The 48,493-nt window shown below is 71.6% G+C and carries 25 protein-coding genes; 13 read left to right on the forward strand and 12 right to left on the reverse strand.

Going from position 1 to position 48,493, the window contains the following annotated elements:
* The first annotated feature begins 171 nt into the window (after positions 1-171).
* Together BGP73_RS21255 and BGP73_RS21260 are read left to right on the forward strand one after the other, a co-directional pair.
* Positions 172-1,377 (forward strand): FAD-dependent monooxygenase, encoded by a 1,206-nt coding sequence (locus BGP73_RS21255; protein ID WP_069817387.1) that lies wholly within the window; start codon positions 172-174, stop codon positions 1,375-1,377.
* A gap of 145 nt (positions 1,378-1,522) precedes the next feature.
* A complete protein-coding gene (locus BGP73_RS21260; protein WP_069817389.1) occupies positions 1,523-2,464 on the forward strand; it encodes a 1-phosphofructokinase family hexose kinase in 942 nt (313 codons plus the stop codon).
* Positions 2,465-2,517: 53 nt separating this feature from the next.
* Here the strand turns inward: BGP73_RS21260 and BGP73_RS21265 are convergent, their stop codons facing one another.
* Together BGP73_RS21265 and cdgB are read right to left on the reverse strand one after the other, a co-directional pair.
* Positions 2,518-3,435 carry a carbohydrate-binding protein gene (locus BGP73_RS21265; protein WP_069817391.1) on the reverse strand — a complete coding sequence of 306 codons (918 nt, stop codon included), beginning with the start codon at positions 3,433-3,435 and terminating at the stop codon, positions 2,518-2,520.
* A gap of 214 nt (positions 3,436-3,649) precedes the next feature.
* Complete coding sequence (gene cdgB, locus BGP73_RS21270; protein WP_069817393.1) at positions 3,650-5,290, reverse strand: diguanylate cyclase CdgB; 1,641 nt, start codon at positions 5,288-5,290, stop codon at positions 3,650-3,652.
* Positions 5,291-5,667: 377 nt separating this feature from the next.
* Here cdgB and BGP73_RS21275 point away from each other — a divergent pair, with 377 nt between their 5' ends.
* Positions 5,668-6,159, forward strand: a complete 492-nt coding sequence (locus BGP73_RS21275; protein ID WP_069817395.1) for a flavin reductase family protein — start codon at positions 5,668-5,670, stop codon at positions 6,157-6,159.
* A gap of 12 nt (positions 6,160-6,171) precedes the next feature.
* Here the strand turns inward: BGP73_RS21275 and arfB are convergent, their stop codons facing one another.
* Entirely contained in the window at positions 6,172-6,597 is a 426-nt protein-coding gene (arfB, locus tag BGP73_RS21280; RefSeq protein ID WP_069817397.1) for an alternative ribosome rescue aminoacyl-tRNA hydrolase ArfB, read from the reverse strand.
* 258 nt (positions 6,598-6,855) lie between these two features.
* Here arfB and BGP73_RS21285 point away from each other — a divergent pair, with 258 nt between their 5' ends.
* The 8 genes from BGP73_RS21285 to BGP73_RS21320 all read left to right on the forward strand — a co-directional run bounded on the left by BGP73_RS21285 (position 6,856) and on the right by BGP73_RS21320 (position 17,097).
* Complete coding sequence (locus BGP73_RS21285) at positions 6,856-7,431, forward strand: TerD family protein (protein ID WP_069817399.1); 576 nt, start codon at positions 6,856-6,858, stop codon at positions 7,429-7,431.
* Between the two features lie 324 nt (positions 7,432-7,755).
* Complete coding sequence (locus BGP73_RS21290; RefSeq protein ID WP_069817401.1) at positions 7,756-8,841, forward strand: S-(hydroxymethyl)mycothiol dehydrogenase; 1,086 nt, start codon at positions 7,756-7,758, stop codon at positions 8,839-8,841.
* Positions 8,841-9,473, forward strand: coding sequence for an MBL fold metallo-hydrolase (locus tag BGP73_RS21295; RefSeq protein ID WP_069817403.1), 633 nt, complete (start codon positions 8,841-8,843; stop codon positions 9,471-9,473). The genes BGP73_RS21290 and BGP73_RS21295 overlap by 1 nt, the downstream gene beginning before the upstream one ends.
* A gap of 252 nt (positions 9,474-9,725) precedes the next feature.
* The gene (locus tag BGP73_RS21300) at positions 9,726-10,223 is read left to right on the forward strand and encodes a hypothetical protein (RefSeq protein ID WP_069817405.1); all 498 of its coding nucleotides are present in this window, start codon (positions 9,726-9,728) and stop codon (positions 10,221-10,223) included.
* A gap of 649 nt (positions 10,224-10,872) precedes the next feature.
* On the forward strand, positions 10,873-12,282 hold the full coding sequence (locus BGP73_RS21305; RefSeq protein WP_069817407.1) for a cytochrome P450: 1,410 nt from the start codon (positions 10,873-10,875) through the stop codon (positions 12,280-12,282).
* A gap of 415 nt (positions 12,283-12,697) precedes the next feature.
* Positions 12,698-13,744 (forward strand): selina-4(15),7(11)-diene synthase, encoded by a 1,047-nt coding sequence (locus tag BGP73_RS21310; protein WP_244501308.1) that lies wholly within the window; start codon positions 12,698-12,700, stop codon positions 13,742-13,744.
* Entirely contained in the window at positions 13,738-15,135 is a 1,398-nt protein-coding gene (locus BGP73_RS21315; protein ID WP_244501306.1) for a cytochrome P450, read from the forward strand. Before BGP73_RS21310 ends, BGP73_RS21315 begins: the two co-directional genes overlap by 7 nt.
* Positions 15,136-15,609: 474 nt before the next feature.
* Complete coding sequence (locus BGP73_RS21320; RefSeq protein ID WP_069817451.1) at positions 15,610-17,097, forward strand: MFS transporter; 1,488 nt, start codon at positions 15,610-15,612, stop codon at positions 17,095-17,097.
* 56 nt (positions 17,098-17,153) lie between these two features.
* Here BGP73_RS21320 and BGP73_RS21325 read toward each other — a convergent pair whose 3' ends face one another.
* From BGP73_RS21325 to BGP73_RS21340, 5 genes are all read right to left on the reverse strand, one after another.
* Complete coding sequence (locus tag BGP73_RS21325) at positions 17,154-18,107, reverse strand: helix-turn-helix transcriptional regulator (protein WP_139134590.1); 954 nt, start codon at positions 18,105-18,107, stop codon at positions 17,154-17,156.
* A gap of 242 nt (positions 18,108-18,349) precedes the next feature.
* A complete protein-coding gene (locus BGP73_RS21330) occupies positions 18,350-25,636 on the reverse strand; it encodes a non-ribosomal peptide synthetase (protein WP_069817412.1) in 7,287 nt (2,428 codons plus the stop codon).
* A 117-nt stretch (positions 25,637-25,753) separates the two neighbouring features.
* Positions 25,754-25,924, reverse strand: a complete 171-nt coding sequence (locus tag BGP73_RS23240; protein WP_170837908.1) for a hypothetical protein — start codon at positions 25,922-25,924, stop codon at positions 25,754-25,756.
* Positions 25,925-26,020: 96 nt separating this feature from the next.
* Positions 26,021-27,046 carry a polyprenyl synthetase family protein gene (locus tag BGP73_RS21335; protein WP_069817414.1) on the reverse strand — a complete coding sequence of 342 codons (1,026 nt, stop codon included), beginning with the start codon at positions 27,044-27,046 and terminating at the stop codon, positions 26,021-26,023.
* A 101-nt stretch (positions 27,047-27,147) separates the two neighbouring features.
* The gene (locus BGP73_RS21340) at positions 27,148-27,405 is read right to left on the reverse strand and encodes a PqqD family peptide modification chaperone (protein ID WP_069817416.1); all 258 of its coding nucleotides are present in this window, start codon (positions 27,403-27,405) and stop codon (positions 27,148-27,150) included.
* A gap of 431 nt (positions 27,406-27,836) precedes the next feature.
* On the opposite strand from BGP73_RS21340, the gene BGP73_RS21345 reads away from it, so the two are divergent.
* Positions 27,837-30,014: an MMPL family transporter gene (locus BGP73_RS21345; RefSeq protein WP_069817418.1), complete on the forward strand. Its 2,178-nt coding sequence runs from the start codon at positions 27,837-27,839 to the stop codon at positions 30,012-30,014.
* A 121-nt stretch (positions 30,015-30,135) separates the two neighbouring features.
* Complete coding sequence (locus BGP73_RS21350; RefSeq protein WP_069817420.1) at positions 30,136-30,684, forward strand: hypothetical protein; 549 nt, start codon at positions 30,136-30,138, stop codon at positions 30,682-30,684.
* Between the two features lie 122 nt (positions 30,685-30,806).
* On the opposite strand, the gene BGP73_RS21355 is transcribed toward BGP73_RS21350, so the two are convergent.
* From BGP73_RS21355 to BGP73_RS21370, 4 genes are all read right to left on the reverse strand, one after another.
* A complete protein-coding gene (locus BGP73_RS21355; RefSeq protein WP_069817422.1) occupies positions 30,807-31,601 on the reverse strand; it encodes an ABC transporter permease in 795 nt (264 codons plus the stop codon).
* Entirely contained in the window at positions 31,598-32,620 is a 1,023-nt protein-coding gene (locus BGP73_RS21360) for an ATP-binding cassette domain-containing protein (RefSeq protein WP_069817424.1), read from the reverse strand. Before BGP73_RS21360 ends, BGP73_RS21355 begins: the two co-directional genes overlap by 4 nt.
* Positions 32,621-32,683: 63 nt before the next feature.
* Positions 32,684-43,006, reverse strand: coding sequence for a non-ribosomal peptide synthetase (locus tag BGP73_RS21365; RefSeq protein ID WP_069817426.1), 10,323 nt, complete (start codon positions 43,004-43,006; stop codon positions 32,684-32,686).
* Positions 43,003-48,486 carry a non-ribosomal peptide synthetase gene (locus BGP73_RS21370; protein ID WP_280138221.1) on the reverse strand — a complete coding sequence of 1,828 codons (5,484 nt, stop codon included), beginning with the start codon at positions 48,484-48,486 and terminating at the stop codon, positions 43,003-43,005. Before BGP73_RS21370 ends, BGP73_RS21365 begins: the two co-directional genes overlap by 4 nt.
* Positions 48,487-48,493: the final 7 nt, after the last annotated feature.

The raw sequence follows: 48,493 nt of genomic DNA on the forward strand, positions 1-48,493 counted from the left end.
GCGCGACGGCAGCCCACGGTCGCCTGCTGCGCCAAGCCCCGACCCCGCCAGGGCGGCCCGGACGAACACCCGACAGGGGAACCACCCCACACCCTTCGCGCACTAGTGCAGTGCGCTGAATATCCCTGACTGAGTTGCCTCACTCTCTGCGTACGCCGTACATTCAGCCATATGGAGAGCAACGACATACTCATCTCCGGCGCCGGCATCGCCGGGCCGGCCCTCGCCTACTGGCTGCGCGAAGCCGGTTTCCACGTCACCGTCGTCGAACGCGCGCCCGCGCCGCGCCCCGGCGGGCAGACCGTCGACCTGCGCGGCGCCGGCCGCGAGGTGATCAGCCGGATGGGCCTGATGGAACGGGCTCGGGCGGTCAGCGTGGAGCAGCGCGGTATGGCCATGGTCAACGCCTCCGGCCGGTTCACGGCGCGGATGCCGGCGGACGGCTTCGACGGCGAGGGGATGGTCTCCGAGATCGAGATCCTCCGCGGCGACCTCGGCCAACTCCTGTACGAGGCCACCCTCCCGGACGTCGAGTACCTCTTCGACGACACCGTGACGGGGCTCAGCGAGGACGACGAGGGAGTCACCGTCACCTTCGAGAAGGCCGCCGACCGCCGCTTCACCCTCGTCGTCGGCGCGGACGGGCTGCACTCCCGGGTGCGCTCCCTCGCCTTCGGTCCCGAGTCGGAGTTCGTACGCCCGCTGGACCTCTACACGGCATGGTTCACCACCACCGAGGAGCTGGAACTCGACGGCTGGTTCCAGATGTACAGCGCGCCCGGCGGGCTGGTGGCCTCAGCGCGCCCCGGGCGGCTCCCCGGCGAGACCAAGGCCGGTCTCAGCTTCCGGTCGGCGCCGCTGAGCTACGACCGCCGCGACACCGCCGCCCAGCAGGGGCTGCTGGAGCGCCGCTTCGCTGGCCTCGGCTGGCACGTCCCCCGGCTGCTGCGCGCCATGCGGACGGCGCCGGACTTCTTCTTCGACTCCATGGGCCAGGTGCGGCTCGACCGGTGGTTCCGCGGCCGGGTGGCCCTGGTCGGCGACGCCGGCTACTGCCCGACGCCGCTGACCGGACTGGGCACCAGCCTGGGCCTGGTCGGCGCGTACGTCCTGGCTGGCGAGCTCGCCACCGCCGGCGACCACCGGGTGGCCTTCGAGAACCACGACCGGATCATGCGCCCCTACGTCCAGCAGGCGCAGCAGCTGCCGCCGGGCGGCGCGAGGAGCTACGCACCGGGCAACGCGCTCGCCATCCGGCTGCGGGACCTGTCGATGCGCTCGATGACGAGTTGGCCGCTGCGGAGCTTGTTCGGCGCGCAGTTCGCCAAGGCGGGGAACATCGAACTGCCCGACTACGACCACACCGCCGCCCGGTAGCGCGCTGGCCGCCTCCCCGGTCGTCCTCCGGTAGCCGAGCACAGGCCGCCCACTGGGCCTACCGCCGCCGGTTTGGCATGATCGTCCGGTCAGACGTCCGCACCGGACTCGGCCGGGCCACCGCGCACGGGAGGGAAGGCACCCGGTGATTCTCACCGTCACGCTCAACGCAGCACTGGATGTCACCTACCGCGTCCCGCACCTCCGGCCCGCCGCCTCCCACCGGGTGGCCGAGGTGGTGCAGCGGCCGGGCGGCAAGGGGCTGAACGTCGCCCGCACGCTAGCGGCCCTGGGCCATCGCGCGGTCGTCACCGGCTTCGCCGGCGGACCCACCGGTGAGGCGGTCCGCGGCATGCTGGCGGAGGCGGCGGCCGACGAGGGCCGCGGCAGGGTGGTGGACGCGCTCACCCCGATCTCCGGTGCCACCCGCCGCACGCTGGCTGTGGTGGACGCCAGCAGTGGCGAGACCACCCAGCTCAACGAGGCCGGGCCCACCATCACTCCGCAGGAGTGGTCCGCCTTCCTCGCCGCCTACGAGCTCCAGCTGACGCAGGCCCGGGCGGTGGCACTCTGCGGCAGCCTGCCTCCCGGGCTGCCGGTCGGCAGCTACGCGCAACTGGTCCGCTCGGCGCAGAGCGCCGGCGTGCCGGTGCTGCTCGACACCAGCGGCGAACCGCTGCGCCGGGGCATCGCGGCCCGTCCGGACGTGGTCAAACCCAACTCAGCGGAGCTGTCCGCCCTCACCGGTTCCACCGAGCCGCTGCGGGCCGCCGGGGACACCCGACGGCGCGGCGCCCGCGCGGTCGCCGCCTCGCTCGGCGCCGAGGGCATGCTCGCGGTGACCCCGGACGGCAGCTGGCGGGCGGCCCCTCCGCGCCCGCTGCGCGGCAACCCAACCGGGGCGGGCGACTCCGCGGTCGCCGCGCTGCTGGTCGGACTGGTCGAGGGGGCGCCCTGGCCGGAGCGGCTGGCCCGGGCGGTGGCGCTGTCCGCCGCGACGGTGCTCTCCCCGGCCGCGGGCGAGTTCGACGCTCCGGCCTACCAGGAGCTGCTGCCGCAGATCTCGGTCAGTCCCTGCTCGGAGTGAGCCCCGGCCCGAAGACCGCGGAGGCTGCCGGAGCCCGTCGGACGGACCCGGGCTCAGCCCTGTTCCTCCTTCAGCCACACCTGGTCGAGATTGACCTCGCAGCTGTTGCCCTTCTCACAGGAGAGCTTCACGGCGTTGGTGCCCTCGTTGAGGTGGACGATCGACCAGGTCTCGGTCCAGCCGCGGGCCCAGTCGCCCTCCGGGGCGTGGCCGAAGTTCTTCATGCTCACCGGCCGGCCGTCCTGCTTGCCGTTGACGGTGAGGGTGAGGTCGGCGTCCTTGCCGGGCACACCGTAGCGGACGTACAGCCGGTAGGAGCCGCCCTCCTCGACGTCCACCTTCCAGGAGGCGGAGGCGCCCTCGGCGTTCATGTTGGCCACGTACGTGCCGCCCTTGGCCTTGGCGCCCTCGACGTCCGAGGCGACCGAGGCGGGGCCGTCCAGCCGCAGCGACGCCGCGTCCTGCTTCGGCAGCTCCGGCTTCGGCTCCATGGAGGGCTTCTCGGAGGGCTCCTCCGACACCGTCTCGCTGGGCGCCGGGCCGCCCCCCGTGTCGTCCGGCCCCTGCTCCTCGGAGTCGCCGTTGGTGAGCATCGCCGCGCCGATGCCGATGACGACGACCGCGACCACGGCTATCGCCCCGATGAGCAGCCCCTTGCTGTTGGGGCCGGAGCCCCGGCCGCCGCCGTGTCCGGCGGCGCGCCGCGGGGCGCCGCCCGGCAGGGTCTCCGGAGCGGCGTAGGTCGGGTTGGCCGGCTGCTGGCCGTAGGGCTGCTGCTGGCCGTACTGGCGCTCGCCGACGCGGGTGGGGCGCTGGTAGGAGGTGCGGGGGACCCCGGGCTGCTGCGCGGGGCCGCCGTACTGGGATGCCTGGCCCTCACCCGGCCCGCCTTCGCCGCCCTCCGAGCGGTACAGGTAGGCGAACGGGTCGTCGCTCTCGGGCGTGCCCGAACCATTGTTGCCGGCCGTCATCCCTGTCACTCCCAAACTCGTCCCGGACCACCAGTGCCCCCGCGATCCGCATCGCGCCCGGGCCGCCGCCGGTCCTCCCGAAGGCCCGCGCTGCCCGGCTGGTCACTGCTCATGACCGATTCAGCGTCGACGGTGTACGCCGTCGGCCGAGCCTACCCGTTCCCGGGCACCGGATCGCACGTACGGCCGGTCCCTGAGAACGGCTGGGGAGCGCTCAGCCGGCCCGGCGATGGGACGAGCGGGCGCGGGCCCGCTTCTCGACGTACATCCGCTGGTCGGCCGATTGCAGCACCTCGTCGGCCGACATGCCGCAGCCGGCCCAGCTGATGCCGAAACTGGCCCCCACCCGCACCGCGCGGCCCTCGTAGCGGATCGGCGGGATGATGGCGTTGCGCAGCCGGACCGCCAGGTCCTGGGCGTCCGCCCGGCCGAGGCCGTCGGCGAGGACGACGAACTCGTCGCCGCCGAGCCGGGCCACGGTGTCGCCGTCCCGGACGCCGCTCGCCAGCCGCCGCGCGACCTCGATCAGCACGGCGTCCCCGGTGTGGTGGCCGAACCGGTCGTTGATCGACTTGAAGCCGTCCAGGTCGCAGAAGAGCACGGCCAGGCCCTTACGGCCGTCGTCCGGCCCGTCCTCGTCCAGGGCCACGGCGTGCACGTGTCCGTCGAAGGACGGCAGTCCCGGCAGCGGGGGCTCGCCCGCCTCGCCGTACGCCGACCCGTAGGCGGAGCCGTCGGCACCGGAGACCGCGTAGCCGTCCCTCTCCGGCGGGAACGGCGGCCGGTCGCAGAGCCTGCTGCTGAGCCGGGAGCGGAGTTCGGCGCTGTTCGGCAGTCCGGTGAGGGAGTCGTGGCTGGCCCGGTGGGCCAACTGAAGTTCGTGGCGCTTGCGTTCCTCGATGTCCTCGACGTGGGTGAGCAGGAACCGCGGCCCGTCGGCGGTGTCGGCCACCACGGAGTTGCGCAGGGACACCCAGATGTAGGTGCCGTCCCGGCGGGCGAAGCGCAGTTCGGCCCGGCCCCCCTCGGCGGAGGTGCGCAGCAGGGTGCCGATGTCCTCGTGGTGTACGAGGTCGGAGAAGGAGTAGCGGCGCATGGCGGCCGCCGGGCGGCCGAGCAGCCGGCAGAGGGCGTCGTTGGCGCGGAGCAGCCTGCCGTGGTGGTCGCCGCCCATCTCGGCGATGGCCATACCGCTCGGCGCGTACTCGAAGGCCTGCCGGAAGCTCTCCTCGCTCGCCCGCAGCGCCTGCTGCTCGCGCTCCAGGCGGACCAGCGCCCGCTGCATGTTCGCGCGCAGCCGGGCGTTGCTGATGGCTATCGCCGCCTGGGAGGCGTACATCTGCAACGCCTCGCGGCCCCACGGGCCGGGCCGGCGGCCGTTGCTCGGCCGGTCGACGGAGATGACGCCGAGCAGTTCGCCGGAGGAGTACATCGGCGCGAACAGCCGGTCCTTGGGGTGCCACTCGTCGGCGAAGCGCGGGTGCGGGCCACCGCTGTGCCACTGCGGCACGTCGTCATCGTCCAGGACCCAGCCCTCGGTGTGCGGTATGAACCGCAGTTCACCCCAGCTGACGCCCATGGCGAGGCGGCGGTCCCAGGAGTCGCGTGAGCCCACGCGGCCGGCCATGAGCGACTCGGCGCCCGCGCTGCCGGCCACCGCGGCGACGACGAGGTCGCCGTCAGGTCGCACCAGGTTGACGGCGGCCAGCCCGTAGTCGAGCCCCTCGACCGCTCCGTCGGCCACGGTCTGCAGGGTGTCCGCCAGGCTCCGGGCGCTGCTCAGGTCCGCGACAGCACGATGGAGCTGACGCAGCGCCGCAAGACGGACATAGGGTTCCGACTCCTCCGCCTCCATCGCCTGTCTCCCCGCTACCTAGAACTACCCCTGGATACATCTCCTCCGAATACCACGAGCCACTGAATCACAGTGCGCTGCCCACCCGGTACACAGGGTCAGCAATTACCGCCTGGTGTGATCCATGTCACCTCGTGTTGCTGTGGATTTCCACGAGCCGAACTGTGGCGATTTCGGGTTCTGTCCGACAGGGTTCCGCCGGCCCCGGGGCCCCGGACGGCGGAACGAGAGGGTTCCCGGGATCGGGACTTCCGGCCTAGATCCCGCCTGGTCCCGAGGCCCGATCCGGGCGGTGGATCGCTGCCGATAGCGTTCACCGCGTGTTGCAGCAGCCCCCTCCCCAGCGCCACACCGATCAGATCCCGCATCCTGGTGGCGTGAGCGAAGACAAGTTCCGCGCCGCACTTTCCCGGCTGACCGCCGGGGTGGTGCTGGTGACCGCGCACGACCCCGAGGACGGCGAGGACGTCGGCATGACCGCGACCTCGCTGCTCTCGGTGTCCCTCGACCCACCACTGGTGCTGGTGAGCGTTCGCAACGGATCGCGGATGGACGACCTGCTGGAGCGGCAACCGCTGTGGGCGGTGTCGATCCTCAGCGGGGCGCAGCGGCAGGCCGCCGGCTGGTTCGCCATGAAGGGCCGGATCAGCGACCGGCTGCTCTTCGCCGACCTCGCGCACACCCGCGGAGAGGTGGCTGGGGCTCCACTGGTCGACGGCGCACTGGCGCTACTGGAGTGCCGCACCGAGCAGCGGGTGACGGCGGGCGACCACACCCTGGTGGTGGGACGGGTGCTCACCACCAGCACACCGCCGGTGGACAGCGGGCCGCTCGCGTACTTCCGGGGCCGCTACCGCGGGCTGGACTGAGCAGCCGGCCGCTCACCAGTCGCGGCCGGAGCGCCCCCGCTTCAGCTCACTGCGCCGCCGCTTGTTCCGCAGCCGACGCTCCACGACCCCCTTCGGCACCTTCCGCGCCTTGCGGGGGGCCGGCGGCGGCGCCGTCGCCTGGGCCAGCAGGGCCGCCATCCGGACGGCCGCGGCCTCCCGGTTGCGCCACTGGGAGCGATGCTCCGAGGCGCGCACCGTGATGACCCCGTCGACCAGCCGGTCCGCCAGCCGCTCCAGCGCACGCTCCCGCCAGACCGGGGGCAGCGACTCGGTCCGCGCCAGGTCGAAACGGAGCTCCACCTGGCTCGAACTGGTGTTCACGTGCTGGCCGCCGGGCCCGGAGGAGCGGGAGAAACGCCACATGAGCTCCTGCTCGGGGAGCGAAACAGCGCCTCTGATGACGTACGGACCGGACATATGTCCAGGGTCTCGCACCCGCGCCGTCGCGTCACATGCTTTCCCGCCCACGGCGCCCGGCGTGAGACCGGCCCCCGCCAGGGCGCGGCACGGCCGGCACCGGCCCCGGCCGCGGTGGCAGTTGCGCGGAAATGCCGGAAAGTGGGGTGGAGCTGGAACTGGCCCGACCGGTGGAGGCGTTGGGAGAGTTGACGGGGACTCCGGCCCCGTCGTCGAAGCCCAACACGCCAGCGCAGGAACTCAAGAAGGGGACATCCCATGCCTGTAAGCCTGTCCAAGGGCGGCAACGTCTCGCTCACCAAGGAGGCACCGGGCCTTTCCGCCGTCACCGTCGGCCTGGGGTGGGACGTCCGCACCACCACCGGCACCGACTTCGACCTGGACGCCAGCGCCATCGCGGTGGACGCCAGCGCCCAGGTCGTCTCCGACAGCCACTTCGTCTTCTTCAACAACAAGTCCACGCCCGACCAGACCATCGTGCACACGGGCGACAACCTGACCGGCGCCGGCGAGGGCGACGACGAGCAGATCAACGTCAACCTGACCGGGCTGCCCAGCGAGGTCGACAAGATCGTCTTCCCGGTCTCGATCTACGACGCCGAGAGCCGCAGCCAGAACTTCGGCCAGGTGCGGAACGCCTACATCCGAGTGATCAACCAGGGCGACGGCAGCGAGATCGCGCGCTACGACCTGAGCGAGGACGCCGCGACCGAGACCGCCATGGTCTTCGGCGAGCTGTACCGGCACGGCGCGGAGTGGAAGTTCCGTGCGGTCGGCCAGGGTTACGCCTCCGGCCTGAGCGGCATCGCCCAGGACTTCGGCGTCAACGTCTGAGTCGGCGACAGGCACGCCCCCAGCCGCCCGGCCCGGCCGCGAGCCCGGCACGGGCGGCGCGGTGTGCCGGTGTGCCGGTACGCCGGTACGCCGGTACGCCGGTACGCCGAACGGCACCGGTTGACGACCGGCGCACCGACCGGACGCACCGGCCGACGGCGGCGCTCACCGGCCGACCTGCGGGTCCGCCCCGCCCACCACCTCCGCCGACTCATCGACCGGGCAGAGGATCGGATATTGGACGCCGGACGCCATACGTACGAGAGTGGACCTGCTACCGGCCGCCCGGCGGAAGCTCGGAGAGATGAAGGAAGGGCTGTCTACATGGCACAGGAAGTCCGTGGCGTCGTGGCTCCCGGCAAAGGTGAGCGGGTGCAGGTCCAGACGATCGTCGTACCGGACCCGGGGCCGGGCGAGGCGGTGGTGAAGGTGCAGGCCTGCGGTGTGTGCCACACCGACCTGCACTACCGGGAGGGCGGGATCAACGACGAGTTCCCGTTCCTGCTCGGGCACGAGGCCGCCGGCGTCGTGGAGTCCGTCGGTGAGGGCGTCACCGATGTGGCCCCGGGTGACTACGTGATCCTCAACTGGCGTGCGGTGTGCGGTCAGTGCCGGGCCTGCAAGCGTGGTCGGCCCTGGTACTGCTTCAGCACCCACAACGCCTCCCAGCCGATGACGCTGACCGACGGCACCCCGCTCTCTCCGGCGCTGGGGATCGGTGCGTTCGCGGAGAAGACGCTGGTGGCGGCCGGGCAGTGCACCAAGGTCGACCCGGCGGCCTCCCCGGCCGCCGCCGGTCTGCTGGGCTGCGGGGTGATGGCCGGGCTCGGCGCGGCGATCAACACCGGCAACGTGGGCCGGGGCGACTCGGTCGCGGTCATCGGCTGCGGTGGGGTGGGCAACGCGGCGATCGCCGGCGCCCGGCTCGCGGGCGCGGCCCGGATCATCGCGGTGGATCTGGAGGACCGGAAGCTGGAGCTGGCCCGCTCGCTGGGCGCCACGCACACGGTCAACAGTCGCACCTCGGACGCCGTGGAGGGCATCCGGGAGCTGACCGGAGGCTTCGGTGCCGACGTGGTCATCGACGCGGTCGGCCGCCCGGAGACCTACGAGCAGGCCTTCTACGCCCGCGACCTGGCCGGCACCGTCGTCCTGGTCGGGGTGCCGACGCCGGAGATGAAGCTGGAGCTGCCGCTGCTGGACGTCTTCGGCCGCGGTGGTTCCCTGAAGTCCTCCTGGTACGGGGACTGCCTGCCGGAACGGGACTTCCCGATGCTGATCGACCTCTACCAGCAGGGCCGACTCGACCTCGACGCCTTCGTCAGCGAGACCATCGCCCTGGACCAGGTGGAGGAAGCCTTCGACAAGATGCAGCGAGGCGACGTGCTCCGTTCGGTGGTGATGCTGTGATGTCGGCCGTCCGTATCGACCACCTGGTCACCTCCGGCACGTTCTCGCTGGACGGCGGCACCTGGGAGGTCGACAACAACGTCTGGCTGGTCGGCGACGACCACGAGGTCTACGTCATCGACGCCGCACACGACGCGGACGCGATCATCGCCGCGATCGGCGACCGCCGACTCCTCGGCATCATCTGCACCCACGGGCACGACGACCACATCGACGCCGCCCCCGAGGTGGCCGACCGGACCGGCGCCCCGATCCTGCTGCACCCGGACGACATGGTGCTGTGGGAGATGAAGCATCCGGACCGCAAGCCGGACGGGGCGCTGACCGACGGCGAGGTGGTGGCCGTCGGCGGCGTCGAACTGCGGGTACTGCACACCCCCGGGCACAGCGTGGGCGCTGTCTGCCTGTACGCACCGGAGCTGGGCACCCTCTTCTCCGGCGACACCCTCTTCCAGGGTGGGCCGGGGGCGACCGGCCGCTCGTACTCGTCGTTCCCGACGATCATCGACTCCATCCGGCAGCGGCTGCTCACCCTGCCGCCGGAGACCGTCGTACGCACCGGCCACGGGGACTCGACCACCATCGGGGCCGAGGCCCCGCACCTGGACGAGTGGATCGCCCGCGGCCACTGACAGAGGGTTGTCCCGTAATCCCCGGTGGATCAGCGCACGACGGCAGATGCGGTACATCGCAAGGCGGAGGGACGTCCCGATACTGGGCGTATCAGGATGTTCCGACAACGCGGCGAGGTGCCGCAGCTGTCGTCGTGCGCCCACCGGGGATTGCGGGACAACCCTAAGCGGGGTCCTGTTCGGGGGGAGCGCCCGCTCCCCCCGAACAGGACCGCCCGCGTCCCTCGCTCCGCCGCATGACACCATCGCCGGGTGATCGACCTCGGCTACGGGCTCTCCCGCCGCTTCCCCGACCCACCGCAGACGGACTACCGGACCGCCGACGTCCGGGCGCTGCGGCACGACCTCTTCTGCGGCGACGTCTACCTCGCCGACACCGAGACGGACCGGGAGCTGTCCACAGCCTGGGGATGGGTGCCGGTGCTCGACTTCGCCTGGGCGCTCTGCGACATCGTCGAACAACTGGACCGCGACCCGCTGGGCAGCCGCTCGCACCTCGCGCAGCACGCCGAGTTCGACTTCACCGAGTCCACCGACCGGCTGCGCTTCACCCGGCGCTTCGGCTGGGTGGAGATCACCGCCGACTGGACCGGGGCCGACGAACCGCCGCTCACGGTGAACCACGGGGCGCTGCGCCGGGAGGCCCGCGACTTCCTGCACGACCTGATCGCCGACCTCACCGATATGCACGAGGGGCTGGGCGACAACCCGGCCCTCTGGCAGCTCCAGGCCCGCTTCCCCCGCGTCTGAGGCGCCTCTTCGATCAGGGGAGGTCGTGGTGATGCACAGCTCGTGGTGATGCACAGCTCGTGGTGATGCACAGCTCGCGGCGATGCACCGGCCGCTCTCCCGTACCGGCCGGCCGGTCCGCCCGCCGGTGGAGCGCCGGGGCCGGCTGCCCCATCGCCCACGGATAACGCGGCGGGAGTTCCAGGCACCACCGCTCTGCCGTCTCCACCCGTGGCGCACATGAACCGCGGCACCCGAATTCCCCAGGCGGAAGAGGTGGCGGCAGGCCCGTCACCGTCCTCTGGACAAGACCGCCCCGAAGCCGCCCCTCCCGCTGCTCGCCGTACAGCCGCGATCATCAGCCACGACGCCCGGCCCTCGGGGCTCTGCGCCGGTCCGCCAAGGCCTTCGGGAGAGGGCTTGACACCGAGACAACTCAACGGCTCCGCATACCGGTTGAGCTGGACGAGACGCTGCGGGGGCCTTGTGTTGGGCTTGCTAGGCTACGTGCGGTTCTGCGGCCATGAGCGGGGAGACTCGGCCGGTCGTGGACCAGCACCCGCTTGTCCGTGTCCGTGTTCGAGGCTTGAGAGCGCCGCTTCTCGCCAGGACACCTCGGAGCATAGATGGCGAGTGCCTCCTTCTCCTTGCCGCGACTTCGGAGGCTCGTATGACATCCCCCAGCCCAGACCACGCCCCCACCGGCGCGCGGGACGTACCGCCCCCGGGATGTCCCGCCCACGGTCTGGTCTCCGACGAGCTACTGCAGTTGGACGGCCCCGAAGGAAACGCCGACCCCCGGGGCATGTATGAAAAGCTCCGCAAAAAGCACGGCTCGGTAGCCCCTGTCGCACTCGCGGACGGTACTCACGCCTGGCTGGTCCTGGGTTACGACGAGAATCGCGAGGTAATGCGGAACTCCTCGGTGTACTCGCGGGACTCGCGGCTGTGGACGCAGTCGCTTCCGGAGAACTCGCCATTGGCACCGACGGTCCAGTGGCAACCCGTCTGCGTCTTCGCCGACGGCGAGGAGCACCAGCGCCTCCGGGAGGCGCTCACCGCCAGTCTGGATCGCTGCGACCGCCGCGGCCTGCGCCGTCACATCACCCGCTTCGCCAACCAGCTGGTGGATTCCTTCGAAACGGGGCGGAGCGGGGGCCGCGTCGATCTGGTCGCCGAATTCGCCGAGCAGCTGCCGATGCTCGTGATGACCCAGCTGTTCGGAATGCCCGAGGAATACGGTCCCGATCTGGTGACCGCGGCCCGCGACCTGATGAAGGGCACCGAGAACGCCCAGGCGAGCAATGCGTTCCTGGTCGAGAAACTCGAAGAGCTCGTGGCCCGCAAGAAGAGCCGCCCGGGCCCGGATATCGCCTCCTGGCTGCTCCAGCACCCGGCGAACCTGACGGAGGAGGAGGTGATGCAGCATCTGCGTCTCATCCTCGTGGCCGCGAACGAGACCACGGTGAGCCTGATCTCCAGTGTGCTGGAGATGAACCTGACCGACGCACGTTTCCGCGGGAGCCTCGCGGGCGGCCAGATGACCCTGTCGGACGGGCTCCAGCACGTCCTGTGGGACCGCCCGCCGCTCTCCGTGGTCCCCGGCCGCTGGGCGACCGGCGACACCCGCCTCGGCGGCCAGGACATCAAGGCCGGCGACATGCTGCTGCTGGGCCTGGCCGCGGCCAACACCGATCCGGCGGTCCGACCCGACCTCTCGGAACCGATGCACGGCAACAGCGCGCACCTGACCTTCAGCCTCGGTTCCCACGAGTGCCCGGGCGGGAGCATCGGCCGAGCGATCACCGAAACCGGGATCGATGTACTGCTCGAGCGGCTGCCCGACCTACGGCTCGGGGTCGAGCCCAGGGAGCTGACGCGCACCTCCTCGTGGCTGAGTCAGCGGCTCGACACGCTCCCGGCCACTTTCACACATCGAAACGAGCCAAAAACGATCAACACCCGTACCAAGAAGGCCACCGCACCCAAGCCCGAGGCCGTCTCGCCCGTGGCGGACGACTCCGAGAACGCTGGCCGGCACCCACGAAAGCCGCTCTTCCGCTTCTTGGCCAGGCGATAGACGCTGGTCAGCGCAGCCATCTAGTTGACACCCCATCAGCTACGCGACGGTGTCCGGATCTGCCCCCTCGCGGCGACCGGACGTCGTCGAGCGCCGTCCCGCCGCGGAACGGCCGTGGGGAGCGACTGCGCACCGACCACCGACAAGACCGCTATGTCCACTAAACACCCAGGTGACCAGCGACCGAGATGACTGTTTGCCTATGCCTGACGGAGGGTAATCGGGCCTGCTCTGTGCGCCACCGAGTGGCGTGAAATGATCTCTGGGGCAGCGGCTCAGCCTGTGGCACAGTCTCGTTGAACGGCTCAACTGATGGGCGCGGTTCGGTATGCCCGCACACAGTTGGGCATACCGAACGCCGGCGACCGTTGGGCCTGGGTGCCATCTGGACAACTGAGAGGCGAGCACGGTGACGTTGACCGTACCGGAAATATATTCCCCCCTCCCGCCGGCCATTCACCCTCGTCACGCGGAGATCGACGCACAGACATCCCAGTGGGCACATGAATTCAAGATCGGCTCCGAGGACTTGCGCAGCCGGCTCATCGCCCATGATATCGGCACATTCGCCGCACGAATACTGCCGGAAGGCGACGAGGGCGCTGTCAGCATCATCGCCGACTTCATCCTGTGGCTTTTCGGCGTGGACGACGGACATTGCGAGGAAGGGGACCTGGGTACCCGTCCCGGCGAACTCGCCGGGGAACTCTCGCGGCTGCTGCGGGTGGCCCAGGACCCGCAGGCGCCGCTGCTCCCCGACGATCCGCTGGCCGACGGGCTGCGCGATCTCCGGCTGAGGCTCGGGCAGTACGCCACCGACAGCCAGATCGCCCGCTGGGTGGACGCGCTGCGCGAGTACTCCCTCTCGGTGGCCTGGGAGGCCGCCCATCGGGCCGCCGGAACCGTGCCCAGCCTGAGCGACTACACGCTGATGCGTCTCTACGACGGCGCCACCTCCGTCATCTACCCCCTGCTGGAGATGGGGCGGCGTTACGAGCTCAGGCAGGAGGAGAGGGACCGCAGAACCGTCCGGGCCATCTCGGAGATGTCCTCCTTCATCATCGCCTGGGACAACGACATCTTCTCCCACCACAAGGAGAGTCGGAGCTCGGGCTACTACCTCAACGCCATCCGGGTCCTGGAACACCACGAGAACCTCGACCCGGGCACGGCCCTCTCCGTGGCCATCCGCCAGCGCGATTCGGTCATGGCGCATTTCCTGTACGTCCGTGACCGGCTTCTGCAGGACGCGAGTCCGGAGCTGGTCCAGTACCTGGAAAGCCTGGGGCATTTCATACGCGGCGCACAGGACTGGGGAATCAGTTCACACCGCTATACCACCCCGGAGGATCCCGCGGATCTGCCCACCGCGTTCTCCTCCTCCTTCGCGGACACGAATCAGGCTCCGCTGGATATCCCCGTCATCTCCCACTGGTGGGACCCAGACCTCTTCTCATGGTAGCCAGCCGCCAGTTCAACGGCACAAGAAACGAGAAAGGGTACCTGATGTCCACCGCGCTGAAATCCGTTCCGCGGGCCCCCGGAAAGATACCGCTCCTGGGACACACCTGGCCGCTGCTGCGCGACCCCCTCGGTTTTCTCAAGTCCCTCCGCGAGACGGGGGACCTGGTCCGCATCGAGGTGGGGACGCTACCGGTCTACATGGCCGTCAGTGCGCAGATGGTGCAGGAGGTGATGGTCCGCCAGGCCCGCAGCTTCGAGAAGGGCAGGCTGTACGACCGCGTGCAGAAACTGGTCGGTCAGGGCCTCGCGACAGCGAGCGGGGAAGTCCACCGCCGGCACCGCCGACTGGTGCAACCGGTCTTCCACCACCAGCGCATCGCGGGCTACGCGGAGGTCATGAGCAAGCGCGCCTGGGAGCTGTCCGAATCCTGGAGTCCCGGCCAGGAGATAGCCGTCGACCAGGTGATGGGGCAGCTCGCGATCGAGATCCTGGCCGAGACGATGTTCTCGGCGGACATCGGCCGCCCGGCCGTCGAGGCGGTGCGGCGCGACCTGCCGGTGATCCTGAAGAACATGCTGATCCGCGCGGCGTCCCCGAAGATCCTCGACCGGGTGCCCATCCGCCCCAACCGCGACTTCGACCGCGCCGCCGACAGCATGCGCCAGGTCATCGACGAGGTGATCGCCAACACCCGCCGGTCCGGTCAGCAACCGGGGCAGGCCGACCTGCTCTCCCTCCTCCTCGACGCGCGTGACGCGGACACCGGCGAGGCGCTGACCGACGCCGAGGTCAGGGACGAGTTGACGACGATGCTCTTCGCCGGCACGGAGACCACCGCCTCGACCCTCTCCTGGTCGCTCCACGAGATCGCCCGGCACCCGGACGTCGAGAAGCAGGTGCGTGCGGAAATCGACGAGGTGGTCGGCTCCCGCCCGGTGACCGCCGAGGACATCCCGCGTCTGCCGACCATCCGCCGGGTGCTGGACGAGGTGATCCGGCTGCACGGGGTCACCCTCGTGATGCGCCGCACGCTCGAACCGGTCGAACTCGGGGGCTACCACCTTCCGGCCGGTGCGGAGATCGGGATCAGCCTCTACGCCATGCACCGCTCTCCCGACCTCTACGACGATCCGGACCGCTTCGACCCGGACCGCTGGCTGCCCGAACGCCGGGCGGCCGTGCCCCGGGAAGCGTTCGTACCCTTCGGCGCGGGAGCCCGGAAGTGCGTCGGCGACGCGTTCAGCTGGACCGAAGCCACGATCGTCCTGGCGACGATCCTCGCCCGCTGGTCCCTGGAACCGGCCCCCGGCCACACCCCGAGGGAGGCGGCATCCGCCATGGCCCACCCCGACCACGTGCCGATGGTGATCAGGCCCCGGGACAACTGAGCCAGTCCCAACGAAGCCGTCCCGGAGGCCAGGAGCCTCCGGGACGGCTTCGTTCGAGAAGCGGAAGGGGCCACGCCCCACCTCCCGCACCCACCCCCACGCTCCTCTCCCCTCTCACCCCGCCGCGGGCGCGGCGCCCAAACCCACCGGAGGGGTGCCGGCGCCGGGTGGGCGGCGACGGGAGGGGAGGGGCGGGGTCGGAGCGGGCGGGGGTGCCGAGACGCTGCCGGATATTTGCGGGGCCAACCCACCCGCACCCGAAGACACACCCGCACAGCCCCGTAAATATCCGGTCACGGCACCCCCCGCCCGCGCAGGCCACGACCCCGCACCACCCACCGGCACGCCACCCACCCAGCACCGGCAGCCCCGAACCCCATCCACCGCCCGCCCCATTCCACCGCCCGCCCCACCCACGTCGCACCCCCTCCCCCTCCCCCCCTATCGTCGTCACGGAGACGAGAGCAGGTGGCCATGGCCGAGAGGGAGAGTGAGGCACCGGGCGGCGATCCGCACCGCTGGTGGGCGCTGGTGGTGATCGCGTTGGCCCAGCTCATGGTGGTGCTCGACGCCACCATCGTGAACATCGCGCTACCGTCCGCCCAGCGGGAGCTGCACATCTCCAACGGCAACCGCCAGTGGGTGCTGACCGCCTACACGCTGGCCTTCGGGGGCCTGCTGCTGATCGGCGGCAGGGTCGCCGACCTGGTCGGCCGGAAGCGGACCTTCATCATCGGGCTGATCGGCTTCGCCGTCGCCTCCGGTCTGGGTGGCGCGGCCGAGAGCCAGGGCATGCTGTTCGGCGCCCGTGCCCTCCAGGGCTGCTTCGGGGCGCTGCTGGCGCCTTCCGCGCTCTCCCTGCTCTCCACCACGTTCACCGACCCCGCGGAGCGCGGCAAGGCGTTCGGGGTGTTCAGCGCGGTGGCCGGCGGGGGTGCGGCGATCGGCCTGATCGGCGGTGGGCTGCTCACCGAGTACCTGGAGTGGCGGTGGTGCCTGTACGTGAACGTGCCGGTGGCGCTGGTGGCGGTCCTCGGCGCGTTGACGCTGCTCCACGACCGGCCCGGGCACGCCGAGGTCCGGCTCGACCTGCGGGGCGTCGTGCTGGGCTGCGGCGGTCTGCTGGCGCTCGTCTACGGAGTGAGCGAGGCGGAGTCCCGCGGATGGTCGAGCCGGCTGGTTCTGGGGCTGTTCGTCGCCGCCGCGCTGCTGCTCTCCGGGTTCGTCCTCTGGCAGCGGCGCGCCCCGGCCCCGCTGCTGCCGCTACACATCATCCGGGACCACAGCCGCGGTGGCTCGATGCTGACGATGGCGCTGGCCACCACCGGGATGTACGGGCTCTTCCTGATCCTGACCTACTACTTCCAGCGCGTGGTCGGGTACTCGCCGATCCGGACCGGCCTCGCCTTCCTCCCGCTGGCCGCGATGATCATCATCGGTGCCACCCAGATCTCCGCCCGGCTGCTCCCCCGGGTCGCCCCTCGGCTGCTGATGGCCCCCGGCATGCTGCTGGCCGCCGTGGGGATGCTGCTGCTGACCCGTCTGACGGCCGAGTCCTCGTACGTGTCGGAACTGCTGCCGGCCGAGCTGCTGCTCGGGCTGGGCATGGGACTGACCTTCATGCCGGTGATGGCCACGGCCACCGCCGGGGTGGCGCCGCGGGACTCGGGGGTGACTTCGGCGTCGGTCAACACCGCCCAGCAGGTCGGCGGCTCGATCGGCATCGCGCTGCTCAACACGATCGCGACCAGCCAGGGGCGGCACTACATCACCCCCCGGCTGGCCGAGGCGGCCCGGAAAGGGCATCTCACGCCGTCGGCGCGGGAGGCGATCCTCCGCGACGGGGTGGTGCACGGCTTCACCGTGGCCGCCGCCTGGGCGGCGCTGATCATGCTGCTGGCGGCGGTGGTCGCCGGCACCCTGGTGACCCGGGGGCCCGGGAACGCCCCGACGCCGCCCTGAACCGCGGCCGGCAGTAGCAGCCCCGCGGTCCCCCCAGGGTCGTCGGCCGCGGTGGGTCAGACCAGGCCGACCTGCATCGCGCGCACCCCCGCCTGGAAGCGGCTACGCGCGTCCAGCGCGACCATCGCCGAGGCGACGTCGTTCCGGACCGTGCGCACGCTGCACCCCAGCCGGCGGGCTATCGCGTCGTCGGTCAGGCCCTCGGCGAGCAGCCGGAGCACGATCTCGGAGCGGGGCCGGCGCGCCCCGCCGGCGTACGCCGGACGGCCTGCCTGCCGGACGGCCGCACCGTGCTCCCAGAGCCGGTCGGCGAGTGCGCCGAGGCGTTCGAGTTCGGCGGGGGCCCGGATCACCCGGACCCGGTCGGCGTCGTTGAGCAGCACCGCGACCACCCCGTCCATGATCACCGCGCGGAAGGGCACCACCCCGACCGAGCGCGGTGGGGTGTCCTGCTCGGCCAACCACTGCGCGTGGGCCGCCGCGGCGGGGGTCTGCAGGACGGACGAGGCCCAGACGGCCCGCACCGTGGCTCCGCGCCGCAGCGCCATGTCGACGATGGGGCGGGAGAGTTCGAAGGCGCCCTCGACGTAGCCGGGCACCAGGAAGACGATCTCCCGCTCGACCTTGGCGACCATCCGCTCGATGGTGACCGAGGCGTTGTCCCAGCTGTCGGATGCGGCGATGGGTCCGCCGGTGCGCTCGGCCGCCCGCTCGTGCAGCGAGATGAAGCGCTCGACCTCGACCGGCCGCGGCTGGGGCGCCCGCCCCTGTCTCATCCGGCGGGCGAGCAGGGCGGGGAGCGCGATGCAGGGTTCGACGGCGCGCACCGCTCCGCCCACGTCCCCCGAGCCGCTGGCCAGTCCGTCGGCGCGGAGTCCTTCGACGAGCGCGACGACCTCCCCCTCGGGCCAGCCGAGCGCGCCGGCGAGTTCATCCGTCCGCCATCTCGCCCGGAGCAGCAGCTTGCGATAGACAAGCTCGGAGCGCCTGTCCAGACCGATCCCAGCCACGACCAACCTCGCCGAACCTCGCCGTGCGGAGGGGTTCACCCCGCCCGCTCCATCGGGGCCAACGTATGTCCATCCCGCGTCGATCAGCCCACCTGAGCGTCGCTTTCGACAGCTTGGTGCCACGGCCGGGCGGTTTCCCACCGCAAAGCCATGACGGCCGGTGACTACCGGCCATGCGCGACGGGCGGGTTCCCCGGTTTCAACGGGTGGTGTGGGTCAGCTCCGGCACGACTGGTTCCCCGTCACACCCCCTCCGCAGCCGGGTCCGCCCGGTCGACGGGCACCAGCTGGCCGTCCTCCGCCCAGCGCACGGTCAGGCCGGTGCGGTACATCCGGTCGCCGGGCTGGCCGTACGGATCGGCCGGGAACCGCTCCGCGGTGCGGGCGGGGCCGTGCTGGTAGCCGCGGGCGAGGGCGGGGCCGGCGAGGTACAACTCGCCGACGGCCCCGGGCGGCACCTGGCGCAGCGCCCGGTCGAGCACCTGCGCCCGGGTGTTGACGGCCGGGGAGCCGATCGGCAGCGTCCCGTCCGCCTGCGGACGGCTCCACAGGGCGGTGTCGGCCATGGCTCCGCCGGCTCCCCTGGTGCCCAGGACCGGGCGGTCACCGGCCGACCACCGGCCGGCCGCGGTCCCGACGGCCGGGCTCGGGTCGGCGATGACGACGGTCATGCCGGCCGGTACCTGCCCGGGCGACAGCTGCTCCAGGGCCGTCCACGGGAGTACGGCGTGGGTGACCTGCTGTTCGGTCAGCAGCGCGGCCAGCGCCTCGCCGGGTGCCCGCTGTCCCGCCGTCTCCAGCACCAGGGTGCCGCCGGTGAGCAGCACCGCGCAGAAGCCGTGCGGCACACCACCGGGGTGGGCGTCCGCGGAGTCGACCGGGGACTGCACCACGACACGGCTCTCCGGACCGATCCGGAAGCAGCGGCTCCAGGTCTCGGCGAGGTCGGCGACCCCCGAGTGCGGGACGAGTACGCCAGCGCGGTCCGCGCCGCCGGCCGGGTGCAGCAGGTAGGCCGCGTTGGCCGGGCGCAGCGGCGCCTTCCGGTCGGAGTCCGAAGGGTTGTCGTTGCGCGGCTCCACCAGCCGCACCCGCATGGTGCTCTCGGGGTCCACCGGACCGGTCATCCGGCGGTCGGCCATCTCCTCGATGACCGCGGGATCGTCCAGCAGCAACCGTCCCACACCGTCGACGGTGGGCAGCCCCGGCGCGGTGGCGCTGTCGGTGACCACCAGCATCGGCCGGGCCTCGGCGAGCAGGCCTTCGATCCGCTCGGCCGGGGCGTCCGGGTCGATGCTCAGGTAGGCGGCGCCGGACTTCAGCACCGCGAGCATCACCACGACGAGTTCGACCGAGCGCGGCAGGGCGAACGCCACCACCCGCTCGGGGACCGCGTCACAGGTGATGAGGAGTCTGGCCAGCCGGTTGGCGCGCTCGTTGAGCTCCCGGTAGGAGACCTCCTGCCCGTCGACGACGAGGGCGATCGCCTCCGGCTGCTCGGCGACCCGCTGCTCGAAGAGCTCCGGGTAGGTCAGCCGGCTCAGCTCGACCGCGGTGTCGTTGTACGCCGCCAGCAGCTGCCGCTCCTCCCCGGAGAGCAGGTCGACACCGGCGGCCGGCTGCTCCGGGTCGTTGGCGGCCGCGGTGAACAGTCGCAGCAGCCGGCCCAGCAGCCGCCCGGCCTCCGGGTAGCCGAAGACGTCCGGCCGGTACTCCAGCCGCAGCCGGATCCGCGGGCCGGGGGTGACGACCAGGCCCAGCGGGCGGGTGACGGCGTGGTAGGTCTCCATACCGAGGACGCTGAGTTCGCCGGCCGTCCCGGGCAGGGCGTCCCGGCCGGCGGGCCCGTCCTCGACCACCGTGGTGGTGTCGAAGAGTTCGTCCGCGCCGCCCGCCGGCAGCGCCTCGGCGAGCCCCAGGTGGCCGTGCCCCTCAAGCAGCGACCGCTCCTGTGCCACCCGCCCGAACAGCCCCAGCAGGGACTCCCCGGCCACGAGCCGCACCCGGGCGGGCAGGGTGGCACCGAACTGGCCGACCACGGGGCTCTCCCCGGGCAGCGGATCGGGCCTGCCGCTCGTGTGGGCTCCGAAGACCACGTCGTCCTGACCGGTCAGCGAGGCCAGCAGCAGCGCCCAGACGCCCCGCACCGCGGTGTCCAGCGTCATCCCGTGGCCCCGCAGCCCGGCGGTCAGCCGCTCGGACACGGCCTGCGGCAGCGCGGTGGAGACGGAGGCCGGGGCCACCGGGCCGGCCGTCCGCACCGCCGGGGCCAGCAGCGTCGGCACCGGCTCGGCCAGCGCCCGCCGCCAGGCCCGGCCGGCGGCGGCCGGGTCCGGTGCGGTGGCCGACGGTACGAGGTGGCCGCGGTGCGGGACGGCCGGGGAGAGCCCGGCGTCGTCGCCGCCCGCGACGTACAGCCGCAGCAGTTCCCGGCCGAGCAGCTTCAGCGAGCGGTCGTCGAGCAGGATGCGGTGGCTGGTGAGCAGCAGCCGCGCCCGCTCCGCCGGAAGCCTGATCAGGGTGCAGCGGAACAGCGGCGGACGGGCGAGGTCGAAGCCCCGTTCGCGGTCCGCGCCGAGCACCCGCCACAGCTCGGCCTCCAGCCGGTCCTCCGGCACTCCGCCGAGGTCGTGCTCCCGCCGCTCCGGCTCGGCCTGTGCGGCCACCACCCGGACCGGCCGATCGGCGCCCACGACGACGAAGCCGGTGCGCAGGGCGGGGTGCCGGCGCAGCAGGGTGCGGGTCGCCGACTCCAGCGCCGCGGCGTCGAACGGGCCCTGGAGGTCGATGGTGAGCTGGACGCAGCCCGCCACCGCCGCCCCGTCCTGCTCCGCGGAGAGCAGCAGCTCCTCCTGGAGCGGCGAGAGCGGCAGGACGTCCTCGACGGGTGTGCCGCCGTCCTCCAGTTCGAGGATCTGCTCCTGGGAGAGGTCGACCAGCGGCAGGTCGGAGGGGGTCAGGCCGCCGACGCCCGGTTCACCGGCGTGCTCGGCCAGGGTCTCCAGCGCGGCGAGCCAGCCCTCCGCGAGGGCGCGCACCTCCGCCTCCGGGAGCAGGCCACCCGGCCAGGACCAACTGGCGCGCAGGACGGTCCCCTCGGGGGTGTCGACGGTGCGGGTGGTGAGGTTGAGCGCGTGCGGCGCCGGGGCGGCCGGGTCGGCCTCGCCCAGCACCTCGGCCTCGGGCGCCGCGGTCCAGTCGGCCCGGCCACCACTCGCGCCGGGCTCGGCGGCCGGGGCGGCCACCGCGGAGCGGCCCGCATGGTGGAAGCCGATCTGGGCCGCCGGGGCGTTCGACAGCCGCTCGGTGGTCTCCGGGTTGAGGTGGCGCAGCAGGCCGTGGCCGAGGCCGCCGCCGGGCACCGCGCGCAGTTGCTCCTTGACCCGCTTCACCGCGGTGGCCAGGGCCTCCGCCCGGTCGGTGGCCGGGAGTTCCCCGGCGTCCAGAGCGACCGGGTAGGGGCTGGTGCAGCGGCCGACGGTACGGGAGAGCTCGGCGCCCTCCAGCGCGGTGGCGCGTCCGTGGCCCTCCACCTCGACGAGCACCCGGGTGCCCTGCGCGGTGCGCCGGTCGGCGACCGCGGTCGCCAGCGCGGTCAGCAGGACATCCTCGGTGGTGGCCCGGAAGGCCTCCGGGACGGTCCGCAGCACGCCGGCGGTGGCCCGGGGCGGGAGGGCGACGGTGAGGTGCTCGGCGGGTGCCACGGTGTCGAGCACCGGGTCGAAGGGGCGGTCGGTGAGGGGCGGGTCCGCCACCTCGGTGACGGCCTGCCAGAGGTCGAGTTCCGCGGTGCGCCGGCCGGCCTCCTCGGCCAGTAGCAGCGCCCACTCCCGCAGTCCGGTGCCGACCGGTTCGAGGGCGGGGCGGCGGCCGGCCGCCAGCGCCTCGCAGGCCGACCGCAGGTCCGCGACGAGGATCCGCCAGGAGTCCTCGTCGGCCACCAGCTGGTGCACGGCGAGCAGCAGCCGGCCCGGTCGGGCGGAGCCGGCGTCGAACCACACGGCCCGCAGCAGAGTGCCGTCGGCGGGGGAGAGTTCGGCTTCCGCCTGCTCGCCGTACTCACGGACGGTCTCGCGGAGCGTCTCGTCGTCCATGCCTGCGACGTCCACCCGGCGCAGCAGGTCGCCGGTGTCGACCGCGCCCTGGGCGGCGAACTCCAGGTACCAGCCGTCGCCGTGCCGGACCGGGCGGGAGCGCAGCGCGTCATGGTGGTCGACCAGGGCGCGCAGCGCGCCGGTCAGGTGCCGGTGGGCGAGCCCGGGGCGGACGGTGAGCAGCCGGGACTGGCCGGGCCGGACGTCGGCCCCGCCGCGGTCGAGCAGCCACAGCACGGCCGGGGTGGCCGGTGCGGTGCCGGCTCCGGAGCGCTCCTGGCCGGCGGGGCGCCGGCCGTTCTCCTCGGCCCGCTCGGCCAGCTTCTCCGGCGTGCGCAGTTCGAAGACCTCGCGGGGGGCGAGTTCGAGTCCGGCGCGCCGGGCACGGGTGGTGAGCCGCACCGAGCGTGCGCTGTCTCCGCCGAGGGCGAAGAAGTCGTCGTGGGGGCCGGCCTCGCCTTCCAGCAGTTCGCTGAAGAGTCGGCAGAGCGTCTCCTCAGCGGGGCCGCGCGGGCTGCGCCGGGCCGGCAGCCCGGCGAAGTCGGGTGCGGGCAGGGCGGCCCGGTCGACCGCGCCCGAGGGCAGCAGCGGCAGCGTCGGCAGGGTGACGAAGGCCGACGGAAGCATGTGCTCGGGCAGTGCCTCAGCCAGGTGGGCGCGGAGTTCGGTGGCCTCCGGCGCCCGCTCCCCGGCCGGCACCAGGTAGGCGGCGACCCGCGGCTGTCCTGCGCTGTCCTGGCGGCTGGTCACCGCCGCCCGTTCCACGGCCGGGTGGCGGGAGAGCACGGTCTCGATCTCGCCGGGCTCCACCCGCAGTCCGCGGATGTCCATCCGGTCGTCGGCCCGCCCGAGGTACTCCAGCGAGCCGTCGTCGTTCCACCGCGCGATGTCGCCGGTGCGGTACATCCGCGTGCTGCGCCCCTCGAACGGGCAGGCGACGAAACGCTCGGCGGTGGGTCCGGGCCGGCCGGCGTAGCCGCGGGCCAGGCCCGCGCCGCCGATGTACAGCTCACCGGCCGCGCCCGGCGGCACCGGGCGCAGCGCCGCGTCCAGGACGTAGACGGTGGTGCCGATCACGGGCTTGCCGAGCGTCGCGGTGGGCGCCGTGCCGGACAGCGGTCCGGTGAGCGTCGCCGCCAGCGTCGACTCGGCCGGCCCGTAGGCGTTGACCATGCGGCGCGCCGGCGACCAGCGCCGGAGCAGTTCGGTGGGGCAGGGCTCGCCCCGCACCACCAGCGTGGCCAGTTCGGGAAGATCCATCTTGGGCACCCCGGCGAGCACCGTCGGGGGCAGTACGGCGTGGGTGACCCGCCACTGTTCCAGCACCTCGGCGAGGGCCTCACCGAAGGGCTCCCCGGTCGGCGGCAGCACCAGCGCCGCACCGGCCGACAGGGCGGTGCAGACCTCCATCACCGAGGCTTCGCAGCCGGGCTGGGAGTACATCAGCAACCGGCTCTCGCCGGACACCCCGAACCGCTCGGTGGCGGCCTGGCAGAAACTGGCCAGGCCGGCGTGCGGGATGACCGCGCTCTGCGGCTGCCCGGCCGGCCCCGAGGTGGGGACGAGGTAGGCGGGGTGCACGGGGAAGAGCCGGCTGACCCGGTCGCGGTCGTCCGGGTTGCCGCCGCTGATCTGGGACAGCTCCATCACGGTGTCCGGGCTGTCCATCACCAGCCGGGCCGTGTCGCCGGTCGCGGTCAGGCCGTCGGCGACCTCCCTGACGGTCAGGACCATCGCCGCGCGGACGTCCCGCAGGATCGTCGAGAGCCGCTGGGGCGGCTCGTTCGGGTCGACGGGCAGGGCGGCGGCTCCCGCCTTGGCCACCGCGAGGACGGCCACCACGAGTTCGACGGAGCGGCGCATCGGCAGCGCCACCACGTCCTCCGGCCCCAGGCCCCGGGCGATCAGCATCCGGGCCAGCCGGTTGGCCCGGCCGTTCAACTCGCCATAGGAGAGCACGCCCTGGTCGCCGACGAGAGCCGGGGACTGCGGCTGCCGGGCCACCTGGGTTTCGAACAGCTCGGGCAGGGTCCGGGCCCAGACCGGCTTCCCCGAGCTGTTCCAGTCGGCGAGCACCCGGCGGCGCTCGTCCTCGCCCAGCAGGTCGATCAGGCCGAGCCGGCGCTCGGGGTCCTCGGCGAACAGTCCCAGGACCTCCCGCAGGCGCTCCGCGAGGCGCTCCACGGTCGCCGTCTCCAGGGCGTCCGGCCGGTAGCCCAGCCGGATCCGCAGCCGGGAGTCCTCGGCGCCGGTGACGGCGGTGACCGTCAGGGTGTGGTGCGAGATCTCGTGCCCGGGCACCTCGCGCACCCGCACCCCGCCCAGGTGGACCAGCCCGGTGGCGGCCCCGTCCTCCAGCGCGGTGACGGTGTCGAAGAGTTCGCCGGTGGCGCGCAGTTGCCTGCGTATCGCGGCCAGCCCGAGATGACGGTGGGGCGCGAGCTCCTCGTGCCACCGCCGCAGGCCGCGCAGCATGTCGGCGAGGGTTTCGGCGGGGTCGAGCCGGACCCGGACGGGCAGCGCCTCGGCGAACGCCCCCACCGTCCGCTCGATGCCGGCCACGCCCTCGGGGCGCCCCGGGTCGACGGCGCCGAACAGCACGTCGTCCCGTCCGGTGAGCGAGGAGAGCAGCAGGCCCCAGGCGCCCTGCACCACGGTGTGCAGGGACAGTCCGTGTTCCGCCGCGAGCGCCTCCAGCCGGCCGCTGACCGGCTCGGGGAGGTCGAAGACGTGCTGTTCCCGGACGGCCGGCGCGGTGCCGACCGCGGCCGGGCCGAGCAGGGTGGGTTCACCGGAGGCGAGCGCCTCCCGCCAGGCGCGTTCGGCCCGCGGCCGGTTCTGCCGCGACAGCCAGCCGACGTACCGCTTGTAAGGGGTGACGGCCGGCAGGTCGCTGTCGTCGCCCGCGCTCTGGTAGAGCGCGAACAACTCCTCCAGCAGCAGCGGCACCGAGCGGCTGTCGAGCAGCAGCCGGTGGTGGGTGAGGAGCAGCCGGAAGCGGTCGGCGGCGATCCGGACCAGCGTGAACCGGAGCAGCGGGGGCGCGGAGGGGGTGAACCTGCGGGAGCGCTCCTCGGCCGTCAGCCGGTCCAGCTCCCGACGCAGCGCCTCCCCGCTCAGTCCGGAGAGGTCGGCCTCCTCCCAGGGGAGGGGCACTTCGCGCGGCACGACCTGGAGCGGCCGGCCGAAGGTCTCGTGAAGGTAGCCGGTGCGCAGGGCGGGATGGCGCCGCAGCAGGGTGCGGACCGCGGCCCGCAGCCGGCCGCCGTCGAAGCCGGCGGCGGACTCCCCCTCCGGGTGGACCACCAGATCGAAGGCGCGCTGCACGGTGCCGGCGTCCGGCCCCTGGTCCGCCTGGAGATGGAGGGCCTGGAACAACAGCCCCTCCTGCAGCGGAGACAGCTGCAGTACTTCTTCGAGTCCCTGCTTGCTCATTCCCACAGTCCTCATTCCACGGCCAGCCCACTGGGAGTGTCAGGGGTGCCGCAGCTTCCCCACAACGACGTGTGCAGCTAACTGCACGTGATCAGCGTGTGTTTGATGCGTGCTGTTTCAGCCGCAGCCGCCGGCGTGCCCCTCGTCGAATCCGGGCACCGCGGTGAGCGAGTCGATGTAGGCGGCCAGCAGGCTCGTCCAACGGTCGCACTCCAGCCCGCGCTCCGGGCTGTTCTCGTAGTGCTTCTCCATCTCAGCGATCATGTCCATCACCGAGTCACCGCTCATTTTCGCTCCTGACGTCGTTACTGCCAATTTCCGACCTGCCTTCCCGCTGCCCTCCGGGTCGGCGCTTCACTCCCGGGCCCGCGGCGTCCTGCCGGTTCATGCCGTTCGGGATGACACGAAGTCACACAGTGCGTCGAGAACTTTGACCGCCGGCAGCTGCGGCACCGCGCCCAGCGCGAGACGGGCCTGCGCCAACCGGTCGTTCATGATCGAACGCGCCTGCGGAACCGCCGGCGAGCACTGCAGCAACTCCAGCGCCCTGCGGTGCCGCTCGCCCTCCACCGCCCCGCCGCCGGCCAGCAGCCCGCGCAGCTCCGCGCCCTCCGGCCGGTCGTCGGTCCGGGCCAGCAGCACCGGGAGACTGGCCACACCGGCCGACAGGTCCCGGCCCTGGTCCTTGCCCGACTGCGCCTGCGGCGCCGTTATGTCCAGCAGGTCGTCGGATATCTGGAAGGCGATGCCCAGGTGCTCGCCGTACTCCGCGAGGGCCGAGCTGACCTCGGGGGGCGCGGCCGCCTGGATGGCGCCCAGCCGTATCGAGACGGAGATCAGCGCCGCGGTCTTCCCCGCGGTCACCGAGAAGTAGTAGGGCAGCCCGTCCTCGCCGGGCTGCGGGCCCAGGAGTTCCCGCAGTTGGCCCAGGATGAGGCGGTCGGATGCCTCCGCCTGGAGCCGCACGGTCTCCGCGCCCAGCCGGGCCGAAAGCCGCGCGGCACGGGCCAGCAGCCAGTCCCCCGCGAACACGGCGGTGGGCTGGCCCCAGCGGGCGTTGGCGCTGGGCACCCCGTGCCGGGTGAGCGCCTCGTCCATCACGTCGTCGTGGTAGAGGGAGGCGACGTGCACGAGTTCGGCCACCACGGCCGCCTCGTGGACGCCCTCGGCGTGGGTACCGAACTCGGCTCCCAGGAGCGCCAGCAGCGGTCGGAGCCGCTTCCCGCCCGCGGCCACGAGGTACCCGACCGCCTCGGCGACGTAGGGATCGGAGGCGTCTGCGACGCACTCCCGCAGCCGCTGCTCCGCGCGCTCGAGACTCCGGCTCAGCCGGGAGTCCAGCTCCCGGTCCTCGATGGACAGTTCGTTGAGCAGCCAGCGCGCACGCGCTGATGGGGACAGCGTGGACATGTCTCTTCCTTCTCCTTGTCCTCCGTCAGCGCGTCAGTGTGTCAGCCCGCCGACCCCACCGACGCCACCAGTGCCCTGGTCAACCCGCCGGTCCGTCCCGCTCACCCCTCGACCACCCCGACCGCGCGGAGGATCTCCAGCACCGTGCGGACGTCCTCGGCCGCCTGCTGCTCCGTCGTATCGCAGGAGTCGCGGATGTCGCGTGCGGCCTCCTCGACGCCGCCCCCGGCGAGCAGGGCGCGGGTGCCCTTGGCCGCCGAGGGACTGAGGTGCCAGAAGTCCCCGCTCTTCCGGTCGAGCAGGAGCCCGCCGTACTCGGTCTCGGTCAGCGCGAGACGCTCCTGGTCGCGCAGTTTCATGTCGTACTCCTGGTCATGGGACGGGGACCGGCCCTTTCAACCGCTGCCGGGAAACGCGAAATCTGGGGGTGTCCCAGCCCGGCGTGTTTTCTCGTCACTGGGCCACGGGACAGCCCTTGGAGAAGCAGGTGCAGGAGAATTTCGCACGCATGGACATTCAGGGAATGGGACGTTGGCGACCGTTCCAGTACGACCTTTTGGAGCACAAGCCTCCTGGCAACTTGGTGCCAGCGCCTGGCACCTACCGGAAGCGCCCCGCGCCTTCTCCGCCGTACGGAGGAGAGCCCTTCTCCACCATGAGTATGAGGGCACCTGTCCTCCGGGTCGATTTCCGGATTCCAGATTGCTGTCTCAATTGGCGTTCCCCTACCGTGACGGAGCTGTCTCACGGTCCGGTGCCGGCAGCGCGGAAATCATCTTGAAGGAGCTTCATGTTCGGCAGGATTGGGCGCTTCTCAGTCGGGAGGCCCTGGCTGACTATCGCCGCCTGGGTCATCGCGGCCATAGCGCTGGTCACCCTCGCACCCCAGATGAAGGCGACCAACGACGAAGTCGAGTTCCTTCCGTCCCACTACGAATCCGTACAGGTCGGAAAAATCCAGGAGCGCTCGTTCCCGCAGCGCGAACAGCCGGCGGCCATCGCGGTGTTCCAACGCGCGGACGGCGGCAAGCTGACGGCCGACGACCGGCAGGACGTGCTGGAGGTCGCGGCCGGCCTGCAGGCCAAGAAGCACGACAAGATCAAGAAGGTGGAGAGCAGCCCGGCGGCCGTCTCCCCCAACGGGAAGATCGCCCTGGCGAACGTGGTCGCCACGGTCGAGGACCCCTACGACGAGAAGCTCGCCGAGTCGATCAAGGATCTCCGCAGCGACGCCGCCGAGCTGCTGAAGGACACCGATCTCAAGATGGGCGTCACCGGCGCGGCGGCCAGCGCGGTCGACGCGGCCGAGTCCTCCGGCGACACCGACGCCATGATCATGATGGCCACGCTGGTCCTGATCATCACGCTGCTCGCGGTGATCTTCCGCAGCCCGCTGATCGCCCTGCTGCCCGTCCTGATCATCTCGGTGGTCTTCGCGGTGGCCAACAGCCTCATCGCCACCGCCGCCGAGCTGGCGGGTCTGCAGGCCGACAGCTCGATCTCGGCCATCCTGATCGTGGTGCTGTTCGGTGTCGGCACCGACTACATCCTGTTCCTGCTCTTCCGCTACCGGGAGAACCTGCGGACCGGGCAGCCCGCCAAGGCCGCGCTCTCGGACGCCGTCGCCAGGGTGGGCGAGACCATCGCCTCGGCGGCCGGCGCGGTGATCGCCGCCTTCCTCGCGCTGCTGCTCTCCTCCATGGGCATGCTGCGCTCCATGGGCCCCTCGCTGGCCATCGCGGTCGGCGTCACCCTGATCGCCGCCCTCACCCTGGTGCCGGCCGTCTTCTCGCTGCTGGGCACCAAGGCCTTCTGGCCGTCGAAGGCCTGGCAGCGGCAGCCGAAGAACGCCATGGCCGGCCGGGTCGGCGCGCTCTCCGCCCGCCGGCCCCGTACCGTGGCGGCGCTCTCGGGTGGGCTGCTGATCGTCCTCGCCGCCGGTGTGCTGGGCTTCAAGGCAGAGTTCGACACCGACAGTTCGCTGCCGCAGGACCTGGAGTCCGTGGTGGCGATGAAGGACCTCCAGCGCGGTTTCTCCGCCGGGCAGACCGACCCGACCATGGTGTACCTGAAGTCGAAGGACGGCTCCAAGCTCGACCAGGCCGAACTGGCCGAGTACGAGGGCGTGCTGAAGAAGATCGACGGGGTCGACCAGGTCTCGCCGCCGATGGCGAGCGAGAAGGGCGACGTCGCGCAGTACAACGTCATCCTGAAGTACCGGCCCACCGAGGACAGGGCCATCGAGCTGGTCTCCGGCGACCTGCGGGACACCGCCCACCAGGCCGCTCCCGCAGGCTCCGAGGCCCTGGTCGGCGGCACCACCGCGGTCCTGGCCGACATCGAGACCGCCGTCAACCACGACTACAAGATGGTGTTCCCCGCCGCCGGGCTGGCCATCATGGTCATCCTCGCCCTGCTGCTGCGCAGCGTGATCGCCCCGATCTACCTGATGCTGTCGGTGGCGCTCGGCTTCGGTGCCACGCTCGGCAGCACGGTCTGGCTGTTCCAGGACATCCAGGGCAAGAACGGCCTGCTGTTCACCCTCCCGGTGATCGTCTACCTCTTCGTGGTGGCGATCGGCACGGACTACAACATCCTCGTGGTGGCCAGGCTCCGGGAGGAGATCCGGGACGGGAAGTCGCCGAAGGAGGCCGTCCGGCTGGCGGTCACCCACTCCGCGCCGACCATCGGAGCCGCCGCGATCATCCTCGCCGGGACCTTCGGGGTGCTCATGCTGGCCAGCAACTCCATGCTCCAGCAGATGGGCTTCGCGGTGGCGTTCGGCATCCTGCTCACCGCATTCGTCATGGCGATGCTGCTGGTGCCCACGCTGACCTCGCTGATCGGCAACCGGGCCTGGTGGCCGGGTAACCGCAACCAGCCCCCGGCGGTCCCGCCGGCCGGCCAGGACGGCTACCAGCAGCCCGGCTCGTACCAGCCGAGGACGGACCAGCACGCGTCGGCCTGACGCAGCGAGCGGTTGAACGCGGAACGGGGGAGGGTGGCAGACACCCTCCCCCGTTTTGACGGATAATCCCCCACTGACTCGGAACCCATTCGACCAACGCGACGGAACGGCACCTGAAGTTATGACCACTCAGCTCAACACCGGTATCGGCAACCAAGCACCCACCGGAGAGACGCCGCCGCCGCGCTGGGCACGGATCACCGCGCACCTGGCGGTCCTGGTGACCCTGCCGGCCGGTCTGTGGCGGATCGCCATGGGCATCGGCATCCCCGTCGGCTACAGCGACGAGGTGCTGAGGTCGGTCTACGACGTGCCGGGGGCGGGGACGTTCGCCAACATCGGGATCAGCGTCTGCCAGGAGTGCGTCGCCCTGCTCACCCTGGGGCTGGTGTCGCGCTGGGGCGAGGTGGTGCCGCGCTGGATCCCGTTCCTGGGCGGCAAGCGGGTCCACCCGCTGGCCGGCACCATCCCGGCGGCGCTCGGTGCGGCCGCCCTCACCGTGATCGCCCTCAGCCAGCTGCTGCTCTGGGACAGCGTCACCGACAGCGCCCTCCAGGGCACCGGGCGGACCGTCATGGGCTGGTGCTACCTGCCGCTGATCCTCTGGGGGCCGCTGCTCGGGCTCGTCACGATCTCCTACTACCGCCGGCGCCGCGGCGCCCTGGGCTGACCCGCTCGGCTCGCCCGGAGCACGACAGACGTCGAACCCGGCCCCCTCTCGTAGGGGGCCGGGTTCGACGTCTGTAGGGGTTCTCGTCCGTCCGGCGCCCCGGAGGACGCCGAAGGCCGTGCTCAGCGCGAGGCGGCGGCCTTCTGGTAGGCGCGGCCGGCCAGCGGGATCACCAGGAGCAGGAGCCCGCCGGTCACCGCAAGCGCCATCGGGACGGGGTGCGACCCGGGGAAGGAGTCGGTGCTCATGCCGGTCTCGTTGCCGAACAGCTGCCGGCAGGCGGAGACGACCGAACTCACCGGGTTCCACTCGGCGATGACCCGCAGCCAGCCGGGCAGGCCGTCGAGCGGCACGAAGGCGTTGGAGAGGAAGGCCAGCGGCATCATGATGACGCCGGAGAGCGCGGTGACGGCCTCCGGGTTCCGCAGCACCAGGCCGATCAGCGCACCGAGCCAGGACATCGCGAAGCCCAGCATCAGCAGCAGGGCGAAGCCCGCGAGCGTCTTCAGGATGCCGTTGTGGGCGCGCCAGCCGATGAAGTAGCCGACGATCGCCATCACCGCGCTGGTCCAGGCGACCAGTACGGCGTCGGAGACCGTACGGCCGATCAGCACGCTCGACCGGCTGATCGGAAGCGAGCGGAACCGGTCCACCAGGCCGTTGTTGAGGTCGTTGACCACACCGACGGCGGTGGTGGAGATGTTGCTCAGCATCACCTGCACGAAGATGCCCGCCATGATGTATTCCTGGTAGCCGCCCTCGCCGGGGACCTCCATGGCGCTGCCGAAGATGTAGCCGAAGACGACGACGAAGGCCACCGGCATGATGGTGATGCCGAGCAGCTGCTCCGGCATCCGGCGGATGTGTCGCATGTGACGGCCCACGAGGGCCAGGGAGTCACTGATCGCCTCGGTCATACCGCGGCCTCCTGCTTCCGCTCTCCGGTCGACGGCCCGCCGGTCGCCGCGCCGCTGTCGTTGCTTCCGTCCTCGTCGCCGCCCGCGGTCTTGCCGGTGAGGGCGAGGAAGACGTCGTCCATGGAGGAGCGGCGGACCGCGAAGTCCTCGGGCTCCACGCCCGCGGCGGCCAGTTCGCCGGAGACCCCGGCGATCGCCTTGATCCCGCCGCCCAGCGGCACCGAGACGGTCCGGTTCTCCTCGTCCACCTTGGGCGCCTCGAAGGACACCCCGCACAGCACCCGCACCACGGTGGCGAGGTCGGCGGGCGAGCTGACGGAGACCTCCAGGCGGTCACCGCCGACCCGGCGCTTCAGCTCGTCCGGGGTGCCGTCGGCGATGACCTTGCCGGTGTCGATGACGGCGACCCGGTCCGCCAACTGGTCGGCCTCCTCCAGGTACTGGGTGGTGAGGAGTACCGTCACGCCCTCGTTCACCTGCTCCCGGATCATGTCCCAGAGCGCGAGTCGGCTGGTGAGGTCCAGGCCGGTGGTGGGCTCGTCGAGGAAGATCACCGGAGGGCTGGCCACCAGGCTCGCCGCCAGGTCCAGACGCCGGCGCATACCGCCGGAGTAGGTCTTGGCCGGCCGGTCTGCCGCCGCGGTGAGGGAGAACTTCTCCAGCAGCTCGTTCGCCCGCTGCTTGGCCCGGCGCCGGCCCTGGTGCAGCAGAACGCTGATGAGCTGGAGGTTCTCCCGGCCGGTGAGCCGCTCGTCGACGGCCGCGTACTGACCGGTGAGACCGATGTTCCGGCGCACCTCGCGGGGCTGCTTGAGTACGTCGTAGCCGGCCACCCGGGCGTAGCCCTGGTCGGGTGAGAGGAGGGTCGTGAGGATGCGCACGGTGGTCGTCTTGCCCGCACCGTTCGGTCCCAGCACGCCGAGGACGGTACCCGCCGGCACGGCGAGGTTGACCCCGCTCAGCGCCTGGTAATCGCCATAGCGCTTGCAGATCCCCTCTGCATATATCGCTTCTTGCATTCCTGCACACTCCAAGGATGATGGCTGAGCCGCAGCCGGATCAGGATAGGGCCGAATCCGGTCTCATTCCCGCTCCGTCAGCTTCGAGTAAATGGTCCTGGCAATCTCAGCGGCTGGCTCCGGCTGCAGGAGATGCCCGTGGTGCGCGGCGACGGTGCGGGTGGTGATCGCACCGCCGACGTACGGCTCCCAGGAATTCACCGAGTCAGCGACCTTCGCCTCGGCGGTTTCCGGGTCGAGGGTGGAGACGAAGAGCAGCAGGTCGCCGCTGAACTTCTCCGGCCGGAATTCGGCACCGAGTTGGTGGTTGTTGACACCGACCTTCACGGACGCGGCGATGTGATGCTCCTCCAGAGTGGCCAGCACGCTGTCCCGGCTCCGGATGATCCGCATCGTCTCGGCGTAGTCGAGCGGTTCGTCGCCGAGTGTGGAGATGTCGTAGCCGATGAAGTCGAGCAGTGTACCGAGTACGTCGCTCTCGGTCGGAACCACGTAGTCGTCGTCCCAACTCGCGTCGTACGGCGGCTGGTCGAGGTTGACCAGCAGCCCCACCTCGTCACCGGCCGCCTCCAGCTGGGTGGCGATCTCATGGGCGACGAGCCCGCCGAAGGACCAGCCGACGAGGTGGTACGGGCCGGAGGGCTGGACGGTGCGCATCTGCTCGATGTAGTCGGTGGCCATCTCCCGGACGCTGGTGGCGATCGGTTCGTCGCCGCCCTCGAGCCCCCTCGCCTGGAGGCCGTAGACCGGGTACTCGGGGCCGAGGTGCTTGAGGAACACGGAGTACGGCCAGCTCAGGCCACCGGCGCCGTGCACACAGAACACCGCGGGCCGCTCGCCGTTGGCACGCAGCGGCAGCAGCACCTCGAAGCCGTCGGAGCCGTCGCCGGAGTCGAGCTTCTCGGAGAGTTCGGCGACCGTCGGGGTCTCGAAGATGCCGCGGTTGCTCAGCTGCACGCCGAGGACCATCCGGATCTTGCTGACCAACTGGATCGAGGTGATGCTGTCGCCGCCGAGTTCGAAGAAGCTGTCATCGATACCGACCCGCTCCACACCAAGCGTCTCCGCGAACAACCCACACAGGATCTCCTCCTGCGTCGACCGCGGAGCCCGACTCCCCACCGACGAACCGAACTCGGGAACCGGCAACGCCCGCCGATCCAACTTCCCGTTCGCCGTCACCGGCAAAGCATCCAACACCACGAACGCCGCCGGAACCATATAGTCCGGCAACACCCCCGCCACATGCCCCCGCAACCCACCAACATCAACACCACCAGCAGCATCAGCAGCAACCACATACGCCACCAACCGCTTGTCCCCCGGACGATCCTCCCGCACCACAACAGCCACCTGGCCAACACCCACGTGCTGCGCCAACACGGCCTCGATCTCACCCAACTCGATCCGGAAACCCCGGACCTTCACCTGATCATCAACCCGACCCACATACTCCAACCGACCATCCGCAGCCCACCGCACCACATCACCCGTGCGATACAACCGCTCCCCCGGACCACCGAACGGATGCGCCACAAACCGCTCCGCCGACAACCCCGGCCGATTCACATACCCCCGAGCCAAACCACAACCAGACACATACAACTCACCAGCCACACCCGGCACCACCGGACGCAACCACTCATCCAGCACGAACACCCGCGTGTTCACCACCGGACCACCAATCGACGGCGCCACCCCATCAGCCACCAACGGCCCACTCATCGTCGCGCACACCGTCGACTCCGACGGACCATAAGCGTTCACCATCAACCGACCCGGAGCCCAACGCCCCACCAACTCAGCCGAACACGCCTCACCCGCCGTCACCAACACCATGCCCTCAGGCAACCCAGCACCCCCCATCGCCGCCAACACCACCGGCGGCAACGTCGCATGCGTCACCCCGAACCCCGACAACGTCGAAGCCAACACCTCACCAGCAGCCAACCGCTCCGCCGACGACACCACCAACGCCGCACCCGACAACAACCCCATGGCCACTTCCCACATCGAGGCGTCGAAGCTGGGGGAGGCGAACTGCAGCACCCGCGAACCAGGACCGACCCCGAAGGCCTCGGTCTGGGCCGCCGCCATGGAGGCGATTCCGGAGTGGGTCACCAGCACGCCCTTGGGCCGGCCGGTGGAACCCGAGGTGTAGATGACGTAGGCGGCGTCCGCCAGAGAGACCGGAGCGGGGCGCTCCGCCGTCTCTTCAGCGCCCGTGGCGGTGTCCACCAGCAGCCGGTCCACTCCCTCGGCCTCGGGCAGGCCGGCGGCGAGCTCGTCGGTGGTCAGCAGCAGCGCGGGGCTGGAGTCGCCCAGGATGTAGCTGATCCGGTCGGCCGGGTAGGCCGGATCGACCGGCACGTACGCCGCACCGGCCTTCATCACGGCGAGCAGCGCGACCACCAGGTCGACGGAGCGGGGCAGGGCGACCGCCACGCACTGGCCGCGCTCGACGCCCCGCTCGGTGAGCAGTCGCGCCAGGCCGTTCGCCCGGCGGTCGAGCTGGCCGTAGCTCAGCTCGCCGCCGTCGTGGAGCAGGGCGGTGGCGGACGGGTCGCGGTCGACCCAGTTCTCGAAGAGTTCGGGGAAGGTCCGCTGCGGCACCTCGGCCGCGGTGGCGTTCCACTCCCCCAGCACCCGCTCCCGCTCACCCGGGCCGAACACCTCGACCCCACCGACCCGCACATCCGGATCAGCGGCGACCGCCTCCAGGAACCGCACCAGACGATCCGCGATCCCCTCCACCGTCGACCGGTCGAACAGATCCACCGCGAACTCGACACTGCCGTCCAGACCAGCCGCCGCACCATCGGCCGCGAACACCTCCCCCACCTGGAAGGAGAGGTCGAACTTGGCGGCGTCCAGCCCGACGTTCTGCGGGCCCACGCGGACCCCGTCGAGGTCGAGGCCGGCCTCGCTGTTGTTCTGGAAGGCGAGCATCACCTGGAAGAGCGGGTGCCGGGCCAGCGACCGCGCCGGACTCAACACCTCCACCAACCGCTCGAACGGCACGTCCTGATGCGCGTACGCCGCCAGATCCGTCTCCCGAACCCGACCCAGCAACTCCCGGAAGGAAGGGTCACCGGAGACATCCGTCCGCAGCACCAGGGTGTTCACGAAGAACCCGACCAGGTCCTCCAACGCCTCATCCGTACGACCGGCGATCACACTCCCCACCGGCACGTCCACCCCGGCACCCAACCGCGTCAACAACGCCGCCACCGCCGCCTGAACCACCATGAACATACTGCTGCCGGTGGTACGGGCCAGCTCGGCCAGGCCCTGGTGGGCCTCGGCGGGCAGGGCGAACGGCACGGTGTCGCCGCGGTAGCTCATCCGCGCCGGGCGCGGCCGGTCGGCGGGGAGCGGCAGCTCCTCCGGCACGCCCTCCAGCGCGGTGCGCCAGTACTCCAGCTGACGGGCGAGTTCGCTGTCCGGCTCGCTCTCCTCGCCGAGCACCTCCCGCTGCCAGAGGGTGTAGTCGGCGTACTGCACCGGCAGCGGCGTCCACTCCGGAGCGGCGCCCGCCGCTCGCGCCCGGTAGGCCTCGCTGAGGTCCCGGCCCAGCGGCGCCAGCGACCAGCCGTCACCTGCGATGTGGTGCATCACGATGAGCAGGACGTACTCGTTCGCGCCCAGCTCGAACAGGTCGGCGCGGAGCGGCGGCTGCTCCGCCAGGTCGAAGCCGCGCTGGGCGGCCTCGGCGAGCACCTCGTCCAGCCGGTCCGGCTCGACCGGGGTCACCGGCAGCTCCGGGCAGGCTTCGTCGGTGTCCAGCACCAGCTGCCGCGGCTGGCTCTCGGCCATGGGGAAGACCGTCCGCAGGCTCTCGTGGCGCTCCACCACGTCGTGCAGCGCGGCCCGTAGTGCGGCGGTGTCCAGTTCGCCGGACAACCGCACCGCGAGCGGGAGGTTGTAGGTGGCGTTGGCTCCCTCGAACCGGTTGAGGAACCACAGCCGTCGCTGGGCCGCCGACAGCGGCACCACCTCCGGCCGGTCCATCCGGGTCAGCGCCTGCCGTGCGTCGGCGGCATCGCCCAGCAGCTCGGCGAGCCCCTCGACGGTCGGCGTCTCGAAGAGCACCCGGACGGCCAGTTCCACGCCGAGCACCGACCTGATCCGGCTCACCAGCCGGGTGGCGAGCAGCGAGTGCCCGCCGAGCTCGAAGAAGCTCTCGTCGATGCCGACCTTCTCCAGCCCGAGCACCTCGGCGAACAGCCCGCAGAGCTGGGCCTCCTGCCGGTTGCGCGGCGCCCGGCCGGTGGACCGGCCGCCCAGGTCGGGGGCGGGCAGGGCCTTCTTGTCGAGCTTCCCGTTGGCGGTCAGCGGCAGGGTGTCCAGCATGACGAAGGCCGCCGGCAGCATGTAGTCCGGCAGGGAGCCGGCCAGGTGCGCCCGCAGCTCGTTCGCCTCCGGCGCGGTGGCATCCGGCGCGCACACCGCGTAGGCGACCAGCTGCTGGACGCCCTGGCGGTCCTCGCGGGCGAGGACCGCGACCTGGGCCAGGGCCGGGTGGGTCGCCAGGGCCGACTCGATCTCACCCAGTTCGATCCGGAAACCGCGGACCTTCACCTGGTCGTCGGCGCGGCCCAGGTACTCCAGCTGGCCGTCGGCGGTCCACCGCACCACGTCGCCGGTGCGGTACATCCGGCTGCCGTACGGCCCGTAGGGGTCGGCCACGAACCGCTCGGCGGTCTGCCCGGGGCGTTTGACGTACCCCCGGGCCAGGCAGGCACCGGCCAGGTACAGCTCGCCCGCCACACCGGGGGCGACCGGCCGCAACCGACCGTCGAGCACGTAGGCGCGGGTGTTCACCAGCGGCCGGCCTACCAGCGGCCGGTCGGAGTCGGCCATGGAGGCGCTCAGGGCGTCGACCGTGCACTCGGTGGGACCGTAGAGGTTGAGGCCGGTCAGGCCGGGAACGGCCCGCAGTTCGGCCAGCAGCGACTCGCCCAGCGCCTCACCGCCCAGCTGGACGATCCGCGGCCGGTGCCCCTCCTCATCGAGCACACCGGCCTCCGCCAGTTGCTGGAAGTGCGAGGGCGTGGTGTCGACGATGTCGATGGCGCTGCCGTCGACGTACTCGGCCAGAGCCAGGGCGTCCAGCCGGGTCTCGTCCTCGATGAGGTGCAGCTCGTGTCCGGCGACCATCCACAGCAGCGGGTCCCAGGACGCGTCGAAGGTCATGGCGGCGACCAACGCCACCCGGAACCGGGCGTCCTCGCCGGCGGCCGCCAACTCGGGCCGGTAGCGGTGGTCGAAGTGGTTGTGGAAGAGGTTGACCAGGCTGCGGTGCTCGACCGCCACGCCCTTGGGGCGGCCGGTCGAGCCGGAGGTGTAGATCACGTAGGCGGGGTTGGCCGGCCGCAGCGGCGCGCTGCGCTCGGCGTCCGTCAGGTCACCGGAGGGCAGGTGCCGGGCGGCCTCGTTCATCTCCTCGCCGTCGGAGAGGAGCACCACCGGCCGGCAGTCGCCGAGCATGTACTCCCGGCGGTCCTCCGGCTGGTCCGGGTCGAGCGGCACGTAGGCGGCTCCGGTCTTCAGCACGGCCAGCAGCGCCACGATCAGGTCCGCCGACCGGGGCAGCAGCAGCGCCACGGTCTGCTCGGGGGCCGCGCCGCGGCGGATCAGCAGCCGGGCCAGCCGGTTCGCCCGGGCGTTCAACTCGCCGAAGGAGAGCCGTTCCTCGCCGCAGACCAGGGCGGTCGCGTCGGGGGTCCGCGCGGCCTGCCGCTCGAAGATCTCGATGACCGTGTCCGGCCGGGTGACCGGGCCGTTCCAGTCCATCAGGATCTGCTGACGTTCCTGCGGGGAGAGCACCTCGGCCGCGCCGATGGGCTGCTCCGGGTCGGCGGTGACCGCTTCGAGGAAGCGGACCAGCCGGGTGGCCAGTTGTTCGGCGGTCTCGGGGTCGAAGAGGTCGGTGGCGTACTCGATACCGCCTTCGATGCCGTTCGGGGTGCCGTCCTCGGTGAACCGCTCCCCCAGGGCGAAGGCGAGGTCGAAGTTGGCCGAGCTGAGGCCGACGGTCTGTCCGACGGCGGTCACTCCGGGCAGGTCGAGTTCGGCGGCGGCGTTGTTCTGGAAGGACAGCATCACCTGGAACAGCGGGTGCCGCGCCAGCGAGCGGACCGGGTTGAGCGCCTCCACCAGGCTCTCGAACGGCACGTCCTGATGCGCGTACGCCGCCAGGTCAGCTTCCCGAACCCGCTCCACCAACTCACGGAAGCTCGGATCACCCGAGACATCCGTCCGCAGCACCAGGGTGTTCACGAAGAACCCGACCAGCTCGTCCAGCGCCTCGTCGGTACGACCCGCGATCGGCGAACCGATCGGAATGTCATCCCCCGCGCCCAACCGGCTCAACAACGCCGCCAGACCGGCCTGCACCACCATGAACACACTCGCCCGGCACTCCCGGGCCAAGGCCGCCAACCGCTTGTGGGTCTGCGCCGAAAGCTCCAGATCCACCGTCGAACCGCGGTAACTCATCTCCGCCGGCCGCGGCCGATCCACCGGAAGCACCAACTCCTCCGGCAGCCCCGCCAACTCCGAACGCCAGAACTCCACCTGGCGGCCCATGGGGCTGCTGGGATCGCCTTCGGCTCCCAGCACCTCCTGCTGCCAGAGGGTGTAGTCGGCGTACTGCACCGGGAGCGGTTCCCAGCCCGGAGCGCGCCCCTCGGAGCGGGCCACGTACGCCTCGCCGAGATCGCGGGCCATCGGGGCCATCGACCAACCGTCGCTCGCGATGTGGTGCACCACCACCAACAGCACGTGGTCGTCGGGGGCCACGGTGAACAGCCGAGCCCGCAGCGGCGGCTCGGTTCCCAGGTCGAAGCCCTCCCCGGCGGCCTCCGCCAGCGCGGCCTCCAGCCCGTCCGCACCGACCTGCACCACCGGCAGGCCCGGACGGGCCTCGTCCATCGTCAGCACCTGCTGCCGCGGGCGGCCGTCCACATCCGGGAAGACCGTCCGCAGACTCTCGTGCCGCTCCACCACATCGCCCAGCGCAGCCTCCAGCGCCGTGATGTCCAGCGTGCCGGTCAACCGGACCGCGAGCGGGAGGTTGTAGGTGCCGCTCCGCTCCTCGAACCGGCCCAGGAACCACAACCGCCGCTGCGCCGGCGACAACGGGATCTCCGCCGGCCGCTCCATCCGCGCCAACGCCCGACGGCCGGTGTCCTCCTCGCCGCCGACCAGTACGGCCAGCCCGGCGACGGTGGGGGTCTCGAAGAGGGTGCGGACGGGGAGTTCCACGTCGAACTCGGTGCGCACCCGGCTCACCAGCCGGGTCGCCAGCAGCGAGTGCCCGCCCAGCGCGAAGAAGCTGTCGTCGATACCGACGGCCGCGCTCTCCTCGCCCTCGGCCGGGGCCAGCCCCAACACCTCGGCGAAGAGCCCGCACAGCCGCCGCTCGGTGTCGTTGCGCGGCTGCCGCCCGCCGCTGTCCGCGCCTTCGGGGGCGGGCAGCGCCCGGCGGTCCAACTTGCCGTTGGGCAGCAGGGGGAAGGCGTCGAGGAGGACGAACGCCGACGGGACCATGTAGTCCGGCAGGCTGTCGTCGACCTGGGCACGCAGTTCGTCGTCCGAGGGCGCGGGGCGGCCGGCGGCCGGCACGACGTAGCCGACCAGTTGCCGGATGCCCGGCCGGTCCTCCCGGGCGACGACCGCCACCTGGCCGACGCCGGGGTGGCCGGCGAGCGCGGTCTCGATCTCACCCAGCTCGATCCGGAAACCGCGCACCTTCACCTGGTGGTCGCTGCGGCCCAGGTACTCCAACTGGCCGTCGGCGGTCCACCGCACGATGTCGCCGGTACGGTACATCCGGCTGCCGGCCGGACCGTGCGGATCGGCCACGAACCGCTCGGCGGTCATTTCCGGGCGGTTCAGGTAGCCGCGGGCCAACGGGGCGCCGGCCAGGTACAGCTCGCCCGGTACGCCGGGGGGCACCTGCCGCAGCTGCGGGTCCAGCACGAGGACGCGGCCGTTGTGGACGGGGCCGCCGATGGAGGCGCGGGCCGGCCAGTCGGCCGGGTTGCCGGGCAGGGTGCAACCGGTCACCACATGGCTCTCGGTGGGACCGTAGTGGTTGTGCAGCCGCCGGCCGGGCACCCGGCCGCAGAAGTCGCGGATGTGCTTGTTCAGCACCAGCGCCTCGCCGGCCTGCGCGAGATGCCGGAGCGCCGGCAGGTCGAGGCCCTGCTCCTCGGCGGCCTCGCAGACGGCGTCGATGACGAGGTTCGGGGCGTACAGCTCGTTGATCTGGTGCTGGTCCAGCCACCGGGCGAACCGGGCGGCGTCCCGCCGGATGTCCTCGGGGGGTATGACGAGTTCCCGGCCGGACAGCAGGCTGGCGAGGATCTCCTGGGCGGAGACGTCGAAGCTGATGGCGGTGAACTGGGCGGTGCGGGTGCCCGGACCGCCGGGCAGCGCCTCCTCGTGCCAGGCGATCAGGTTGACCAGCGGGCCGCCGGGCATCGTGACGCCCTTGGGGCGCCCGGTGGAGCCGGAGGTGTAGATGACGTAGGCGGGGCTCGTCGGCAGCAGCGGCGCGGTGCGCTCGGCGTCCGTCGGGTCCGTCTCCTGGCGGGTCAGCAGTTCGGCCGCGGTCGCCGGGTCGTCCAGGACCAGCCGCGGCGGGTCGCCGGCCTCGGCCGCCGGCAGTCCCCCGGCGACCTCTCCGTTGGTGAGGACGAGCGTCGGCCGGGCATCGGAGAGCATGTAGGCAATGCGGTCGGCCGGGTAGCTGGGGTCGACCGGCAGGTAGGCGGCGCCGGTCTTGAGAACCGCCCACAGCGCGGTGATCATCTCGGCCGAGCGGGGCAGCGCCAGCGCGATGGTCCGCTCCGGCCCGGCGCCGCGCTCGATCAGCAGGTGGGCGAGCCGGTTGGCGCGGGCGTTCAGCTCCGCGTACGTCAGCTCGGTGCCCTCGTGCCGGACGGCCGGCGAGTACGGGGTCCGCTCGACCTGCTGCTGGAAGAGCTCCGGCAGGGTGGCCTGCGGGACGCCCGCCCACTCCGTGGCGTTCCACTTCTCCAGCACCCGGGTGTCCTCGGGCGGCAGCGGCAGAGCGATCTGCCCCACCGGCTTCCGGGCGAAGTCCTCGACGTCGGCCAGCAGTCCGAGGAGGCAGTCGCCGACGGCCTCGACCCGGCTCCGGTCGAAGAGGTCGGGGCGGTAGCTGAGTTCCAGCATCACCGAGGCGCCGACGTTCACCATCAGGCTGAGCGGGTAGTGGGTGCCCTCGTGGCTGTGCCCGTCCACGATGCCCAGGCCGCCGGCGGAGCGCTGGAGGTTCTCGGCGTCGACCGGGTAGTTCTCGAAGACCAGCAGGGTGTCGAACAGCTCACCGGTGACCGGTGTCATCCGCTGGAGGTCCGGAAGCCCCAGGTACTGGTGGTCCATCAGCCCGGCCTGCTGGTCCTGCACCCGCTCCAGCAGGGCGGCGAAGCTCTCGGCCGGGTCCAGCCGGACCCGGACGGGCAGGGTGTTGATGAACAGCCCCACCATCGTCTGGATGCCCGGGATCTCCGGCGGACGGCCGGAGACCGTGCCACCGAAGACGACGTCGTCCCGGCCGGTCAGCCGGCCGATGACCATCGCCCAGGCCGCCTGCAGCACGGTGTTCGGGGTCACCCCGTGCGTCCGGGCCCACCGCACCAGCCCGGCCGTCACCTCGTCGGACAGCTCCAGCCGCAGGCTCTCCGGTTCGACGGTGGTGCGCGGCGCGTCCGGACCGGCGAGCAGGGTCGGCTCCTCCAGACCGCCGAGCACCTCCCGCCAGGCGCCCTCGGCGACCGCCCGGTCCTGGCCGGCCAACCAGACCAGGTACTCCCGGTACGGAGTGACCGACGGCAGCGCCGACTCGTCGCCCTGCCGGCCGTACAGCTGGAAGAACTCGCCGATGAGCAGCGCCCGGGACCAGCCGTCCAACAGGATGTGGTGGTTGGTGAACAGGAAGCGGTAGCGGTCGCCGCCCAGCCGGAACAGGGTGAAGCGGACCAGCGGCGGCCGGGCCAGGTCGAACCGGCGCGCCCGGTCCTCGTCGATGAGCCGGTCGGCCTCCGCCCCCCGGTCGGCCTCCGGGAGTTCGGTCAGGTCGACCTCCGCCCAGGGCAGTTCGACCTCGCGCGCGATGAGCTGCACGGGTTCGCCGTTCTTGCGGTACCGGAAGCCGGCCCGCAGGTTGGCGTGGCGTCGCAGGATCGCCGCGGCCGCCGCGCGCAGCGCGGCCACGTCCAGCGCGCCTTCGATCTCGAAGACGAACTGCATGGTGTAGACGTCGTGCGTCTGCCCGTCGAACTGCGTGTGGAACATCAGTCCCTGTTGCAGCGGGGACAGGGTCAGAACGTCCTCGAGCCGTGACTTCTTCATGTCGCCTCTCCGCTCAAAAGCCCTAGCTCGTCTTCGAACTCATCGATCTCGTCCTGGCCCAGCTCGACGAGCGGGGCCGCACCGGCGCGCGGTGACTCGAGCATGTCACTGCCGGCATCCGGGTTCTCGGCGTAGGTGACCACGGCCTTCAGGGCCCGGAACCAGCCCTCGGCCAGCGCCCGCACCTCCTCTTCGGCGAAGAGGGCACCCGGCCAGGACCAGGTGGCCACCAGGCGGGGGCCGTCCGGGTGGACCTGGGTGAGCGCGTTCATCTCCAGGGCGTGCGCCATGGGCATCTCGGGGTCGCTGCCCCCGAGGCCACCGGTGTCGCCCGCGGTGTCGGCGGCGGCCTCCTCGGGTGCGCCGCTGGCCTCGAACCGGCCCAGGTAGTTGAAGCCGATCTGCGGGGCCGGCAGTCCGGCCAGCTCCGGCTTGGTCTCCGGGTTGAGGTAGCGCAGCAGACCGTAGCCGACCCCGTTGTCGGGCAGCGCGTCCAACTGCTCCCGGACGGCCCGCAGGGCCCGCCCGACGGCCGGACCACCGGACCAGACGTCCTCCCACTCCAGGGACGAGACGGCCGGGTCCAGCCGCACCGGGTAGAGGCTGGTGAACCAACCGACCGTGCGGGAGATGTCCGCGCCGGGCACCACGTCCTCGCGGCCGTGGCCCTCGAGGTCCACCAGCACCCCGCGGGACGCGTCCGCGCCCCGGCGGCGGCGCCAGTCCGCGACCGCTAGCGAGAAAGCGGTGAGGAGCACCTCGTTGACCCCGGTGCGGAAGACCGCGGCGGACTTCGTCAGCAGCGGACCGGTCCACTCGGGCGGCAGGGTCATGGTGATCTGCCGCGCGGTGCGGAAGAGGTCCTGGGCGGGGTCGAGGGCGCGCGCGCCGAGCGGCGGTTCGGCGGGGACGTCGAGCATCTTCGTCCACACCGGCAGCTCGGCGAGCCGCTCCGGCGCCGTCGCCTCCCGGGCCAGCCCCTGCGCCCACTGCCGGAAGGAGGTCCACACCGGCTCCAGCGCAGGCTCCCGACCGCTGGCCACCGCCTCGTAGGCGGCGGTCAGGTCGGGCATCAGGATCCGCCAGGACACCCCGTCCACCACCAGGTGGTGGACGATCAGCAGCAGCTGACCGGGGGCGGTGGGGCCGCCGTCGAACCAGACGACCTGGACCATCACGCCGTCGCCGGGCGCCAGCCGGTTCTGGGCCAGCTGCGCCTGGCTGGTCAGCGTGGCGTGGAGCTCCGCACCGGCCAGCCCGGTGACGTCCACCCGGCGGATGAGCTGCTCGGCGTCGAGCGCCCCCTTCGGCGGGATCCGGAGTATCCACTCGCCGCCGACCCGGTCCAACCGCATCCGCAGCGCGTCGTGGTGGTCGATCACGGCCTGGATGATCTTCGTCAGCTGGGCCGGTTCCAGACCGCCCGGCACCGGGGCGACGATCGACTGGTTGAAGCCGTCGATCGGGCCGTCGACGCCGCGCAGCCAGTGGATGATCGGCGTGAGCGGCAGGGCGCCCACGGCGGGGTCGCTGCTGCCGGCGGCCGGTGCGGCCTCGGCCGGAGTCTCCTCCTCCGGCAGCGCGGCGGCCAGCGCCTCCACCGTCTTGTGCTGGAAGACCTCCCGCGGGGTCAGCACCAGGCCGACCTGGCGGGCCCGGTTGACCAGCTGGATCGAGACGATGCTGTCGCCGCCCAGGGCGAAGAAGTTGTCGTCGACGCTCACCTGCTCCAGGCCCAGCACCTCGGCGAAGAGCCGGCAGAGCAGCTCCTCGCGCGGGGTCCGGGGCGCCTGACCGGTGGACAGCAGGCTGAAGTCCGGGGCGGGCAGCGCCTTGCGGTCCAACTTGCCGTTGGGGGTCAACGGCAGCGCGTCGAGTGTCACGAACGCCGCGGGGACCATGTACTCCGGCAGCACCTCGGCGACGTGCTCGCGCAGGTCGGAGGAGGCGGCGGGCCCGCCCTCGGCGGGCACCACGTAGCCGGCGAGCCGCTTCACGCCCGGCTGGTCCTCGCGGACCACCACGGCGGCCTGGGCCACCAGCGGATGCTGGACGAGCACGGTCTCGATCTCACCGAGCTCGATCCGGAAGCCTCGGACCTTCACCTGGAAGTCGGTGCGGCCCAGGTACTCCAACCGTCCGTCGGCGCGCCAGCGGACCACGTCACCGGTGCGGTACATCCGGCTTCCCGGCCTGCCGTACGGGTCGGCGGTGAACCGCTCGGCGCTGAGGCCGGGCCGGCCCAGGTAACCGCGGGCCAGCCCCTCACCGGCGATGTACAGCTCGCCGGGGACCCCGGGGGCCACCGGGCGCAGCGCGCCGTCGAGCACGTACACCAGGGTGTTGAGGATCGGCTCGCCGATCGGCGGGGTGCCGGGCGTGCCGTCGAGCACGGCGGCGGTGGACCAGATGGTGGTCTCCGTCGGCCCGTACACGTTGGTGACCTCGGAGCCGACCTCGGTCATCTCCGCGGCCAGGCCCGGCGGCACCGCCTCGCCGCCGATGAGCATCCGCATTCCGCGGAGCGCCTCGTGGCCGTGGCTGAGCAGCGCCTGCCAGTGCGAGGGGGTGGCCTGGAGCACCGTGCCGCCGTGCCGGGTGACCAGCTCGGACAGGAGCGCCGGGTCGTGCACGCTCTCCGGGTCGGCGAGGACGATGCCGGCTCCGGCGAGCAGCGGCAGGTACAGCTCCAGCGCCGCGATGTCGAAGGAGACGGTGGTGACGGCGATCAGCCGGTCCTGCCGACCCATCGGCAGCCTCGCGGCCATGGCGGCGAGGAAGTTGTCCAGGCCTGCGCGCGGCACCATCACGCCCTTGGGGCGGCCGGTGGAACCGGAGGTGTAGATCGCGTACGCGGTGGAGGCCCCGACGGCCTCCGCTCCGACGGCCCGCGCGGCCGCGGGGTTGCCGGTCGGCTGGGCGGACAGCTCCCGCTCGGTCGCCGGGGCGTCCAGCAGCAGCGCCTCGGTGCCCGTCCGGGGCAGCGCCTCGGCGGTCTCGGAGGTGGTCAGCAGCAGCCAGGGTGCCGCGTCCTCGAGTACGTACCCCAACCGCTCAGCCGGGTGCTCCGGGTCCAGCGGTATGTACGCGGCACCGGACTTCAACACGGCCAGCAGCGCCACGAGCAGGTCGGGCGTGCGCGGCAGGGCCACCGCGACGTACCGATCGGCGGCGGCGCCGCGCTCGATCAGCAGGTGGGCGAGCCGGTTGGCGCGGGCGTTCAGCTCCGCGTAGCTCAGGCTCTCCTCGCCGCAGATCAGCGCGGTGGCGTCGGCGGACTCCACCGCCTGCCGCTCGAAGAGCTCGGTGAACGGCTCCAGTCCGGGCTCCTCGGCGACCGTGCCGCACCAGTCGGTGAGCACCCGCCGCTCGTCGGCCGGGGAGAGCAGCCGCAGCCGGCCGACCGGCTCCGCGGTGTGCGACTCGGTGTTCTCCAGCAGCCGGAGCAGGCAGTCGCCGAGGGCGTCCACCCTGGCCCGGTCGAAGAGGTCCGGGCGGTAGGCGAGGTCCAGTCCCAGAGCGCTGCCCAGGCTGACCGTGAGGCTCAGCGGGTAGTGGGTGCCCTCGTGGTTCCGGCCGTCGACGATGCCCAGTCCGCCGGCCGTGGAGCGCAGGTCGGCCGCGTCCACCGGGTAGTTCTCGAAGATGACCAGCGAGTCGAACAGCTCGCTCTGGCCGGCGCTCTTCTGGATCTCGTTGAGGCCGAGGTGCTGGTGGTCCATGAGTTCGGCCTGCTGCGTCTGGATGCGCGCGAGCAGTTCGCCGAGGCTCTCGGCCGGGTCCAGCCGGACCCGGACCGGCAGGGTGTTGATGAACAGCCCCACCATCGACTCGATGCCCGGGATCTCCGGCGGACGGCCGGAGACCGTCGCTCCGAAGACCACGTCGTCGCGGCCGGTGAGCTGACCGATCACCAGCGCCCAGGCGGCCTGGACGACGGTGTTGACGGTCACGCCCCGGCTGCGCGCCCAGCGCGAGAGCGCCTGGGTCAGTTCCTCGGGCAGCTCCAGCCGGACCCGCTCCGGTGCCACCGGCTCCCTGGTCGGGTCCGGTACGGCGAGCAGGGTCGGCTCGTCCAGTCCGGCGAGCGACTGCTGCCAGGCGGTCTCGGCGGCGGTGCGGTCCTGCTCACCCAGCCAGGCCAGGTACTCCCGGTACGGGGTGACCTTGGGCATGCCGGTGTCGTCACCGTGCTCCCGGTAGAGCGCGAACAGCTCGCCCAGCAGCACCGGCATCGACCAGCCGTCGAGCAGGATGTGGTGGTGGCTGACGGCGAACCGGTAGCGGTCCGGCCCCAGCTCGATCAGTGCGAACCGCATCAGCGGCGGCTGGGTGAGGTCGAACCGGCGGGTTCGTTCCTCGTCGAGCAGACGCTCCAGCTCGCGGTCCCGCTCCTCGGCCGGCAGCCCGCTCAGGTCCGCGTCGGTCCAGGGCAGCCCGACCTCGGCCGGTATCACCTGCACCGGTTCGTCGAGGTCCTGGTGCCAGAAGCCGGCGCGCAGGTTGTCGTGGCGCGCGAGGAGGGTGCGCACCGCTGCCTGGAGCGCCGCGCGGTCCGTGGGACCTTCGATCTCGAAGTCCAGCTGCACGGTGTAGACGTCCGAGGCTTCCTCGTCGTAGACCGCGTGGAACAGCAGCCCCTGCTGCAGCGGCGACAGCGGAAGTACGTCCACCAGGTTCGGCTGGCCCGCGGCGAGACGGTCGATCTGCGGCTGGCTGAGGTTGACCAGCGGGAGGTCGGACGGCGTGTAGCCACCCGCCTCAGGATCCTCACTATGCGTCACCAAAGCCTTCAAAGCCCGGAACCAGCCCTCAGCCAACTCCCGAACCTCAACCTCAGTGAACAACTCCTCAGGCCAGGACCAACCAGCCACCAACCGAGGACCATCCACATGATCCTGAGTAACCGCGTTCACATCCAACGCATGATGCAACCGCATACCCGGATCACGCCCATCACCCAGATCGACGTCACTCCGCACAGCCCAATCAGCGACAGCCCCATCACCAGAACCATCCGCCGCATCAAACCGGCCCAAATAATTGAACCCGACCTGCGGAACAGCCCCGCCAGCCAAAACCCCAGCCGTCTCCGGATTCAAATACCGCAACAAACCAAACCCAAGACCACGATCAGGCAACGAATGCAACTGCTCCTTCACAGCCTTCAACGCCCGACCAGCAGCCGGCCCCCCAGCCCAAACCTCATCCCACTCTGACTCGACAACACCCACATCAAGCCGAACCGGGAACATACTCGTAAACCAACCAACCGTCCGAGAAAGATCAACCCCCTCAACAAACTCCTCACGACCATGACCCTCCAGATCAACCAACACCCCAGAGGACCCCACACCACCCCGACGACGCCGCCAATCAGCAACCGCCAAAGCAAAACCAGTCAACAAAACATCATTGACCCCCGCATGAAAAGCAGCCGGAACCCGCGTCAACAACGCATCCGTCCACTCAGCATCCAAAGTCAAC

The sequence above is a fragment of the Streptomyces sp. TP-A0874 genome (assembly GCF_001748085.1).
In the GTDB taxonomy this organism is placed as follows: domain Bacteria; phylum Actinomycetota; class Actinomycetes; order Streptomycetales; family Streptomycetaceae; genus Streptomyces.

What these genes read in the sequence shown, in the direction of transcription:
- BGP73_RS21255 (WP_069817387.1), top strand. Translation starts at nt 172, where the DNA reads ATGGAGAGCAACGACATACTCATCTCCGGCGCCGGCATCGCCGGGCCG.
- BGP73_RS21265 (WP_069817391.1), bottom strand. Translation starts at nt 3,435, where the DNA reads ATGACGGCCGGCAACAATGGTTCGGGCACGCCCGAGAGCGACGACCCG.
- cdgB (WP_069817393.1), bottom strand. Translation starts at nt 5,290, where the DNA reads ATGGAGGCGGAGGAGTCGGAACCCTATGTCCGTCTTGCGGCGCTGCGT.
- arfB (WP_069817397.1), bottom strand. Translation starts at nt 6,597, where the DNA reads ATGTCCGGTCCGTACGTCATCAGAGGCGCTGTTTCGCTCCCCGAGCAG.
- BGP73_RS21285 (WP_069817399.1), top strand. Translation starts at nt 6,856, where the DNA reads ATGCCTGTAAGCCTGTCCAAGGGCGGCAACGTCTCGCTCACCAAGGAG.
- BGP73_RS21290 (WP_069817401.1), top strand. Translation starts at nt 7,756, where the DNA reads ATGGCACAGGAAGTCCGTGGCGTCGTGGCTCCCGGCAAAGGTGAGCGG.
- BGP73_RS21295 (WP_069817403.1), top strand. Translation starts at nt 8,841, where the DNA reads ATGTCGGCCGTCCGTATCGACCACCTGGTCACCTCCGGCACGTTCTCG.
- BGP73_RS21305 (WP_069817407.1), top strand. Translation starts at nt 10,873, where the DNA reads ATGACATCCCCCAGCCCAGACCACGCCCCCACCGGCGCGCGGGACGTA.
- BGP73_RS21315 (WP_244501306.1), top strand. Translation starts at nt 13,738, where the DNA reads ATGGTAGCCAGCCGCCAGTTCAACGGCACAAGAAACGAGAAAGGGTAC.
- BGP73_RS21320 (WP_069817451.1), top strand. Translation starts at nt 15,610, where the DNA reads ATGGCCGAGAGGGAGAGTGAGGCACCGGGCGGCGATCCGCACCGCTGG.
- BGP73_RS21330 (WP_069817412.1), bottom strand. Translation starts at nt 25,636, where the DNA reads ATGAGCAAGCAGGGACTCGAAGAAGTACTGCAGCTGTCTCCGCTGCAG.
- BGP73_RS23240 (WP_170837908.1), bottom strand. Translation starts at nt 25,924, where the DNA reads ATGAGCGGTGACTCGGTGATGGACATGATCGCTGAGATGGAGAAGCAC.
- BGP73_RS21335 (WP_069817414.1), bottom strand. Translation starts at nt 27,046, where the DNA reads ATGTCCACGCTGTCCCCATCAGCGCGTGCGCGCTGGCTGCTCAACGAA.
- BGP73_RS21340 (WP_069817416.1), bottom strand. Translation starts at nt 27,405, where the DNA reads ATGAAACTGCGCGACCAGGAGCGTCTCGCGCTGACCGAGACCGAGTAC.
- BGP73_RS21345 (WP_069817418.1), top strand. Translation starts at nt 27,837, where the DNA reads ATGTTCGGCAGGATTGGGCGCTTCTCAGTCGGGAGGCCCTGGCTGACT.
- BGP73_RS21350 (WP_069817420.1), top strand. Translation starts at nt 30,136, where the DNA reads ATGACCACTCAGCTCAACACCGGTATCGGCAACCAAGCACCCACCGGA.
- BGP73_RS21355 (WP_069817422.1), bottom strand. Translation starts at nt 31,601, where the DNA reads ATGACCGAGGCGATCAGTGACTCCCTGGCCCTCGTGGGCCGTCACATG.
- BGP73_RS21360 (WP_069817424.1), bottom strand. Translation starts at nt 32,620, where the DNA reads ATGCAAGAAGCGATATATGCAGAGGGGATCTGCAAGCGCTATGGCGAT.
- BGP73_RS21365 (WP_069817426.1), bottom strand. Translation starts at nt 43,006, where the DNA reads ATGAAGAAGTCACGGCTCGAGGACGTTCTGACCCTGTCCCCGCTGCAA.